General features: G+C 68.3%; 52 protein-coding genes, 2 tRNA genes and 1 other annotated feature (2 of these 55 running past the window's edge). Of the genes, 31 read left to right on the forward strand and 23 right to left on the reverse strand.

The window, feature by feature from the left end:
* The 4 genes from AC1DW4_RS08790 to hisC all read left to right on the forward strand — a co-directional run.
* Positions 1–322: the 3' portion of a DUF1501 domain-containing protein gene (locus tag AC1DW4_RS08790; RefSeq protein WP_477016861.1), read on the forward strand. Its footprint begins 842 nt before the window's first position; only the last 322 of its 1164 coding nucleotides appear in the window; the start codon falls outside the window, past its left edge; the stop codon is at positions 320–322.
* A 72-nt stretch (positions 323–394) separates the two neighbouring features.
* Complete coding sequence (locus AC1DW4_RS08795) at positions 395–1441, forward strand: DUF2125 domain-containing protein (RefSeq protein ID WP_477016862.1); 1047 nt, start codon at positions 395–397, stop codon at positions 1439–1441.
* 7 nt (positions 1442–1448) lie between these two features.
* Positions 1449–2156, forward strand: coding sequence for a hypothetical protein (locus AC1DW4_RS08800; protein WP_477016863.1), 708 nt, complete (start codon positions 1449–1451; stop codon positions 2154–2156).
* Between the two features lie 9 nt (positions 2157–2165).
* Entirely contained in the window at positions 2166–3278 is a 1113-nt protein-coding gene (gene hisC, locus AC1DW4_RS08805; protein WP_477016864.1) for a histidinol-phosphate transaminase, read from the forward strand.
* Between the two features lie 96 nt (positions 3279–3374).
* Here hisC and AC1DW4_RS08810 read toward each other — a convergent pair whose 3' ends face one another.
* Genes AC1DW4_RS08810 through AC1DW4_RS08825 form a run of 4 tightly spaced genes read right to left on the reverse strand, consistent with a single transcriptional unit; the run spans position 3375 to position 6342 of the window.
* Complete coding sequence (locus AC1DW4_RS08810; protein ID WP_477016865.1) at positions 3375–4079, reverse strand: lysophospholipid acyltransferase family protein; 705 nt, start codon at positions 4077–4079, stop codon at positions 3375–3377.
* A complete protein-coding gene (locus tag AC1DW4_RS08815) occupies positions 4076–4702 on the reverse strand; it encodes a YdcF family protein (RefSeq protein ID WP_477016866.1) in 627 nt (208 codons plus the stop codon). The genes AC1DW4_RS08810 and AC1DW4_RS08815 overlap by 4 nt, the downstream gene beginning before the upstream one ends.
* 9 nt (positions 4703–4711) lie before the next feature.
* The gene (locus tag AC1DW4_RS08820) at positions 4712–5635 is read right to left on the reverse strand and encodes a cell division protein FtsX (protein WP_477016867.1); all 924 of its coding nucleotides are present in this window, start codon (positions 5633–5635) and stop codon (positions 4712–4714) included.
* Positions 5632–6342 carry a cell division ATP-binding protein FtsE gene (locus AC1DW4_RS08825; protein ID WP_477016868.1) on the reverse strand — a complete coding sequence of 237 codons (711 nt, stop codon included), beginning with the start codon at positions 6340–6342 and terminating at the stop codon, positions 5632–5634. The genes AC1DW4_RS08820 and AC1DW4_RS08825 overlap by 4 nt, the downstream gene beginning before the upstream one ends.
* A gap of 77 nt (positions 6343–6419) precedes the next feature.
* Here AC1DW4_RS08825 and AC1DW4_RS08830 point away from each other — a divergent pair, with 77 nt between their 5' ends.
* Positions 6420–7334, forward strand: a complete 915-nt coding sequence (locus AC1DW4_RS08830; RefSeq protein ID WP_477016869.1) for an MJ0042-type zinc finger domain-containing protein — start codon at positions 6420–6422, stop codon at positions 7332–7334.
* A complete protein-coding gene (locus AC1DW4_RS08835; protein WP_477016870.1) occupies positions 7327–7860 on the forward strand; it encodes a phosphoribosyltransferase in 534 nt (177 codons plus the stop codon). The genes AC1DW4_RS08830 and AC1DW4_RS08835 overlap by 8 nt, the downstream gene beginning before the upstream one ends.
* A gap of 185 nt (positions 7861–8045) precedes the next feature.
* Here the strand turns inward: AC1DW4_RS08835 and recQ are convergent, their stop codons facing one another.
* Complete coding sequence (gene recQ, locus AC1DW4_RS08840; RefSeq protein ID WP_477016871.1) at positions 8046–9920, reverse strand: DNA helicase RecQ; 1875 nt, start codon at positions 9918–9920, stop codon at positions 8046–8048.
* A gap of 86 nt (positions 9921–10006) precedes the next feature.
* On the opposite strand from recQ, the gene AC1DW4_RS08845 reads away from it, so the two are divergent.
* The gene (locus AC1DW4_RS08845) at positions 10007–10537 is read left to right on the forward strand and encodes a disulfide bond formation protein B (protein WP_477016872.1); all 531 of its coding nucleotides are present in this window, start codon (positions 10007–10009) and stop codon (positions 10535–10537) included.
* On the forward strand, positions 10515–11096 hold the full coding sequence (locus AC1DW4_RS08850; RefSeq protein WP_477016873.1) for a demethoxyubiquinone hydroxylase family protein: 582 nt from the start codon (positions 10515–10517) through the stop codon (positions 11094–11096). The genes AC1DW4_RS08845 and AC1DW4_RS08850 overlap by 23 nt, the downstream gene beginning before the upstream one ends.
* A 189-nt stretch (positions 11097–11285) precedes the next feature.
* Here AC1DW4_RS08850 and AC1DW4_RS08855 read toward each other — a convergent pair whose 3' ends face one another.
* From AC1DW4_RS08855 to rpmH, 6 genes are all read right to left on the reverse strand, one after another.
* The gene (locus AC1DW4_RS08855) at positions 11286–12230 is read right to left on the reverse strand and encodes an esterase-like activity of phytase family protein (RefSeq protein ID WP_477016874.1); all 945 of its coding nucleotides are present in this window, start codon (positions 12228–12230) and stop codon (positions 11286–11288) included.
* On the reverse strand, positions 12227–14110 hold the full coding sequence (gene cobT, locus AC1DW4_RS08860) for a cobaltochelatase subunit CobT (RefSeq protein WP_477016875.1): 1884 nt from the start codon (positions 14108–14110) through the stop codon (positions 12227–12229). Before cobT ends, AC1DW4_RS08855 begins: the two co-directional genes overlap by 4 nt.
* Positions 14111–14328: 218 nt before the next feature.
* Positions 14329–14970, reverse strand: a complete 642-nt coding sequence (gene yihA, locus AC1DW4_RS08865; RefSeq protein WP_477016876.1) for a ribosome biogenesis GTP-binding protein YihA/YsxC — start codon at positions 14968–14970, stop codon at positions 14329–14331.
* Positions 14967–16811 carry a membrane protein insertase YidC gene (gene yidC / locus AC1DW4_RS08870; protein WP_477016877.1) on the reverse strand — a complete coding sequence of 615 codons (1845 nt, stop codon included), beginning with the start codon at positions 16809–16811 and terminating at the stop codon, positions 14967–14969. The genes yihA and yidC overlap by 4 nt, the downstream gene beginning before the upstream one ends.
* Positions 16812–16816: 5 nt before the next feature.
* Positions 16817–17248 (reverse strand): ribonuclease P protein component, encoded by a 432-nt coding sequence (gene rnpA / locus AC1DW4_RS08875; RefSeq protein ID WP_477016933.1) that lies wholly within the window; start codon positions 17246–17248, stop codon positions 16817–16819.
* Positions 17249–17447: 199 nt separating this feature from the next.
* Entirely contained in the window at positions 17448–17582 is a 135-nt protein-coding gene (rpmH, locus tag AC1DW4_RS08880; RefSeq protein WP_013268133.1) for a 50S ribosomal protein L34, read from the reverse strand.
* A 135-nt stretch (positions 17583–17717) separates the two neighbouring features.
* Here rpmH and AC1DW4_RS08885 point away from each other — a divergent pair, with 135 nt between their 5' ends.
* Both AC1DW4_RS08885 and AC1DW4_RS08890 read left to right on the forward strand, forming a co-directional pair.
* Complete coding sequence (locus AC1DW4_RS08885) at positions 17718–18440, forward strand: TVP38/TMEM64 family protein (protein ID WP_477016878.1); 723 nt, start codon at positions 17718–17720, stop codon at positions 18438–18440.
* Positions 18437–19912, forward strand: coding sequence for a sensor histidine kinase (locus AC1DW4_RS08890; RefSeq protein ID WP_477016879.1), 1476 nt, complete (start codon positions 18437–18439; stop codon positions 19910–19912). Before AC1DW4_RS08885 ends, AC1DW4_RS08890 begins: the two co-directional genes overlap by 4 nt.
* Before the next feature lies 1 nt (position 19913).
* Here the strand turns inward: AC1DW4_RS08890 and AC1DW4_RS08895 are convergent, their stop codons facing one another.
* Entirely contained in the window at positions 19914–21659 is a 1746-nt protein-coding gene (locus AC1DW4_RS08895) for a gamma-glutamyltransferase family protein (protein WP_477016880.1), read from the reverse strand.
* 169 nt (positions 21660–21828) lie between these two features.
* On the opposite strand from AC1DW4_RS08895, the gene AC1DW4_RS08900 reads away from it, so the two are divergent.
* The 3 genes from AC1DW4_RS08900 (at position 21829) to AC1DW4_RS08910 (ending at position 23771) form a co-directional block, all read left to right on the forward strand.
* A tRNA-Arg gene (locus AC1DW4_RS08900) sits at positions 21829–21905 on the forward strand.
* Between the two features lie 34 nt (positions 21906–21939).
* The gene (locus AC1DW4_RS08905) at positions 21940–22467 is read left to right on the forward strand and encodes a DUF2231 domain-containing protein (protein ID WP_477016881.1); all 528 of its coding nucleotides are present in this window, start codon (positions 21940–21942) and stop codon (positions 22465–22467) included.
* A complete protein-coding gene (locus AC1DW4_RS08910) occupies positions 22464–23771 on the forward strand; it encodes a PQQ-dependent sugar dehydrogenase (RefSeq protein WP_477016882.1) in 1308 nt (435 codons plus the stop codon). The genes AC1DW4_RS08905 and AC1DW4_RS08910 overlap by 4 nt, the downstream gene beginning before the upstream one ends.
* An 18-nt stretch (positions 23772–23789) precedes the next feature.
* Here the strand turns inward: AC1DW4_RS08910 and AC1DW4_RS08915 are convergent, their stop codons facing one another.
* A complete protein-coding gene (locus AC1DW4_RS08915; protein WP_477016883.1) occupies positions 23790–25088 on the reverse strand; it encodes an SLC13 family permease in 1299 nt (432 codons plus the stop codon).
* Between the two features lie 90 nt (positions 25089–25178).
* Between AC1DW4_RS08915 and AC1DW4_RS08920 the strand changes: the two genes are divergently transcribed.
* A complete protein-coding gene (locus AC1DW4_RS08920; protein WP_477016884.1) occupies positions 25179–26054 on the forward strand; it encodes a hypothetical protein in 876 nt (291 codons plus the stop codon).
* A gap of 19 nt (positions 26055–26073) precedes the next feature.
* On the opposite strand, the gene AC1DW4_RS08925 is transcribed toward AC1DW4_RS08920, so the two are convergent.
* Positions 26074–27552: a SulP family inorganic anion transporter gene (locus AC1DW4_RS08925; protein WP_477016885.1), complete on the reverse strand. Its 1479-nt coding sequence runs from the start codon at positions 27550–27552 to the stop codon at positions 26074–26076.
* Positions 27553–27592: 40 nt separating this feature from the next.
* Positions 27593–27647: a sequence feature (sul1 is cis-regulatory element that is thought to sense ions involved in sulfur or methionine metabolism; They are found in Alphaproteobacteria), on the reverse strand.
* A gap of 127 nt (positions 27648–27774) precedes the next feature.
* Between AC1DW4_RS08925 and AC1DW4_RS08930 the strand changes: the two genes are divergently transcribed.
* The 10 genes from AC1DW4_RS08930 (at position 27775) to AC1DW4_RS08975 (ending at position 40269) form a co-directional block, all read left to right on the forward strand.
* Positions 27775–29034: a cation:proton antiporter gene (locus tag AC1DW4_RS08930; RefSeq protein ID WP_477016886.1), complete on the forward strand. Its 1260-nt coding sequence runs from the start codon at positions 27775–27777 to the stop codon at positions 29032–29034.
* Positions 29035–29311: 277 nt separating this feature from the next.
* Positions 29312–29398, forward strand: coding sequence for a potassium-transporting ATPase subunit F (locus AC1DW4_RS08935; RefSeq protein ID WP_077357265.1), 87 nt, complete (start codon positions 29312–29314; stop codon positions 29396–29398).
* Between the two features lie 13 nt (positions 29399–29411).
* Positions 29412–31121, forward strand: a complete 1710-nt coding sequence (gene kdpA / locus AC1DW4_RS08940) for a potassium-transporting ATPase subunit KdpA (RefSeq protein WP_477016887.1) — start codon at positions 29412–29414, stop codon at positions 31119–31121.
* Positions 31122–31135: 14 nt separating this feature from the next.
* Positions 31136–33220: a potassium-transporting ATPase subunit KdpB gene (kdpB, locus tag AC1DW4_RS08945; RefSeq protein ID WP_477016888.1), complete on the forward strand. Its 2085-nt coding sequence runs from the start codon at positions 31136–31138 to the stop codon at positions 33218–33220.
* 23 nt (positions 33221–33243) lie between these two features.
* A complete protein-coding gene (kdpC, locus tag AC1DW4_RS08950; protein ID WP_477016889.1) occupies positions 33244–33822 on the forward strand; it encodes a potassium-transporting ATPase subunit KdpC in 579 nt (192 codons plus the stop codon).
* Positions 33823–33907: 85 nt separating this feature from the next.
* A complete protein-coding gene (locus AC1DW4_RS08955) occupies positions 33908–36502 on the forward strand; it encodes a DUF4118 domain-containing protein (protein ID WP_477016890.1) in 2595 nt (864 codons plus the stop codon).
* A gap of 6 nt (positions 36503–36508) precedes the next feature.
* On the forward strand, positions 36509–37198 hold the full coding sequence (locus AC1DW4_RS08960; RefSeq protein WP_477016891.1) for a response regulator: 690 nt from the start codon (positions 36509–36511) through the stop codon (positions 37196–37198).
* A 188-nt stretch (positions 37199–37386) separates the two neighbouring features.
* Positions 37387–37797: a TadE/TadG family type IV pilus assembly protein gene (locus AC1DW4_RS08965; RefSeq protein ID WP_477016892.1), complete on the forward strand. Its 411-nt coding sequence runs from the start codon at positions 37387–37389 to the stop codon at positions 37795–37797.
* A gap of 1 nt (position 37798) precedes the next feature.
* A complete protein-coding gene (locus AC1DW4_RS08970) occupies positions 37799–39433 on the forward strand; it encodes a TadG family pilus assembly protein (RefSeq protein WP_477016893.1) in 1635 nt (544 codons plus the stop codon).
* Positions 39434–39465: 32 nt separating this feature from the next.
* On the forward strand, positions 39466–40269 hold the full coding sequence (locus AC1DW4_RS08975; protein ID WP_477016894.1) for a tryptophan 2,3-dioxygenase: 804 nt from the start codon (positions 39466–39468) through the stop codon (positions 40267–40269).
* A gap of 28 nt (positions 40270–40297) precedes the next feature.
* On the opposite strand, the gene AC1DW4_RS08980 is transcribed toward AC1DW4_RS08975, so the two are convergent.
* From AC1DW4_RS08980 to cpdR, 3 genes are all read right to left on the reverse strand, one after another.
* Positions 40298–41932: an FAD-dependent oxidoreductase gene (locus AC1DW4_RS08980; RefSeq protein ID WP_477016895.1), complete on the reverse strand. Its 1635-nt coding sequence runs from the start codon at positions 41930–41932 to the stop codon at positions 40298–40300.
* A gap of 159 nt (positions 41933–42091) precedes the next feature.
* A tRNA-Val gene (locus tag AC1DW4_RS08985) sits at positions 42092–42166 on the reverse strand.
* Positions 42167–42387: 221 nt separating this feature from the next.
* Positions 42388–42747, reverse strand: a complete 360-nt coding sequence (cpdR, locus tag AC1DW4_RS08990) for a cell cycle two-component system response regulator CpdR (protein ID WP_477016896.1) — start codon at positions 42745–42747, stop codon at positions 42388–42390.
* 153 nt (positions 42748–42900) lie between these two features.
* On the opposite strand from cpdR, the gene AC1DW4_RS08995 reads away from it, so the two are divergent.
* A complete protein-coding gene (locus AC1DW4_RS08995; RefSeq protein WP_477016897.1) occupies positions 42901–43749 on the forward strand; it encodes an N-formylglutamate amidohydrolase in 849 nt (282 codons plus the stop codon).
* A gap of 263 nt (positions 43750–44012) precedes the next feature.
* Here the strand turns inward: AC1DW4_RS08995 and AC1DW4_RS09000 are convergent, their stop codons facing one another.
* Complete coding sequence (locus tag AC1DW4_RS09000) at positions 44013–44714, reverse strand: DUF599 domain-containing protein (RefSeq protein ID WP_477016898.1); 702 nt, start codon at positions 44712–44714, stop codon at positions 44013–44015.
* A gap of 107 nt (positions 44715–44821) precedes the next feature.
* Here AC1DW4_RS09000 and ppa point away from each other — a divergent pair, with 107 nt between their 5' ends.
* Both ppa and AC1DW4_RS09010 read left to right on the forward strand, forming a co-directional pair.
* A complete protein-coding gene (gene ppa, locus AC1DW4_RS09005; protein ID WP_477016899.1) occupies positions 44822–45391 on the forward strand; it encodes an inorganic diphosphatase in 570 nt (189 codons plus the stop codon).
* Positions 45392–45425: 34 nt separating this feature from the next.
* On the forward strand, positions 45426–46427 hold the full coding sequence (locus AC1DW4_RS09010) for an LLM class flavin-dependent oxidoreductase (protein ID WP_477016900.1): 1002 nt from the start codon (positions 45426–45428) through the stop codon (positions 46425–46427).
* On the opposite strand, the gene AC1DW4_RS09015 is transcribed toward AC1DW4_RS09010, so the two are convergent.
* Both AC1DW4_RS09015 and AC1DW4_RS09020 read right to left on the reverse strand, forming a co-directional pair.
* The gene (locus tag AC1DW4_RS09015) at positions 46428–47735 is read right to left on the reverse strand and encodes a glycosyltransferase family 4 protein (RefSeq protein WP_477016901.1); all 1308 of its coding nucleotides are present in this window, start codon (positions 47733–47735) and stop codon (positions 46428–46430) included.
* Between the two features lie 137 nt (positions 47736–47872).
* A complete protein-coding gene (locus tag AC1DW4_RS09020; RefSeq protein WP_477016902.1) occupies positions 47873–48850 on the reverse strand; it encodes a KpsF/GutQ family sugar-phosphate isomerase in 978 nt (325 codons plus the stop codon).
* Between the two features lie 133 nt (positions 48851–48983).
* Here AC1DW4_RS09020 and otsB point away from each other — a divergent pair, with 133 nt between their 5' ends.
* The 3 genes from otsB to AC1DW4_RS09035 all read left to right on the forward strand — a co-directional run bounded on the left by otsB (position 48984) and on the right by AC1DW4_RS09035 (position 53078).
* Complete coding sequence (gene otsB, locus AC1DW4_RS09025; protein ID WP_477016903.1) at positions 48984–49757, forward strand: trehalose-phosphatase; 774 nt, start codon at positions 48984–48986, stop codon at positions 49755–49757.
* The gene (locus AC1DW4_RS09030; RefSeq protein ID WP_477016904.1) at positions 49754–51556 is read left to right on the forward strand and encodes a glycoside hydrolase family 15 protein; all 1803 of its coding nucleotides are present in this window, start codon (positions 49754–49756) and stop codon (positions 51554–51556) included. The genes otsB and AC1DW4_RS09030 overlap by 4 nt, the downstream gene beginning before the upstream one ends.
* A 97-nt stretch (positions 51557–51653) precedes the next feature.
* Positions 51654–53078 (forward strand): alpha,alpha-trehalose-phosphate synthase (UDP-forming), encoded by a 1425-nt coding sequence (locus AC1DW4_RS09035; protein WP_477016934.1) that lies wholly within the window; start codon positions 51654–51656, stop codon positions 53076–53078.
* Between the two features lie 6 nt (positions 53079–53084).
* Here AC1DW4_RS09035 and AC1DW4_RS09040 read toward each other — a convergent pair whose 3' ends face one another.
* Positions 53085–53699 carry a glutathione S-transferase family protein gene (locus AC1DW4_RS09040; RefSeq protein WP_477016905.1) on the reverse strand — a complete coding sequence of 205 codons (615 nt, stop codon included), beginning with the start codon at positions 53697–53699 and terminating at the stop codon, positions 53085–53087.
* 176 nt (positions 53700–53875) lie between these two features.
* Here AC1DW4_RS09040 and AC1DW4_RS09045 point away from each other — a divergent pair, with 176 nt between their 5' ends.
* Positions 53876–54577 (forward strand): helix-turn-helix transcriptional regulator, encoded by a 702-nt coding sequence (locus AC1DW4_RS09045; RefSeq protein ID WP_477016906.1) that lies wholly within the window; start codon positions 53876–53878, stop codon positions 54575–54577.
* Here AC1DW4_RS09045 and AC1DW4_RS09050 read toward each other — a convergent pair.
* Positions 54571–55773, reverse strand: a complete 1203-nt coding sequence (locus tag AC1DW4_RS09050) for an acetyl-CoA C-acyltransferase (RefSeq protein WP_477016907.1) — start codon at positions 55771–55773, stop codon at positions 54571–54573. The two genes, AC1DW4_RS09045 and AC1DW4_RS09050, sit on opposite strands and share 7 nt — an antisense overlap.
* A 235-nt stretch (positions 55774–56008) precedes the next feature.
* Positions 56009–56093, reverse strand: the end of a protein-coding gene (locus AC1DW4_RS09055; protein WP_477016908.1) for an SDR family NAD(P)-dependent oxidoreductase. 821 nt of this gene lie beyond the right edge of the window; 85 of the gene's 906 nt are visible here — the last part of the coding sequence; its start codon lies off the right edge, out of view — the gene reads right to left on this strand; it ends in the stop codon at positions 56009–56011.

Genomic DNA, 56093 nt, shown 5'->3' on the forward strand with positions numbered 1-56093 from the left:
CTGGAGCCGGACTGTGGTCGTCATCGCCACCGAGTTCGGCCGCACCGCGCGCGCGAACGGGACGGGCGGCACCGACCACGGCACCGGCTCGGCCCTGCTGCTGGCGGGCGGGGCGCTGAAGTCGGGCGGAATGATCGGCGATTGGCCCACCCTGGCCGAGAACCGCCTGTTCGAGGGCCGCGACCTGACGCCGACGCTGGACATCCGCTCGGTGTTCAAGGGCGTGCTTCGGGACCATCTGGGTGTCGACCGGGCTGCGCTGGACGCGCGCGTCTTTCCCGCCAGCGCCGTCGAAGCCCCCACGCTGGACGGTCTGGCCTGATCGGTCCATGAGCCCGGTCTTCGAATGTCGCCTGGTCTCGCCACGCGAGATCAGATGCGCCAAAAGGCCCCCATGACTGACGCCGCTCCCCGCCACAAACGCTCCGGCCTGTTCGCGCCGATCGGGCTGTTCCTGATCGCCCTCGCCGCCTGGTCGGGCTGGTGGTTCTACCTTGCCCATCAAATCCAGGACCGACTGGAAACGCAGGTCCAGGCCATGCGGGGCTCCGGCTGGACCGTTGTCTATACCGGCCTCGGCACGACCGGCTGGCCGTTCCGGGTCCGGCTGGAGGCCGAGAACGTGTCGGTCACCGCTCCGTCCGGTCATGCTCTGGCGGCCCCCGACCTGGCGGCCGAGGCCAATGCCTGGAACCCCGACAAATGGGTGATCGCCGCCGACGACGGCCTCGTCCTGAACCGCGCGGGCAAGGGCAAGGTGGCGATCCGGGGCCGGTATATCCGCGCCAGCGTCCACGGCCTGACCCAGCGCTGGCCCAATCTGGCGGTTGAGCTGCAGCAGCCGGTCTTCACCGTCCACCGGGGGGCCGAGGCCTTTCCCATCTCTCGCGCCGAGAAGATCGAATTCTATCTGCGCCCCCATCTGGCTCCCTCGACCACGCCGGGGGTGGAGAACAGCGTCGACGTGCTGTTCCGCCTGATCGACGCGGAGGGTCGCCCTGGCGGTCCGGTCGAGGGCATGGCCCGCAACGGCAAGCTGACCGCCCAGATCGAGACGGTGGTCGAGGACGCCAACCGGCTGCAGGGAGCCGACGCGGCGGGCATCTTCTCGGCCTGGACCCGCGCGGGCGGGCGCTTCACCGCCGTGCGGGGTGAGCTGTCGGCGGGCGATAGCCGCGCCACCCTGTCCAGCGATGTCCTGTCGGCCACGCCAGATGGCAGACTTCAGGGTGTGGTCGCCCTCCAGGCCAAACAGCCGATGGCCGCCATCGCCGGTCTGGCGGGCTCCGGATCTGGGGCGGTCAACCGCGCGGGCGCGGCCGGGGCGACCGCCGCTGCGGCGGTCCAGGGCAATGAGGACGTGAACCTGTCGCTCGTCTTCCGCGACGGCCGGACCTTCCTGGGTCCCTTCGCCCTGGCCCCGGCCCCCAAGCTGTTCTGAGGCGGCGATGGCCCGAAAGCACGGTGCCCTGCTGGAGGAATCCCGGGTCGACACCGACCGGCTGAAGCTGGATCACGCGCTGATCGAAGCCCTGACCGCGCGGCTGGCCGCGGGCGAGGACGCCAGTCCCGACGCGTCGACCCTGGCCCTGCGCTCGCTGCTGGCCGAGGCCGACGACGTGCATCAGGCCGCCATGCTCCGCGCCCTGTGGGGGCGGATCGAGGCCCAGGCCGGGCCGTCTCTGATCGTCGCCGGACCGGCAGCGTCGCTTCTGGCCGCCGACCGGTTCGGCCTGTCCGCGCGCGCCGTCGCCGACCCCGACGCCGCCCTGGCCCAGGTGGCGGGTGGAGCTCATGCCCTGATCGATATCGCGTCTCCCCGACCCTGGTGGGGCAAATTGCTGGCCCGGCCGGAGCTACGCGTCATCTCCGCCCTGCCGGACGACCGCCACGGTGTCCCGGCCGCGCTTCGGGTCGCCGCCGCCCCGACCGGCCCGACGGGCGAGGACCGCACCTTCTGGGTCACCGATGCGCGCCTGCCCGACGCGCGGATCGTGGACGCCCTGGGCACCTGCGGCTTCGTCGCCCGTCCACTGGCCTCCGCAGGCGGGTTGAAGCTGTTCATGCTGGCGGGCTATGTGCAGGCCGAAGACGGGCGGCTCTCGGCAGCCCCCGGCGCCCTGAAGGGCGTGATCGGCGCCGCCCCCCTGTTCTGAGATGACCGCATGACCCCCTCGACCGGACCCGTCACGACCGCACCCGCTCCCAAGCCCGGCATCCTGGACATCGCCCCCTATGTCGGTGGCAAGTCGACCCTGGTCGGTGTCGCCGAGCCGATGAAGCTGTCGTCCAACGAGAATGCGCTGGGCGCGGGGCCGCTGGCGCGGGCCGCCTATGAGGCGGCGTTGAAGTCTATCCATCTGTATCCGGACGGTCGCGCCGGAAAGCTGCGCACCGCCGTCGCCGACCATCATGGACTGGAGCCGGACCGGCTGATTTTCGGCAATGGGTCCGACGAGGTCTTCGCCCTGCTGAACCAGACCTATCTGTCGCCCGGCGACAACATCGTCACCGGCCAGTACGGCTTCCTGGCCTATCGCATCAGCGCCCTGGGCTGCGAGGCCCAGGTCAAGCTGGCCCCCGAGCCCGGCTACAAGGCCGAGGTCGATGCCCTGCTGGAACAGGTCGATGACCGCACCAAGATCGTCTACGTCTCCAACCCCTCGAACCCGACCGGCAGCTGGAACTCGGGCGAAGAGATCCGTCGGCTTCACGAGGCCCTGCCGCCCCATATCCTGCTGGTCATCGACGAGGCCTATGCCGAGTTCGTGGTCGAGCCGGACTGGGAGACGGCCCTGCCGCTGGCCCGCGAGGCCGCCAATGTCGTCGTCACTCGCACCTTCTCCAAGATTCACGGCCTGGGCGGCCTGCGCATCGGCTTCGGCTATGCGCCCCTTGCGGTGGCCGAAGCGGTCGATCGCATCCGACTGCCGTTCAACGTCTCGGTCCCCGGCCTGGACGCCGCCACCGCCGCGATCGCCGATGAAGCCCACCAGAAGGCCTCGCGCGAGCTGGTCCAGACCTGGCGGCCCCGCCTGACCCAGGCCATCCGCGGCTTTGGCTTCGAGGTCCTGCCCTCGGCCGGCAACTTCATCCTGGTCCTGTTCCCGGACCCCAGGCGCACCGCAGCCGCCGCCAACGACCTGCTGAACGCCAAGGGCATCATCGTCCGCGCCGTCGGCGGTTACGGCATCCACAACGGCCTGCGGATCACGGTGGGCACCGAGGACCAGAACCGCGCGGTCATCGATGCACTGAGCGAGTTCGCGGCATCCTAGAAGAGCGCTAACGCGAGCGACGCGGTCGCTCGCTGCTTGAGCGGGTGTCAGGTCGAGCGCGAACGCGGTTTCCCGCTGCTGGAGCGAGGGCCTGCGCTATTTCAGCAGCGCGTTCGACGCCGTTTCTATCCGGCGTTCCAGCTCGGCCATGAACACGGCGCGTTTCAGGTCCGCCTCGATGGGCGGCAGGAACTCGTAGACCACCGTGCCCGGATAGCGGCGGAAGCCGTGGGCGGGCCAGTGGACGCCGGCGTTGGTCGCCACGGGCCAGCAGGGGCTGCCGATGTCGCGGTACAGGGCCGCGACGCCGGGCTTGTAGTCGGGCACCGAGCCGACCGGCGCGCGGGTGCCTTCGGGGAAGATCCAGATCTGGCGACCCTCGGCGACGCGATCGCGGGCCTGTTTGACCATGTCGCGCAGCGCCTTGGACGCGGCGGACCGGTCGACCGAGATCATCTTCGTCTTCCAGGCGAACCAGCCGAAGAAGGGCAGGATCATCAGCTCCTTCTTGGTGATGATGCAGGGGTCCTCCAGCACGACGAAGGGGATGATGATGTCCAGCATCCCCTGATGCTTGCAGGCGAGCAGGGCGCGGCCGGTGGGCCGGTGCTCCAGCCCCCGGAACTCCACCTTCACACCCGCGATCCACCGCAGGCCGAACAGGACGAACCGCGCCCAAGCCTTGACCACGCCCAGCGCGAACCGGTGCGGCAGGACCAGCGCCGGCGACATGCCGACGGCGAACAGGGCCAGCGACAGATAAAGCCATGCCACGAAGACCAGGGAACGCAGGGCGATCAAGACGCGGATGCCTCTTCGGGTGTCGCGGGCCGTTCGTCGTGCCCGACCACCTTGTGCAATGCTTCGCGCGCCAGGACGGCCAGATACTTCATGTATTCCAGCGTCATGCGCCGCGCCGTCACCGCCGCCCGCCACCAGCGCGAGTTGTCCAGCGACGGCGTGGAGACGGCATAGGGCGTCAGTTTCAGATCCGGCGCCGCGCTGCGGATCTCCAGCAGCGAACGCGGCATGTGGTAGTCGGAGGTGACCACGATCAGCGAGGTGTAATGCTTGGACGCGGCCCAGGCGGCGATCTCCTGGGCGTTGCCGCCCGTGTCCTCGGCCTCGAAGCCCAGGTCGACGCAGCAGTTGAACAGGCGGGTAGAGCCGGGCGTCAGGGCGTTCAGTTCCTGGCGGCGGACCTCGCGGTTGACGCCCGAGATCAGCACCCGCTCGCCCTTGTCCTGTTCCAGCAGGCGGACGGCGGCATTGACCCGCTCGGCCGAGGGACCCGTCAGGGCGACGATGCCATCGGCGCGCGCGGGCTCGTCGGCGGGCGTCAGGCCGCGCACCCGGTCTGCGAAGGCGAACAGCCCTACGAGCCAGATCAGACCGACGATCCCCACAAGCGCCAGAAACTTCATGCCTTATCTCTAATCAGGCCGGACCCGCCCGCCAAGGGCCGCGCCCGCCGCGAGCCACGCCGAACCAAGCGCCACCGTAGCGGCGACAAAAGGGCAACAGGTCAGCAGGACGATGTCGCTCCAGGCCAGGGGGAGGGCAGGGGTCAGGCCCGCGTCCCCGCCCAACGCCCGCAAGGCCCCGATCAGCAGCATGGCGACAGCGGCACCCACCGCGCCCGATGCCGCCGCCAGAAGGCCGAACCGGCGCTGGAACAGCCAGACGATGCTCGCGTCCGTGGCTCCCGACAGGCTCAGGGTCTCGATCACGCCGCGTCGCGTCTCCAGCCCGGCTCGCGTCGCATAGGCGATGGCCGCCCCCGCCGCGAAGGCGGTCGCCAGGAAGGCCGCCAGCGCCAGCAGCGAGATCACCCCCGCCGACCGCTCGACCTCGCCCCGCCACAGGCTGTGGTCGTCCACCGTCGCGTCGATCCCCGCCTCGGCCAGGGCGCGGCTCAGGCTGAGCGCGCTGGCGGGAGCCGAGGCCTCGAGCCTCACGGTGACCAGAAACGGGATGGGCAGGTCCGCCAGCACCGCCTCGCCCATCCAGGGCCGCAACAGGGCCTCGGCCGCGTCCCGGTCCATGGCCACCGCCTCCTCGACCCCATCGACACCGCCCAGCGTCTCGGCGGCGCGTGCAGCGGCGGCCGAGCCGGTCTCGCTGACGCGGGGCCGCACCTGCACGGTCGCCTCCGCCCGCAACGCGCGCGCCCAGCCATGCGACGCCCGATCCGCCGCCAGCGTCCCCACGGCCGCCAGGCAGGCGAGGAAACAGAGGACGGCGATCAACGCGCCCAACGCCTGCTCGCCGGCGGCGTCCCGGGGCAGCAGGCCGCGTTCGGGGCGCACCGGTTTTGGCACCGCCCCCGGCCCGAACAGGGTGGACCAGCGGATCACGGCTTCACCGCCGTCACCCGCCCGTCGGCCAGTCGCAGGAGCAGTGCGCCAGACGCCTTGGCCAGGGCCTCGTCGTGGCTGGCGATCAGGATGGTGGTGCCCATCCGGTTCATGGACTGGAACAGTTTCAGCAGCCGCTGCGCCATCGCGGCATCGACGCTGCCGGTCGGCTCGTCGGCCAGGATCAGCTCGGGTCCCGCCATGACCGCCCGGGCGATGGCCAGACGCTGCTTCTCGCCGCCCGACAGAGCCGTGGGCAGGCCCTCGGCCCGATCGGACAGCCCGACCCACGCCAGCATCTCGGCCACGTCCCCGGCATAGTCGGCAGGCTTTCGACCCCGCAGGCGAAGGGGCAGGGCGACGTTGTCGAACACGCTGAGGTGATCCAGCAGGCGGAAATCCTGAAACACCACCCCCATCCGGCGGCGATAGGCGGGGCGATCCCGACGCGCGATCTGGCCCACCTCGTCCCCGAACAGGGCGATGCGCCCGGACGTCGGCACCTCCGCCAGCGTCAGCAGCTTCAACAGTGACGACTTTCCCGCCCCGGACGCCCCGGTAAGGAAGTGGAAAGAGCCGCGCGGCAAGATGAGGTTAACGTCCCGCAGCACGTCGGGCCTTTCCGCATAGCCGAACCCGACGCCCGACAGGCGGACGGTCTCGGGCGAAGGCGCAGGGTCGGCGGCGCGACGGGGCGGACGAGGCATCGATTCGATTCAGGGACGGGGGCGCGGCGCGCTCCGACAGGGAGGGGGCTGCGCGAACAGCCTCGTAAGGCACGGCCATGATACTGACCTGCCCGTCCTGCGCCACCAGCTATTTCACGCCCGACGGCGCGATTCCGCCCGCCGGACGCAAGGTGCGCTGCCAGTCCTGCGCTCACGTCTGGCTGGCCACGAACGAGGAACCGCTGGATCTGACGGCGGAGACCGCAGCTCCGGTCGAGAGCCGATCGTTCGAAGAAGCCCCCGCCGTCGCGCCGGAGACGCCCGCGCCCGAACTGCCCAAGGCCTTCCGCGCCCGGGCCGAGCAGCAGCGCCGCCTGCGCCGGGCCGCGACCCACGGCGTGGTCTGGGCCGGTCTGGCCAGTCTGTTCGTCGGGTTGATCGGGGCCGGCTGGCTGTTCCGCGTCGACGTGGTCCAGATGTATCCGCGAGCGGCCGCCGCCTATGCCAAGATCGGATCGCCGGTGAATGCGGTCGGGCTCGAATTCGAAGCTCTGTCCGCCAAGACCCTGCCGAACCGCCCGGACACGGTCGTGGTGTCCGGAGCCCTGCGCAATGTGCGCGATCGGGAAATCGTCGCCCCCGCCGTCCGCGTCGCCCTGCTGGACGAGCATGGCGCCGAGGTCGGTCACGCCGTCATTCAGCTCGAAGAGGCTCCCGTCCTGCCCGGAGGCGTCCAGGGGTTCGCGGCCCTGATCCAGGATCCCGGTGCCCACGGCGTCGACGTTGGCGTCGCGTTCGTGGGCTCCGAACCGTCCAGCCACGGCGAGGACGCTCCGGCAGGGGGCACCCATGGCCCGGCACCCCATGCCCGGCCCCTTCCGACGCCCGACGAGCACGGCCTGCGCCCGGCCCTGATCGAGGCGGCCCCGGCGTCTCATGCCGAACCGGTCGATGCAGCGCCCGTGGTCGAACAGCATCACGACGCCGTGGACACGCATGGGGCCGAGGCGGTATCCGCCTCGCATGGCTGACCTCCCCCAGACGCCCCAAGTCCTTCTGTCCGAAGCCGAGATCGCGCAGGTCGTCGCCGATCTCGCGGCCCGCATCGCGCCCGCCGTCGACGACGACACGGTCGCGGCCGTCCTGCTGACCGGCGGCCTGTGGTTCGCGGCCGACTTGACACGGGCGCTGTCGCGGGTCGGCCGGAACGTCCGCTTCGACGCCCTGTGGCTGGCCTCATATGGTGACGACAAGACCAGCCGTGGTCGCATCGACGTCTACGCACCCTTCCAGCGCTCGCTCGAGGGTCGCAAGGTCCTGATCCTGGACGACGTGTTCGACACCGGCCTGTCGCTCGCCGAGGCCGTCCGCATCGCGAAGGAAGCCGGCGCAGCGTCGGTGCTCACCTGCGTTTTCGCCCGCAAACCCTGGCCCCTGCCGCGCGCGCCCGAGCCAGACTTCGTCGGTTGGGAGGCCCCCAACCGGTTCCTGGTCGGATACGGACTGGATCACGCCGGGACTTTGCGGGGCCTCCCAGACATCTGCGCGCTGGATTAGCCATCGCAGCCCCCTCTCCCATCGGGAGAGTGCTTGAGCGCCCGAGAGCCGTCAGGCGATCGGTGTTGCGCGAAAGGGTGAGGGGTTAAGGTGTGAGCCGGTGAGGTCTTGACCCCTCACCCTTTCGTTTTGCGGATCGCTGCGCTCTCCGAACCTCAAGCCCTCTCCCTATGGGAGAGGGAAGCCTAGATCGCGCCCAGCGCCTGCAGCACGCCCTTGCCATAGCGATCGATCTTGGACTGCCCCACGCCTGCAATCGCCGCGAGCGCGTCCAGCGACCCCGGCTCGCGCTGTGCGATCTCCAGCAGCGTCTTGTCCTGAAAGATCACATAGGGCGGCACATGCTGTTCGGCCGCGCGGTCGCGCCGCCACGCGCGCAGCGTCTCGAACCGTGCCCGGACATCGGCGTCCAGCGCCTCGACGGCGGCGTTCCTGTCATTGCGGGTCCGGGTCCGCGGATTGCCCGACCGCGCCCCGGCATCGAAGCCCGGGGGCGTGCGGCGGACCTCGATGGCCCGTTCCCCCCGATAGACCGCGCGCACGGCCTCGGCGTCGCCCAGTCCGACCAGCGGCTTCCCGTCGTTTGGGTCTTCCAGCAGCAACCCTTCGAACAGCAGGTGATCGACGATGTCGCGCCAGCCACTGGGCGCGATGTCCTTGCCGATGCCCCAGGTGGACAGGTCGCTCTCCCACGGCTGGACGTCCTTGGTCTTGCCCAGCAGGTGATCGACGATCCGGCCGCGCCCGAACCGCCCGCCCAGCCTCTGCACCGCCGCCAACGCCTTCTGGGCCGGAACGGTTGCATCATACAGGGCCGGGGGGTCGGCGCAGATGTCGCAGACGCCACAGACGCCCGCATCGCTCTCGCCGAAATAGCGGCGCACCGCCTGGGGCCGACAGGTCGCGCCGTCCAGCATGGCGAACAGCTGGCGGGCCTTTCGCGTCTGGACCGCCTTGACCTCCTCGGCCATCGGCCGGGTTTCAAGCCGGCGCAGCGTCCAGGCGATGTCGGAGGGGCCATACAGGGTGATCCCCTCGGCCGGTTCGCCGTCGCGCCCGGCCCGCCCGATCTCCTGCCAGTAGGCTTCCAGGCTGCCCGGGGGATCGGCATGGATGACGAAGCGCACGTCGGCCTTGTCCACCCCCATGCCGAAGGCGATGGTCGCCACCATCACCGCGCCGTCCTCGGCCAGGAACCGCTCCAGCCGCCGGTCGCGCTCCGTCCCCGGCATCCCGGCATGATAGGCGATGGCATTGGTGCCCGCCGATTTCAGCGCATCGGCGACCCGCTCGCAGCCGTCGCGCGACCCGCAATAGACCACGCCCGACTGACCCCGGCGCGCTCGCACCAGTTCGATCACATGGGCGTCGGTCCTGGCGCGTGACGCGCTTTCCTTGCGCACCGCCGACAGCTGCAGGTTCGGCCGGGCGAAGCTGTCGACGAAGACCGCCGCGCCTTCCAGGTGCAGCGAGGCCAGGATATCGTCGCGGGTCCGGGCATCGGCCGTTGCCGTCACGGCGATGCGCGGCACCCCGGGAAAGAACTCCGACAGTCGCCCCAGCGTCCGATAGTCGGGCCGGAAGTCATGGCCCCACTGACTGACGCAGTGCGCCTCGTCGATGGCGATCAGCGACAGCGGCAGGTCGCGCAGCTGCCCCAGCAGCGCGCCCGACGCCAAACCTTCAGGCGAGACATACAGCAGGTCCAGCTCGCCCGACTTCGCCGCCCGCAGGACAGCGGTCCGCTCATCCAGCGACAGGCCCGAATCCAGCCGCGCGGCGGCCACCCCCTGCTGCCTCAGCGCCTCGACCTGATCGGTCATCAGGGCGATCAGCGGCGACACGACCAGGCCCAGGCCAGGCCTCAGGATCGCGGGGATCTGATAGCAGACGCTCTTGCCGCCGCCGGTCGGCAGCACGGCCAGCACGTCGCGCCCGGCCATGATCTCGGTGACGACCCGGGCCTGCAGGCCGCGAAAGTCCGTATGGCCCCAGACCCGCTCCAGCGTCTGCCGCGCGGCGTCGAGGCCGGGCATCGAAAGCGGTGAGTCGGACAGCATGGGCGGGTTGTGCCCGATGCCCCCGGCGCTGTCATCCGTCGCCTCGTGCATCGACGGCGACGCTTGGCGCGTCTAGGGTCATCGACATGAGCGCCTATCGTCTTCTGACCCGCTGGTGGACCGCCTTCGCCCTGGCCATATCGCTGGCCATGCTGGGGGCTGCCCATGGCTTCGAGCGGTTCGCGGGCCTCAGCCCCTGCAACCTGTGCCTCAAGCAGCGCGAGGTCTACTGGGGCGCCGTCGCCGTCGCCCTGATCGCCACGGGCTGGGCGATCATCAGCCAGGCGCGTCGCGGCACGCCCCGGATCGCCGCATTCCTGCTGTTCGCCATCTTCACGACAGGCGCGATCACGGCCGGCTTTCACGCCGGGGGCGAGCTGAAGTGGTGGAGCCTGCCCGCTACCTGCGTCGGCGGCGGGGTGGCCGATCTAGAAAGCCTGACGTCGCTGGCCCTGGGCGTGGGCGAGCCGACCCGGATCGCCATGTGCGACGCGGTGGCGTGGAGCTTCCTGGGCGTGTCCATGGCAGGATGGAACGCGCTGATCTCCGCCGCATTGGCGGTGTTCAGCCTGCTTGCCGCGAAAAGGCCCAAGGATGCCAGAGCCCCTAAACACTGATCACGCGATCCCTCTGCCGCGTCCGGGCCGGGGCGAGACCCGCAGGCGCCTTGCCGAGATCCTGCGCGTCGATCACGCGGGCGAGTATGGCGCGGTCAAGATCTACGAGGCCCAGGCGGCGGTGTTCCGGAACGCCCCCGGCAAGGGTCCGCTGACCGCCGACATGGAGGCCATGCAGGCGGGCGAGGCGGTGCACAAGGCGCGCTTCGACGCCCTGCTGACCGAACACCGCGTGGCGCCGACCGCCCTGCTGCCCCTGTGGTCCTTGGCCGCCACGGGGCTGGGCACCGTCACCGCCCTGATGGGCGAAAAGGCCGCCCACGCCTGCACCGAGGCGGTCGAGAGCGTGATCGAGCAACACTATGCCGACCAGATCGCCGAACTGTCCGAGCGCGAGCCGGACCTGGCCGCCGAACTGACGCAGTTCCGCGAGGAGGAACTGGACCACCACGACCACGCCATCGAACACGGCAGCCGCGAGGCCCCGGGGTATCGCCTGCTCAGCGCCGTCATCAAGGCCGGCTGCAAGGTCGCGATCAAGGTGAGCGAGCGGGTCTAGCGACCAGTCCTTCCCCCATTCTTCATGGGGGAAAGCGGCCCGTCGATCGCGCAGCGATCCAGGGCCGATGGGGGAAGTCCTGCTTGCCTGTCTTGCCGAACCTTTGCGATGAAAGTTCCCCCATCGGTCCTGTTCTCGCTTCGCTCGAAGACGGACCGCTTTCCCCCGCAAAGGGCGGGGGAAAGGCTCTCACCCCGCCACATCAAACGCCAGCAGCAGCGTCTTCTGCAGCGGGTTCGCATTGTCGTCGCTCAGCAGATACAGCCGCGTCCCGGTCGCTTTGGCCACCGCCGCGATCCCCTCGAAATTGTCGGTCGAGGCAGGCGGGCGGAGTTGCAGGATCGGCTCGGACAGCACCCCGTCCGGCGACAGTCTGCGCACCCGCACCCGCATGTCGAAGGGGGGCATGTAGTAGCGCTCGACCACGAACCAGCCGCCCGCCGGATCGACGTCCGCCCCCGTGAACTTGAAACCGTCGGCGGGCAGGATCGGCACCGACCCCAGGGCCGCGCAGGTCGCGTGACACACCCAGGCCCCGCCGCCTTCGCCCAGCACCAGCCAGCCGCCGTCGGGTGCGGCCGCCAGCCCCTCCATGCCTTCGTTGTCGGGAAAGTCCGCTTCCGGCCGCGCCACCGGTGACGGCGCGGCGGTCGCCCCCGGGCCATAGGACCAGATGCGATGGTCGCCCTCGAAACTGATCAGGATCCGGCCGTCGGACAGGATCGCCAGCCCTTCGGAATCCGCCCTGGATTTCGGGGCCAGAGCGGACCCGTCCGGCCCCGTCAGCGGACGCACGGTCGCGCTGTCGGCGGACGTGAGGCGACCGCCGCCATCCAGACGAAGGGTGAACCGCACCAGCTCGCCGAAGTCGCTGACCACCCAGGCGCGCGCACCCTCGACCTTCAGGTCCGACAGGCCGTGCAGTCTCGACCCGCGCAGGATCAGACCGCCTGCATAGGTGACGCCGGGTGTCAGAGTCGCGCCGCCGATGCCCAGGGGCACATGTCGGGCTTCCATGCGGACAGGCGTGTCCTGCCCGTCATGCGGGCCGGGCATGGAGGTCGCGACGGCCGCGCAGGCCGCCGCCGCCATCAGGGACACGGCCAGCAGTAGCTGGAACGAGATCCGCATCATGCGGCCCGCTTCATCCGCTGCCCGCGCTTGGTGGCCTGTTTGGGCGCGGCCTCGAACAGTTCGGCCAGCTTCTCGATCATGACGCCCCCCAGCTGTTCGACGTCGACGATGGTGACCGCGCGGCGGTACCAGCGCGTCACATCGTGGCCGATGCCGATGGCGATCAGTTCGACCGGGCTCTGGGTTTCGATCCGCTCGATCACCTGGCGCAGATGCTTGTCCAGATAGAGCGCCGCATTGGCCGACTGGGTCGAATCGTCGACCGGCGAGCCGTCGGAGATGACCATCAGGATCTGGCGCGCCTCGGGTCGGGCCTTCAGCCGGTCGTGCGCCCAGGTCAGGGCCTCGCCGTCGATGTTCTCCTTCAGCAGCCCCTCGCGCATCATCAAACCGAGGTTCTTCTTGGCCCGGCGCCACGGCGCGTCGGCGGCCTTGTAGATGATGTGGCGCAGGTCGTTCAGCCGGCCGGGCATGGGCGGCTTGCCCGCCGTGATCCAGGCCTCGCGCGCCTGTCCGCCCTTCCAGGCGCGGGTGGTGAAGCCCAGGATCTCGACCTTGACGCCGCAGCGTTCGAGGGTGCGCGCCAGGATGTCGGCGCAGACGGCCGCCACCATGATCGGCCGCCCGCGCATGGAGCCTGAGTTGTCCAGCAACAGGGTCACGACGGTGTCGCGGAACGGGCTTTCGCTCTCGGCCTTGAACGTCAGCGGGCTGGTCGGATCGGTGATGATCCGGGTCAGCCGCGCGGTGTCCAGCACGCCCTCTTCCAGATCGAACGCCCAGGACCGGTTCTGTTGCGCCATCAGCCGCCGCTGCAGCTTGTTGGCCAGCCGGGCGACGACGCTGGACAGGATGGTCAGCTGTTGGTCGAGCAAGGACCGCAGCCGCTCCAGCTCCATCGGATCGCACAGATCGGCGGCGTCGATCACCTCGTCATAGGCGGTGGTGAAGACGCGGTAGGCGTCGATCGCCCGGCCGTCGTCGGCATTGTCCTGACGGTTGGGCAGGGCCCCTTCGGCCACGTCGGGGCCGTCGTCGGCGGCGTCGCCGTCGCGTTCGGCGGGGCTGCCGTCCGGGCGGGCATCGCGGTCCTGTTCGGAGGTGGGGTCCTCGGACGATCCGTCCATCGACTGACCGCCCTCGCCGCCGCTCTCGTCCTCCTCGTCGTCCTGATCCTGGGAGTCTTCAGGCTGCTGGGGCGGGGGTTCGTCCTCGCCCGGCTCGTCATTGGCCTCGTCGCCGCGCCCGTCGCCGGGATCCAGATCGAGGTCGCGCAACACGTCCTTCAGCGCCTGACCAAACGCCGCCTGATCGCCCGCTGTCAGGGCCAGCCGGTCCAGCGCCGCGCCCGCCTTGGCCTCGATATCGGTCCGGACCAGATCCAGCATCGCTCCGGCGCCATCCGGGCTGCGCTGGCCGGTCACCCGTTCGCGCAGCAACAGGGCGACGGCCTCGGCGACGGGCACGCGCGCGGGTTCGATCACCCGCAGCGCCCCCATCTTCTCCAGCCGCGTCAGCAGGGCGGCGTTCATGTTCGAGCGGACGCCCGCCAGAGACGCCGAGCCATGCGCCTCGATCCGCGCCTGTTCGACCGCCTCGAACACCTCGGCGGCCTTGCTGTCCAGCGGGCGCATCGTGGCGTGAACCGCCGGGTCGTGATTGGCCAGCCTCAGCGCCAGCCGGTCGGCCTGACCCCGCACATTGGCCGTGTCGCCGTCCGATGGATTGCGCGGCGGGTGGGGCAGGGTCAGCACCCCGCCGGTCAGGCGCGGCCCGTCCGATCCGAACACCACCTCCAGCTCGGATTGCTCCGCCAGGGCCCGTGCCGCATGGGCCAGGGCACGCTTGAAGGTCTCTGCGGGACTGTCGGCGGGGGGCATGGATCGTAACTAGTGGCTTGGCGGCGGGGAGGCTAGCGCGACATTCTCCCTCTCCCATCGGGAGAGGGCTTGAGCGCCCGAGAGCCGTCAGGCGATCGGACTTGCGCGAAAGGGTGAGGGGTTATGGTGCCAGCCGGTCAGGGCGAAACCCCTCACCCTTTCGGTTTGCGAATCGCTGCGCTCTCCGAACCTCAAGCCCTCTCCCTATGGGAGAGGGATCAGAGAACCACCCCCGTGGTCCGCATGATTTCGGCACGGAGCTCGGGCAGGCCCAGTCCCTTTTCGGCCGAGGTCACGGCCACCGCCGGAAATGCCGCCGGGCGTTTGGAGATGGCCTTCAGGGTCGCGGCCTGGACCGTATCGCGCTCATGCGCCTTGATCTTGTCGGCCTTGGTCAGGACGATCTGATAGCTGACGGCGGCCAGGTCCAGCGCATCCAGCGCCTCGGTGTCGACCGACTTCAGCCCGTGGCGCGCATCGATCAGCAGATAGACCCGCTTCAGCGTGACGCGTCCCCTCAGGTAGTCGCGGCCCAGGTTCTGGAACTGGCGCACGGTCGATTTCGACGCCTTGGCCCAGCCATAGCCCGGCAGATCGACCAGACGCAGCTTGCCGTCCAGGTCGAAGAAGTTGACCTCGCGCGTGCGGCCCGGCTCGTTCGAGGCGCGGGCCAGCTTGTGCATGCCGACCAGGCCGTTGATGAGGCTGGACTTGCCGACGTTGGACCGACCGGCGAAGGCGATCTCGGGCAGATCCGGCTCGGGCAACTGCTCGATCTTGGCGGCCCCCATGACGAAGGTCGCGGGCCGCGCGAACAGCACCCGCGCGGCCTCGATCTCCTCGTCGGAATAGTCGGTCAAGCCGGCGACTTCCTGAGCTTGGCGATGAAGCCGTCGATCGGGTTGTCGGCCTTGAAGCGGTGCATGATGAAATACTGCTGGCCGATCGACAGGATGTTGTTCCACGCCCAGTAGACCAGCAGCCCGGCCGGGAAGTTCGCCATGATGAAGGTGAACATCAGCGGCATGAACATGAAGATCTGGCGCTGGATCGGGTCGGGCGCGGGCGGGTTCATGGCCTGCTGCAGCCACATGGTGAAGCCGTACAGGATGGCCAGCACGCTCAGCGCCAGGGTGAAGCCGCCCCCTGCGTGATGCGACAGCAGGTTGCCGACCAGCGGGGCGGTCGCCGGGTCCCACGGGATCAGGCCGAACAGGGTCCAGATGTTGGTGGGGTCCGGCGCCGACAGATCGCGGATCCAGCCGAAGAAGGGCGCGTGCCGCATCTCGATGGTGACGTAGAGCACCTTGTACAGCGCATAGAAGACCGGGATCTGGACCACGATAGGCAGACAGCCCGCCAGCGGATTGATCTTCTCCTTCTGGTACAGCTCCATCGTGGCCTTCTGCTGGGCCTGCGGGTCGTCCTTGTGGTCCGCCTTGATCTTCTCCATCAGCGGCTGGAGCTTCCGCATCTTGGACAGGCTCTCGTAGGACTTGTTGGCCAGCGGGAACATGATCAGCTTGATCGTCAGCGTCAGCAGCAGGATCGCCACGCCGAAGTTGCCCACGACGCCATAGAAGAACTCGACCAGCAGGAAGATCGGCCGCGTCAGGAAGAACAGGAAGCCCCAGTCGATCGCATAGATGAAGCGCGGCAGGTCGTACTGCTTCTCGTATCCCGACAGGATCTCGTTGCGCTTGGCCCCGGCGAACAGGTGCTGGACCTCGGTCACCTGACGGCCCGGCTGGATGGTGCGCGCGGCACCCAGCATCCGGGCCTCGTGGATGTCGTAGGTGGCGGCGTCGGTGACGCGGAACTCGGCCTGGATGGCCTCGTCCTGCGGCGGGATCAGCGCCGCCATCCAGTATTTGTCGGTGATGCCCAGCCAGCCGCCGGTGGAGGCGAACGCCTCGCGCGGCTTCTTGGCCCAGTCCTTGTACTTCAGCTGAGTGGTGGCGAAACCGTCGCCCTTGGAGAAGGTGCCGATGCCGCCTTCGTGCAGGATCTGGGTCTTGCCGAGCGCCGGCGGCACGCCCTGACGCTCGACGCGACCATAGGGGGCGATGGTGATGGGGGCCGTGCCCAGGTTGGCGACCGTGTCGGTCACCGTGAACATGTATCGCGCGTCGATCGAAAGCACGCGGGTGAAGCGCAGGCCCTGGCCGTTGTCCCAGGTCAGGGTGACGGGCGTGGTCGGTGTCAGCGTTGATCCCGATGTCAGCCGCCAGACCGTGTTGGCCCCCGGAACGCCGCCGGGCACGTTGGGTCCGGTCCAGCCGAACTGGGCGAAATAGGCGTGCTCCATGCCCTGCGGCCGGAACAGTTCCTCGTAAGGCGAGGCCGGGTCGATGGTCTGGCGATAGTTCTTCAGGAACAGGTCGTCGATCCGCCCGCCCTGCAGCGACAGCGACCCCTGCAGCGTCGGGGTGTTGACGGGAATGCGCGCGACATTGCCCAGGGCCTTGGTGCGGTCGGTAACGAAGGTGACCGGTCCGGTCGCGCCGGTGGAGGCGGGGATGCCGGCCGTGGGCGTGCCCGCGGCGGCGGCCGTCTGCTCCAGCGTCTGGGCGGCTTCGGCTTCCTGCGCAGCCTTCCGCGCCTGCGCCTGCGGGCCCATGACGAAGATCTGGTACAGGATCAGGATGACCGCCGTGCACACGGCGAAGATCACCATGTTGCGCGTATTTTCGTTCTTCATGCGGGTCAGGGGTCCTGAGGGGGCGTGCCGGTTGCAGTCTGATCGGGGGTCGTGCGGCCGTCGTCGGCCTTGCCGGACCGGCCGGGGCCGGGGGTCGTGGCCAGCCTTGTAAGCGCCGTTTTCACATCGTCAAGCAAACGGTCCCATGGCCGGTCCGCCGTGCCCTGGCGCGCGATCAGCACATAGTCGCTGCCGGGCAGGCCATGCAGGAGAATGAGCGCCCGCGCGGCCTCTCTCAGGCGGCGCTTGCAGCGGTTACGATCCACCGCGCCTCCGACCTTTCGAGTGGCGGTGAAGCCCAGGCCGATGGCCGGATCGCCGTCGTTCCGCTCCAGCCGCTGGACCACCACCGCCCCTCGCGCCAGCGAAACGCCCTTGGCGGCCGCCAGGAACTGGGGCCGCTTGGTCAGGCGCTGGATTTTGTGGGTGTTTGTGATGATCCTCGATCCCTTATCCCTCTCCCATCGGGAGAGGGCTTGAGGCTCGCAGAGCGCAGCGATGCGCCAAGCCGAAAGGGTGAGGGGTTAGGGTGGGAGCCGGTTCGCACCGTAACTCCTCACCCTTTCGCGCCCGTCCGATCGCCTGCGGCTCTCGGGCGCTCAAGCCCTCTCCCGATGGGAGAGGGGCCATGCGTTGTTAAGCCGTCAGCTTCTTGCGGCCCTTGGCGCGGCGGCGGGCGACGATCTTCTGTCCGTTCTTGGTGGCCATCCGCGAACGGAAGCCGTGACGGCGCTTGCGCACGAGTCGCGACGGCTGATAGGTCCGCTTCACGGTCGGCTCCAGGGGCTATGAGTGATGCGCAAGGACAAAGGCGTCCTTCGCAGGAAGGGCGGGCGTATAAGGGGGCGGGCTTCGGCTGTCAACGCCGGGAAGGGGTCCCGGACGTCGCTGGAGCGTTGAGGCATCATGGATCGCATCAAGAAATACCTGCCCCTGGTGGTCCTGGCCTGCGTCATCGCCCTGATCTTCGCCATGGGCTGGAACCGATATCTGTCGCTGGACACCCTGCGGGACCACGGGGCCGAGCTGCGGGCCTATGCGGCGGCGCACTATGTGCTGGCCCTGCTGGCCCTGATGGCGGTGTTCGCTATCCTGACCGCCAGCGTGGTGCCTGGCGTCTTCTTCGTGACCATCACGGCGGGCTATCTGTTCGGTCCCTGGGTCGGCGGGGTGTCCACCGCCATCGCCGCCACGATCGGGGCCCTGATCGTCTATGCCGTCGCCCGCTCCGCGCTTGGAACCGATCTGCGCCGGAAGGCCGAGCGCGATCAGGGCATGCTGAAGAAGGTCTGCGAGGCGATCGATCGCGACACTTTCTGGTATGTGCTGGCGTCGCGTCTGGCCGTGGTGGTGCCGTTCCACATGATCAATGTCGCCGCCGGAATCATGTCTGTGCGTCTGGTTCCCTACACCATCGCTACGGTCATCGGCCTGCTGCCCGCCCACATCATCTACTGCTGGATCGGCTCGCGGCTGAACCAGCTGCTGGCCACCAACCCCAATCCCGACTTCCAGGCCCTGTTCGGTCAGTTCTGGATGCCGATGGCGGGGGTGTTCGTGCTCGCCGTCGTCCTGCCGCTGGCCCTGAAGGCGGTCCAGAGCCGCCTGCCCGGAGCCGCCACGCCGTGAGGTCGCCAGAGGTCCACACGCCCGGCCTGCTGGACCGCCTGCGCCTTCCCGCAGACTGGCGCGAGAGGTTGCGTCCCCAGGCCCCGGATGGCCTGTCCTCGCGCCTGTTCCTGCTGACCGTTCTGTTCACCCTGGTGGTGGAGGCGCTGATCCTGGGCCCCAACGCCGCCTCCTTCCACGAGCGCTGGCTGCTGGACAGGCTTCAGGCGGCGGAACTGGCCTCGGTCGGGGTGGAGGCCCTGCCCTACAGCGCCGTGGACGAGCAGACGGCGGATCAGCTGCTGCGCATCGGCGGGGTTTCGGCCGTGGCCATAAGCGACCAGGGCGTGATGCGCCAGTTGCTGCGCGCGCCCAACCTGCCCCGCGCGCCCGATTTCATCGACCTGAGGCGTCGCAACCTCGGGGCGCGTCTGTTCGACCCGATCCACACCCTGCTCGCCCCGGCCGACCGCTCGATCCGCGTGCGAGCCGCCCCCCGCTACCGGTCCGGCGATTTCATCGACGTGGTCGCGCCCGCCGAGCCGCTGAAGCAGGAACTGCAATCCTTCTTGCTCAACAGTCTTCTGGTGTCGCTGCTGATCTCGGCGGTGGCCGGCGGGCTGCTGTATGCCGGTCTGGCCTTCCTCGTGCTGCGTCCTCTGCGCCGCGTGACCCGCTCGATCGAGGGATTCGCCGCCGACCCGAATGCCACAGCCGATCCTCCCTCGAACCGCCACGACGAGATCGGTCGCGTCGAGCGCGAACTGGCACGGATGCAGGAAGAAGTCCGCCTGTCGCTGCGCTCCCGCTCGCGCCTCGTGGCGCTGGGGGAGGCGGTGGCCAAGATCAACCACGACCTGCGCAACATGCTGACCTCGGCCCAGATCGCCTCCGACCGCCTGGCCGACTCGGCCGACCCACAGGTGGCCAAGGCTTTGCCGCGCCTCGAACGCGCCCTCGGCCGGGCCGCCGCCCTGACGCGCAACGTGCTGGACTATGGCAAGTCCGAGGAACCTGCCCCTGTGCTCGACCGCATAACCCTCGCTCCGGCCGTCACGGCGGCCGCCGAGGATGCCGGGCTGGAACCCACCGGCGTCAAACTGGTCAAGGCCATTCCCCCTCGCTTCGTCGTCCATGCCGACGGCGATCAGCTGCACCGCATTCTGGTCAATCTGATGCGCAACGCCCGTCAGGCCATCGAGGGCGACGCCACCCGGGCCGCCCGCCGCAAGGGCGCGGCCCGCGGCTCGATCCTGATCGAGGCGGAAGCCTTCGATCAAGGTTGCGTCATCCGGGTCATCGACGACGGCCCGGGCATTGCCCTTCGCTTGTCCGAACGCCTGTTCGAACCCTTCGTCAGCGGGGCGGGCGCTGACGGCACCGGCCTGGGCCTGACCATCTCGCGCGAACTGGCCGCCGCCCACGGAGGCGAGCTCCGCCTGGTCGAGACCGGTCCCAACGGGACGACGTTCGAGCTGCGCCTGCCGGGGTAGGCTACTCAGTCCGCGCCACGCCTTCTCGCCGGTCGTCTGCTCCGCCGTCCCAGTGGTCGCCTCGCCAGATGCCGCCGTGCAGGCCTGAGTTCTCGGACGTATTGGGGGCCAGGATGATGCCGTTGGCTTCGAGGCCCGCCTCCAGCGTCGGTCCGAACCGCGACGTGTCGGCTCCGAACCCCGGACCCTTGGCCACCAGATTGGGCAGGTCGAACGCCGCCTGCACCGGCAGACCCCAGACCAGCGTCCCGATCAGCCCCTTGGCCACATAGGCCAGGATCGACGACCCGCCCGGCGATCCCATGGCCCCGACCAGGCGCCCCTGCCGATCCAGGATGATGACCGGCGACATCGACGAACGCGGCCGCTTGCCCGCAGCCACCGCATTGGCCACCGGCAACCCCTCCGGCGTCGTCGGGGTGAAAGAAAAGTCCGTCAGCTGGTTGTTCAGGAAATAGCCGTTGGCCATCCGACCCGAGCCGAACACGCTCTCCACCGTCGTCGTCATCGACACCGCATTGCCCGCTGCATCGACGACGACCAGGTGGGATGTGCCGGCCGGTTCGCGTGTGGCGTCCGGAGCGCGGAAAATCCCGCCCGGCGGTGTCCCCGCGCTCGCCGCGCCTGTCAGCCCGGGGGCCAGCGCCGCGCGTCGGGCCACATAGTCCGGGTCCAGCAAACCAGCCACCGGCACCCCGACGAAGGCCGGGTCCCCGACATAGCGGTCGCGGTCGGCGTACATCAGCCGCTGCAGCTGGGCGAACATGGTCCAGGCCTCGGAACTCGTCTCGCCCTGGGCCAGGGCGGCAGCGGCCACCGGCGTCTCGGCCATGGCCAGCAGTTGAAGCAGGGACACCCCACTGGACGGCGGCGGCGGGATGCACACGACATAGACCCGGAACGGCCGGCACAGGGCCTCGCGCGCGATGGGTCGATAGGCGGCCAGATCGCGGGTGGTCAGCGATCCCGGCCGGGTTCCCGCGTGCACCGTATCCGTGATCGCCTGGGCCAGCGGGCCGGAATACAGCGCCCCGGCACCCTCGCGCGCCAGGGTCGCGATCGTGTCGGCATAGGTTGGGTTCCGCAGCGTGTCGCCCGCGACGTAGCGCGTCCCGTCCGGCTTGGTGAAATAGGCGTTGGCCCATTCGGTGCGGGCCTGCCCCCCCGTAGCGGCGATATAGCCGGCCAGACGCGGGCTGACCGTGAACCCCTCGCGGGCCAGCCGCTCGGCGTCGCCGAACAGCGCGGACCAGGGCAGGGTGCCGTGATCCTTCTGCGCCTGGCCCAGCATGGCGACCGCGCCCGGCACCCCGGTCGACCGCCCGCTCAGCACCGCGTCCATGAAGGGCAGGGGCCGCCCGTTCTCGTAGAACAGCTCGGGCGTCGCGCCCGCCGGGGCCGTCTCGCGCCCGTCATAGGCGGTGACCTCGCCCGTCGCGGCGTCGAACACCATCATGAACGACCCGCCCCCCAGTCCCGACGACTGCGGCTCGACCAGCCCCAGCACCGCCTGGATCGCCACTGCCGCATCGACCGCCGATCCTCCGCGCCGCAGGATCGCCAGCCCCGCCGCGACCGCCAGTGGATTGGCGGCTGCCACGAACGGTCCGCGCGCGGGCGCGACCTGCGCCGCTGTACCAGTGCCTGTGCCGAAACCCGAACTGGACGTTGCAGACAGCGTCTGGCACGCCGCCAGGCTCACGATCAGCACGGCGGCGAACAGCGGGCGGAGCGGCGATATCGACATCTTGGACCTTGGCAAAACGGGCAGACACGCAGGCGTGCCCACCGACCTAGGCCCCACCGCCTCACCCGCCAAGACCTCGGCGACGCCTGGTCACTCACTTTGCCCGAAATCCGGGTTGCGCACCCGGGATCGACCCGCTAGATACCCGCCCTCGCCGAAAGGCCTGTGCGCGCCCGTAGCTCAGCTGGATAGAGCATCAGACTACGAATCTGAGGGTCGGACGTTCGAATCGTTCCGGGCGCGCCATTTTCTCCAACACAGTTCGGCATGCCTGTTCGCGGTGCTCGCCAATGCGGTCGGGATCCTCTCGGCCGCTTCGGAACCTTGCCGTGAGCGAGGGACTATAGGGCCGTGGGGGCTGGAGACACCGATGGCGCAGTTTGATTTCAGTGTGAGGCGGGGCTTGCGAGCGGTCGAAGGCTTGCTGCTCAGTTTTCCGATCGCCCTGTTCACGAGCGGTGTCGTCACCGACATCGCCTATCTGAAGACGGCCGAGGTTCAGTGGACGAACTTCTCGTCCTGGCTGATCACGGGCGCCCTGGTCTTCGGCGGCTTTTCTGCGGCTTGGGCGCTCGTCTCGCTCGTGCTGGGCCTGCGCGGTCCGGACAGGAACGTGCGGGCGATCTATTTCGGCGTTTTGGCGGCGATGTGGGTGCTCGGCCTGATCAACGCGTTCAAGCACAGTCAGGACGCGTGGAGTTCGGTCGGCGCCTTCGGCCTGACGCTCTCGATCCTTTCCAGCCTTCTCGCCCTCGTCGCGGGTGTCATCGCCTTCTCCGGCGTCAATGCACGGGAGATCGTTCGATGATCCGCTCCCTTATCGCCGCCACGGCGATCGCCCTGGTGTTGGCCTCGTGCGGACAGAGCGATCCGGGTCTCAGGCAGACAGGGGCCAATCCCGACCTGCCGGACACGCGCGAGACCCTGGTGCCCTCCATGAAGATCGCCGATCCGATCGGCTGGAACGGTCAGGTTCCGACCGTGCCCGCCGGGTTCACGATCACCGCCATGGCGACCGACCTGCGCATCCCGCGCCAGATGCTGGTGCTGCCGAACGGCGACATCCTGATCGCCGAGGGGCGGGGTGGTCATGATCCGGTTTTGAGGCCCAAGGACATCATCGCCGGCCCAATCAAGGCGCATGGCACGACCCAGGTCGAGAGCGGCAACCGCATCACCCTGCTGCGCGATGCGAACAACGACGGCCGCCCCGAAGTCCGCACCGTCTTCATCGACAATCTGGACGCGCCCTATGGCCTGGCCTTCGTGAACGGGGCCATCTATGTCGCCGAACAGGGGGCGCTGCTGCGGTTCGACTACCAGCCCGGCCAGACCCGGATCACGACCGCGCCGCAGGAGATCACGAAACTTCCGTCTCGGATCAACCACCACTGGACCAAGTCCCTGACCGCCAGCGCCGACGGGCTGACGCTGTATGTCGGGATCGGATCGAACAGCAATATCGGCGAGCGGGGGCTGGACGTCGAAGAGAACCGGGCGACGGTCTGGGCGATCGACCCCGTCACGGGCGCGCACCGGACGGTGGCGACGGGGATTCGCAATCCGACCGACCTCGCGATCGAACCCCAGACCAGCGCCCTGTGGGCGGTCGCCAACGAGCGTGACGAGCTTGGGTCGCAACTGGTCCCCGATTATCTGACGTCGGTGCGCGAGGGAGCCTTCTACGGCTGGCCCTACAGCTACTACGGCCAGAACGTCGATCCCCGCGTCCGGCCCCGGAACCCCGAGATGGTGGCGCGCGCCATCGCCCCGGACTATGCGCTCGGATCGCATGTGGCCGCCCTCGGCCTGTCGTTCGCCACCAGCGGCGGGTTCGGCGGGACCTGGTCTCAGGGGGCCTTTGTCGGGGAGCACGGCAGCTGGAACCGTGAGGATCCTGCCGGCTACAAGGTCGTGTGGGTCCCCTTCGCCAATGGCATGCCGGCGGGACCGCCCGTCGATTTCGTGACCGGCTTCATGACGGCGAACGGCACGCGCGGCCGACCTGTGGGCGTGGAGTTCGATTCCGTGAAGCGCGTCCTGCTGGTCGCGGACGATCTGTCGAACACCATATGGCGGATCGCGCCGCGCGCCACTGGGCCCGCGCGCTGAGGCGGCCTTGGCCGAAGTTCAGAACGGGAAGAAGATCGGGATGGCGACGACGCCCGCGACCCAGGTGACGAGGTTCAGCGGCACGCCGACACGAACGAAGTCCATGTATTTATATTTGCCGATCTGGAAGACCAGCACATTGGTCTGATAGCCGAACGGGGTCGCGAAGGCGGCGCTGGCCGCCATCATCACCGCGATCAAAAACGGCCGGGGATCGACGCCCAGACTGTCGGCGAGGGCGACCGCGACCGGCGTGATCAGCACGGCGACGGCGGCGTTGGACAAGAACTCTGTGGCGAACAGGGTCACGCCATACAGGATGGCCAGGGCCACCAAAGGCCCGAACGGTCGAATGAAATCGATCAGCAACGCCGTGCCGGACGCCGCAAGCCCGGTCACCTCGATCGAAAGCCCGACGACGACCATTCCGGCGATGAGCAGCAGGACTTCCGGCCGCAGGCCTGAATAGGCCTCCTCCGGGCTGATCACCCGCAGCAGGATCAGGATCACCGCTCCGGCGAAGGCGGAGGCTGCGATCGGCGCGATGCCGAGCGCGGCGGCGGCGATGACGCCGATGAAGACCACCAGGGAAATCGAGGCACGACGGAGATCGAACGGCCGATCGACCGCGAACAGTTCGGCGTCCCCCATCAGGCCGTCGCCGGTCTGCTCATGTGGGCCGTGGACGTCGGCCTCCTCGTCGGCCCGTCCCGCCAGCAGTCGCCCGCCGATCAGGAACAGATAGAGCCCCCCCACGGCCGCGATGATGAGGGCGACCGGGGTGATCTCGAACATGCCGAACACGGGCTGGCCGGCATTCCGGGCCATGTCGTTGACCAGCAGGTTGGTCGATGTCCCGATCAGGGTGCAGGCTCCGCCCATGATGGTGATGTAGCTGAGCGGGATCAGGAAGCGCTTGGGCGACAGGTTCAGCGAGTTGGCGACGTCCTTCACCACCGGCGCGGCCAGCACCACGATCGGGGTGTTGTTGAGGAAGGCCGACGCCCCGCCGCACAGGACGATCACCAGCCAGAGCCCGGCCGCGCCGAGCCGGGCGCACAGCGCCGTCGCTTGACGGATCAGCAGCCCGAGCAGGCCCGACAGCTCGATGGCGTAGGCGATGACGAACAGGCAGGCCAGGGCGATGACCGCCGGACTGGCGAAGGCGCCCTGGACCTCGACGGGCCGGATCACCCCCATCAGCAGCAGAGCGGCGGCGGCCGACAGCGCCGCTACATCCGAGCGGATCTTGCCGTGGATCAGGACGCCGACCACGACGACCAGAACGGTCAGCGCCGCGATCTGATTGAATTCCATACCCCTTGCAGACCCCCGGAGCGGGCTTGGGTCAAGCCTCGTCCGTGGCTAAGACGCCAAACCAGACAGGTTCGTGCTACTGTAAGCGGCATGTCACGCCTTGATCGCTTCCCATCCCGCCGGCCGGTTCTCACCGCGACGCTTCTCTCTCTCGTCAGTCCGATGCTGGTCCAGTGCGACCGGAACGTCAGTCCGCCGCCGCCCATGGCGACGGAAGCGCCGGCCGAGACGCCGACGCCCACGCCGGTGCTCGCCCCGGCCCCGTTGTCGGCCCTGACGCGCGGCGAACTGGTCAGCGCGGCGGGGCGGGCGGCCTCGGCCTATGCCGCAGGGCAGGTCCCGACCGAGACCGATCCCCTGGTCGGCCGTGGATTTGCCGTTCGCATTCCCTTCGGCTGCACGGGCCCCTCCGAGGCGATCGAGGGCACAGGCAGCGATGGTGTCGCCCGCTGGACGTGGGGGGCCGATCGCAAGACGATCCAGCTCAGCCTGACGCCAGGCGACTGGACCGGCTCGGCCCTGGCTTTCCAGCCCGCGCCTGCCCCGAACGCCGCGCCGGCATGGGAGGCGGTCGAGGGGTTCTGGGTTCCGCGCCCCTGGCTCGCGGCAGAGACCTGTCCTGATGTGCGCGCCGATCCTCTTTTGACCCGGCCGGCGCCGGCCTCGCCACAGACGGTCGGCATCGCCGCTGTCTTCGAGGCGGGTGGGTCGCGGATCGGTCGTCGCAACGGCCGGGCCTATGCCTTCACGGTACGGGCCCAGGGCGACCAGCCGTTGACCGCGCCCACCGGCGGCTATCGGCTGCTGCTGGAGGGCCGCGTCGTGGGCTTCCCGGGCGGACGGGCCATCCGCTGCCGGGCATCGGGACCTGATGAACGGCCCGTCTGCGTCGCGGCCGTCCAGCTGGACAAGGTCGCGTTCGAGGACGCCGCCGGGACCACGCTCAGCGAATGGCGGCCCGGCTGATCGACAGGCCAGCGCGCCGTCAGTGAGCCATGGCCGGCAGATGCGCCTTGTCGTGCTTGCCGACCTGACCGATCAGGGTCTGGCCGGCGGCGTTCATGCCCAGCAGCACGACCTCCGCCCCCTGGCGGCGATAGCGGAATACCACTTTATCGACGGCATCGACGCCGGTCAGGTCCCACAGATGGGCGGCGGACAGGTCGATCTCGACCCGCTTCGGATGCCCGTGATGCTCGAAGCCGGCGGCGAAGACCTCGGCCGAGGCGAAGAACAACTGGCCCTCGACGCGATAGCGCAGGACCTCGTCACCCTCGTCCGTCAGGGTCGTGACGACGATGGTCTTGCCGACCTTTCGCATGAAGAAGACGGCCGACAGGACGACGCCCAGCATCACGCCCTTTGACAGGTCATGCGTGGCGACGACCGTCACCGTCGTGGCGATCATGACGATCGAGGACTGCACCGGCGTGGAGCGCAGCTTCATCACCGATCCCCAGTCGAAGGTGCCGACCGAGACCATGATCATGACCGCGACCAGGGCAGCCATCGGGATCTGCGCCACCCACTTCTGCAGCACCAGGATCAGGAACAGCAGGAACAGCCCGGCCCAAAGCGTGGACAGTCGCCCGCGGGCTCCCGAGGTCACATTGATCAGCGACTGCCCGATCATGGCGCACCCGGCCATCCCCCCGAACAGGGGCGACACGATGTTGGCGATGCCCTGGCCGCGCGTCTCGCGATCCTTGTCCGACGGGGTGTCGGTGATGTCGTCCAGCAGGTTGGCGGTCAGCAGGCTTTCCAGCAGGCCGACGAAGGCGAGGGTCGCTGACACCGGCGCGATGATGGCGAACGTCTCCCAGGTCAGGGGCAGGACCGGCAGGTGGAAGAACGGGAGGGTCGTCGGCATCTGGCCCATATCGCCCACGGTGCGCACATCGACCTTCAGCACCATGACGAAGACGCTGATGATGATGATCGCGACCAGCGGCGAGGGCACGGCGCGCGTGAACCGGGGCAGGCCATAGATGATGACGAGGGCGGCGGCGACGAGGGCGAAGGTCTGCCAGTTGGCGCCGATCAGTTCAGGCATCTGGGCCATGAATATCAGGATGGCCAGGGAGTTGACGAAGCCGGTCATGACGCTGCGCGAGACGAAACGGATGTATCGGCCAAGTTTCAGCAGGCCGATGCCGATCTGGAACACGCCGCACAGGATCGAGGCCGCGAACAGATATTCCAGCCCGTGGTCGCGAACGAGGGTGACCATGACCAGGGCCATGGCGCCCGTGGCGGCCGAGATCATCGCGGGGCGACCTCCGACGAAGGCGATGGTCACCGCGATGACGAAGCTGGCGTACAGCCCGACCGCCGGATCGACGCCGGCGATGATCGAAAACGCAATGGCTTCAGGGATCAGGGCCAGGGCGACGACGGTTCCGGCGAGCAGATCGCGCCGGGGGTTGGCGAGCCATTCGCGGCGCGCCGAGGTGATGAAGGTCATGATCGGCAGTCGTGTCGGACGGCGCGTCGCCGTCACATCAGGTTTCCCGAGGGATCGGCGCCCGGGATAGCCACCCGGTCGAAGTCGGGTCCATCGCTCGGACCCTGATTGCAGCCTGTCCGCCTGCAACGCAATCCCCCAGCCCTCGGTTCGGCGAGGTGACGTCGCAACGCGAAACATCATACAGTCAGGGTTCGCGCGTCGCGGCCAGGGGGACCAGCCATGCCAAATCTGGAGCTGTCGCCCTTTGATGCTGCGGCCATCCTTATCGTGCTCAGCGCTGCCTTGGGCTGGGTAAACCATCGCTACCTCAAGCTGCCGGGGACGGTGGCCATGACGATCATGGGGGCGCTGGCCTCCCTCGTGGTGATAGGCGTGGACGCGGTGCTTCCGGGAAGCCGGGTGTCGGATGCCGTGACAGGCTTTCTCAACGACATCGATTTCCACGAAACCCTGATGAACGGCATGCTGTCGTTCCTGCTGTTCGCGGGCGCGCTGCACGTCGATCTCGAGCATCTCAGGAAAGGCCGCTGGCAGATCGGCATTTTGAGCACCATCGGCGTTGTGGTCTCGACCTTGATCGTCGGCGGCGGTCTTTACGGCCTGAGCCGCCTGGTCGGCATAGAGGTTCCTCTCATCTGGTGTTTCGTGTTCGGCGCGATCGTCAGCCCGACCGATCCGGTCGCCGTCATGGGGGTGCTCAAGACGGCGAAGGTGCCGCCGACGCTTCAGGCCACGATCGCCGGAGAAAGTCTGTTCAACGACGGCGTCGGCGTCGTGGTGTTCTCCATCCTGCTGGCGACGGCCGTCGGCGGGGAGGCCTTTTCCCTGGTCCATGCGGGGGAGCTGTTCCTGATCGAGGCGGTGGGCGGCGCGATTCTCGGCGGCGTGGTCGGCTGGATCGCCTACCGCGCCATGAAGGCCATCGACGACTATTCGGTCGAGGTGATGGTGACCCTGGCGACCGTGATGGGCGGCTATGCCCTGGCCCACGCCCTGCATATCAGCGGCCCGGTCGCGATGGCCGTCGCCGGCCTGATCGTCGGCAACCAGGGCGTCAGCTACGCCATGAGCGACAACACCAAGGACTATCTGCTGAAGTTCTGGGCCCTGATCGACGAAATCCTGAACGCGGTCCTGTTCCTGCTGATCGGGCTGGAGGCGGTGGTGCTGGCCGATCGGCTGGGTCTATTGGGTCTGGGCCTGCTCACGATACCGCTGGTTCTCGTCGCGCGGGCGCTTTCCGTCGGGGTGCCGTTGCTGTTCTGGCGCAACCTGCTGCCGTTCAAACTGGCGTTTCCGGTCATCACCTGGGGCGGGCTGCGGGGCGGCATCTCCATCGCCCTGGCCCTGTCCTTGCCAGGCGGACCGATGAAGGACGTCCTGGTCGCCGCGACCTACGTCGTCGTGCTGTTCTCGGTCGTCGCGCAGGGCGGCACGATCGGCGGACTGGTCAAGCGTTGGACGTCCTCCAGCGCCTGATGGACTCGGCGGCGCGGCCGTAGGCGTCGGCACTGGACCCGGCCTGGTCGTGGGAAATCGACCGGGCGTGCGGACGCCGGCCTGCTGCCCTCATCCTTATGCTCGCCTTATGCCGACCCTCCGTTTGCGCATGGAGCGCTTACGCCTCCCGGTGCTCAAACCCGGCAGTGAACGAGGCTGGAGGTGTCGGCATGGCCGATCTGATTTTCCTGGCGATCGGCGGGGGGGCGTTCATCGCCTTCGCCGCTCTCGCCGTTGCGCTGAAGCGGGTTTGACGATGCTGGTCGCCATCCTCTGGGGGGCCGGCGCGGTCGTCGTCGCCGTCTATATGGTCGCGGCATTGCTGCGCCCCGAGCGGTTCTGAAGGAGCCGCTGTCATGACCATTCAAGGATGGGCGGAGATCGCCCTTACGATCGGTCTGGGTGCCCTGATCGGCTGGCCCCTGGGCGTCTACATGTCGCGCGTCTGGAATGGCGAGCGGACCTGGCTCGACCCGGTGATGAAGCCGGTCGAAGGCCTGTTCTATCGCGCCGCCGGGGTGAACCCGGCGCACAGCCAGGGCTGGCTCGGCTATGCGGGCGCCCTGCTGGCGTTCAACGCGGCGGGATTCCTCCTGCTTTATGCGCTGCTGCGCTTCCAGAACGTGCTGCCGATCAACCCGCAGGGCTTCGAAGGCCTGTCGCCAGACCTGGCGTTCAACGTCGCCGTCAGCTTCGTCACCAACACCAACTGGCAGTCCTATGGCGGGGAGACGACGATGTCGCACTTCAGCCAGATGGCTGGTCTGACGGTGCAGAACTTCCTGTCCGCGGCGACGGGGGCGACCATCGCGGCGGCGCTGGCGCGGGCCTTCGTCGCCAGTCGCGGCGAGGGCATCGGCAACTTCTGGGCCGACATGACCCGCACGACCCTGTGGGTCCTGCTTCCCCTGTCGCTGGTCCTGGCCGTCGTTCTGGTCGGCCTCGGCATCCCCCAGACGCTGGCGGCATCCGCCCACGCTGCGGGCCTGGAGGGCGGGTCTCAGACGCTGTCGCTGGCACCCGTCGCCAGCCAGCTGGCCATCAAGCAACTGGGCATCAACGGCGGCGGCATCTTCAACGTCAACTCGGCCCACCCGTTCGAGAACCCCACGCCGCTGACCAATCTGATCACGGCCGTCTCGATCAATGTGCTCGGCTGGGCGGCCTTCTTCGCCTTCGGCCGCAGCGTGCTGGCCAGGAAGGACGTGCGCGCGCTCGCCGTCGCGGCCCTTGTGCTGCTCAGCCTCTCGGGCGCGGCGATGTATGCGATCGAGACCCAGCCCGCCCCGGCGCTCGTGGCGGCCGGCGTCGAAGCCTCGGCCAATATGGAGGGCAAGGAGGTCCGCTTCGGGGTTCCGGCCTCGGTCGCCTGGGCGACCATGACCACCGGGGCCTCGAACGGCTCGGTCAACGCCATGCACGCCAGCTTCATGCCGCTGGGTGGGGGCCTGCAGATGTTCCTGATGCAAGTGGGCGAAATCCTACCTGGCGGGATCGGATCCGGGATCGCCGTCATGGTGGTCATGGCCCTGCTGGCGGTGTTCGTCGCCGGTCTGATGGTCGGTCGCACGCCGGAATATCTGGGCAAGAAGGTCGAGGCCCGGGAAATCCAGTACGCCATGGTGGCCGTGCTCGTCCTGCCCCTGGCCATCCTGGGCTTCTCGGCCGTGGCCGCGGTTCTTCCGACGGCGCTGGAAGGTCTGTTGAGCGACGGACCGCACGGTCTGTCCGAGATTGTCTACGCCTACACCTCGGCGGCCGCCAACAACGGCTCGGCCTTCGCCGGCCTGACCGCCAACTCGCCCTGGTGGAACACGACCCAGGGCCTGGGGATGCTGTTCGGCCGCTTCGTGCCCGCCATCGCCGTCCTGGCCATCGCCGGCAGCCTGGTCGTCAAGCCCAAGCTGGCGCCGAGCCCCGGGACCCTGCCGACCCACGGGCCGCTGTTCATCGGCCTGCTGATCGGCGTCATCCTCATCTTGGGCGGGTTGCAGTTCTTCCCCGCCCTCGCTCTCGGTCCGATCGTCGAGCACTTCCAGGTGCTGGGCGTGGTGGCCGGGCTCTGATCGGACATCCGGACATGACCTTCGCACACCCCGAAACCACCGCCGAGCCCGGCCGTGTATCCGCCCTCGCCGGTGGCCTGTCCGGTTCAAGGTCGAGCCGCGCGCTCGTCGATGCCTTCGTCAAGCTGGACCCCCGTCGTCTGGTTCGGAACCCGGTGATCTTCACCACCTGGATCGTGGCCCTGCTGGCGACGATCTCGGCCATCGCGGCCGTCGTCGCGGGCGAGGCGGCCGGCTTCGCCATCCAGCTCGCCCTGTGGCTGTGGGCGACCGTGCTGTTCGCGAACATCGCCGAGAGCGTGGCTGAAGGGCGCGGCAAGGCGGCGGCGGACAGCCTGCGCGCCACCCGCGTCACGACCAAGGCCAAGCTGATCGTCGATCCGAAGACCGGCCTGACCGTCCCGACGCCGGCCGGAGAGCTGCAGATGGGTCAGATCGTCCTGGTCGAGGCGGGCGATGTCATCCCCTCCGACGGCGAGATCGTCGAGGGCATCGCCTCGGTCAACGAGGCCGCGATCACCGGCGAGAGCGCGCCCGTGATCCGCGAAAGCGGAGGCGACCGCTCGGCCGTCACCGGTGGCACCACGGTGGTGTCCGACTGGATCAAGGTCCGCATCACCTCGGCCCCGGGCTCGACCTTCCTCGACCGCATGATCGCGATGGTCGAGGGGGCCAACCGCCGGAAGACCCCGAACGAGTTGGCGCTGTCCGTGCTGCTGGCCGGTCTGACCCTGGTGTTCCTGATCGCGGTCGTGACTCTTGTCGGACTCGGCGCCTATTCGGGTGTCGATCTCGATCCCATCGTGCTGGGAGCTCTGTTCATCACCCTCATTCCGACGACCATCGGGGGGCTGCTGTCCGCCGTCGGCATCGCCGGCATGGACCGGCTGCTGAAGGTCAATGTGCTGGCCACCTCGGGCCGTGCGGTCGAGGCCGCCGGCGATATCGACACCCTGCTGCTGGACAAGACCGGCACCATCACCTTCGGCAACCGCATGGCCACGGACGTCATCCCGGTCCCCGGCGTCCGACCCGAGGCCGCCATGCGCGCCGCCGTCATGGCCTCTCTGGCCGACGAGACGCCCGAGGGCCGCTCGATCATCGAACTGGGCCGCAACGCCGGTCTGTCCGTCGATCTGCCCGAAGGCGCCAAAGCCATCCCCTTCTCGGCCACCACGCGACAGTCGGGCGTGGATGCGCCAAACACGAAAGGGGGCGTCAAGTCCTGGCGCAAGGGCGCGGTCGATGCCGTCCTGAAGTCGCTGGACCTGACCGACGCCCAGACCCCGGCCGAGTTCCGTCAGGCGGTCGATCGGATCGCGCGCTCGGGCGGCACGCCCCTGGCCGTGGTCGAGAACGGCGTGCTGTTCGGGATCATACACCTCAAGGACGTGATCAAGCCTGGCATGAAGGAGCGGTTCGCCGACCTGCGCCGCATGGGCCTGCGCACGGTGATGATCACGGGCGACAACCCGGTCACGGCGGCCGCCATCGCCAGCGAGGCGGGCGTCGACGACTACCTCGCGGAAGCCACGCCCGAGGACAAGATGCGCCTCATCAAGGCGGAACAGGCCAAGGGGCGTCTTGTCGCCATGTGCGGCGACGGGGCCAACGACGCCCCGGCCCTGGCCCAGGCCGACGTCGGGGTCGCCATGCAGACCGGGGCCCAGGCCGCGCGTGAGGCCGGCAACATGGTCGATCTCGATTCCGATCCCACGAAGGTCATCGAGATCGTCGAGGTCGGCAAGCAACTTCTGATCACCCGCGGCGCCCTGACCACCTTCTCCATCGCCAACGACGTGGCCAAGTATTTCGCCATCATCCCCGCGATGTTCGTGGTCGCCCTGCCGGCGCTCGGCGCGCTGAACGTCATGGGGCTGCACAGCCCCGAGAGCGCCATCCTGTCGGCGGTGATCTTCAACGCCCTGGTCATCGTCGCCCTGATCCCGCTGGCGCTTCGCGGCGTCAAATACCGCGCCATCGGGGCCGGGGCGCTGCTGTCCCGCAACCTGCTGATCTACGGCCTGGGCGGTCTGATCGCGCCGTTCGTCGGTATCAAGCTGATCGATGTCGTCATCTCCGGGCTGGGCCTGGCCTGAGCCGTCGAAGCAAGGAATTCCCCATGCTCAACCAACTCCGTCCCGCGATCGTCATGGTCGCTCTTTGCACCCTGCTGCTCGGGATCGCCTATCCGTTCGCCGTCACCGGCGTCGCCCAGGTCGCCTTCCCGGCCCAGGCGAACGGCAGCCTGATCCGCGACGCCGACGGCACGGTGCGGGGTTCGGCCCTGATCGGCCAGCCGTTCGCCGCGGCGCGCTATCTGCACCCGCGTCCCTCGGCGGCCGGCGAAGGCTATGACGCCTCGGCCTCCTCGGGATCGAACCTGGGTCCGCTCGACCACAGGCTGGCCGAACGCATCCACACCGACGCCGACGCTATCCGGGCCGACACCGGCGCGACGATCATCCCCGCCGACGCCGTCACCACCTCGGCTTCGGGCCTCGACCCCCACATCTCTCCGGCCTACGCTCGTCTTCAGGCGGCGCGGGTGGCGCAGGCGAGAGGGGTCGACGTGGCGGCGGTGCAGCAGGTGATCGACGCGAACACCGAGGGGGCCCTGCTCGGCTTCATCGGCCAGCCGCGCGTCAATGTGCTGCTGACCAATCGGGCGCTCGACGCCCGCTTCCCTGCCGCGACCTGACTTGCCGGAGACGCCGCCCCCTTCCGATCCGTCGAAGGTCGCCGCGAAGCGACCCAAGCGGGGTCGGCTGAAGGTTTTCCTCGGCATGTCGCCGGGGGTCGGCAAGACCTATGAGATGCTGCGCGCCGCCCGACGCCGAAAGGCCGAGGGCGGCGACGTCGTTGTCGGTGTCGTCGAAACCCACGGCCGACGCGAGACCGAAAGCCTTCTGCGGGGGCTGGAAGTGATGCCGCGCAGCCCGATCGACTACAAGGGCCGCGCCCTGATGGAGTTCGACATCGACGCGGCCCTGGCGCGCAGGCCCGGCCTGCTGCTGGTGGACGAATACGCCCATTCCAACGTCCCTGGGTCGCGCCACCCCAAACGCTGGCAGGACGTCGAGGAGATCCTGTCCGCCGGCATCGACGTCTGGACCACCCTGAATGTCCAGCATCTGGAAAGCCTTTCCGATGTGGTGCTGCGCATCACCGGCGTGCGCCAGCGCGAGGCCGTGCCCGACAGCGCCCTGAGCGGCGCCGACGACATCGAGGTCGTCGACATCACCCCCGACGAACTGCGCAAGCGCCTCGCCGAGGGCAAGGTCTATGTGCCCGAGACCGCGCGCCTGGCTTCGGAGAACTTCTTCAAGGTCGAGAACCTCACGGCCCTGCGCGAGATGGCCCTGCGGCGCGCCGCCCAGACGATCGACGATCAGCTTCTGGCGACCCTGCGCGAGCGCGGCGTCGAGGGGCCGTGGGCAGCAGGCGAACGCATCCTTGTCCTCGTCGGCGGCGACGCGATCGCGACATCGCTGGTGCGGGCCGGCCGACGCCTGTCCGACATGACGATGGATGCCCCCTGGACCGTCGCTCATGTCGAACGTCCCAATCAGCCGGTATCGACGCCCGAAGGCCGCGCGAGGGTCAGCGAAGCCTTCGCTCTGGCCGATCAACTGGGCGGGCGCACCGTGGTCCTGACCGGCGATGACGTCGTTGGCACGGTGATGGACTACGCCGACCGCAACAACGTCACCCAGATCGTCATCGCCAAGGGCCGGGACAGCCGCATCAACGAGGTTCTGGGACGATCATTGGCGGCCGAACTGTTGCGCTCGGCCCGAGGCGTCGCCCTGCACATCGTCACGGAACCCGGCGGCCTTTCCGGGAACCGCCCGCTCAGGACCCTCGGCGCCCAAGAGCCCGGACGCGGGTGGGGCTATGTGGTCGGCACGGCTTTCATCGGCACCGCGACGGGGCTCGCCTACACGCTCGACCGGGTGTTCGAGCGGGTTGATCTCGGCGTCCTGTATCTGTCCGCCGTTCTGGCCGCCGGGGTCCTCTACGGCCTGAGACCGGCGCTCGCGGCGGCGACGCTCGCCTTCCTGACCTACAACTTCCTGTTTCTGGAGCCACGCTACACCTTCCTGATCGGGTCCCCGACGGACCTCCTGACCCTGATCGTGTTCTGGGCGGCCGCCTCGGTCGCCGGTGGCTTGGCGGGGCGGGTCCGCGACCAGGCCAGACGGGCCCAACGGCGCGCATCCGCCGTCTCGGCCCTGCTTGCCGCAAGCCAGGCCCTGGCGAATGCGGAGGATCGGCTTGAGACCGCCCAGGTGCTCGCCGAACAGACCGCCGCTGCGGCCGGAACCAGGGCGATCGTCTTCTTGCCGGTTGATGACGACCTGACGCCGATCGCGGGTGCGCCGGACCTGGAGCCGCTGGACGCCGCGACCCTGACCGCCGCTCGCTGGGCCTGGGAGCGCGGGGAGCCGGCGGGCTTCGGCACGGGAACCCTGCCGCAGACGGGCTGGACGTTTCGTCCTCTGCAGGGGGTGCGGTCACGCGCCGGCGTGGCAGGCATCGAAGCCCGGGCCCTGGCGCCGGGATCGGACGAGGAGCGGCTGGCGCTGGCCTTGCTCGACCAGGGAGCCGTCGCCCTGGAACGGGCGCAGCTGGCCGGCGACGCTGTCGAATCCGAGACCCTGCGGCGGACCGACCGTTTTCGGGGAGCCCTGATGAACTCGGTCAGCCATGACCTGCGCACGCCGCTCTCGACCGTGCTCGGGGCCGCCACCACCTTGATCGACTACGGGCCGAGCCTGAGGCCCGAGGTGCGCCAGGACCTGCTGTTCAGCATCCGCGAGGAGGCCGAACGCCTCAGCCGCTATGTCGGCGACCTTCTGGACATGACCCGGCTCGAGGGTGGTGCGCTCAATATCAAGGCCGACTGGACCGATGTCCGCGACGTCCTGAACGCGGCGGCCGAGCGGGTTTCGCGTCGGCTCGGATCGCGCCGGCTGACGCGCGATTTTCCCGCGCAGCTCAGCATGGTCAGCCTGGACCAGGGACTGCTGGAACAGGCCCTGGTGAATATTCTGGAGAACGCCATCGCCTACAGCCCCGACGGCTCGACAATCGAATTGGCGGCCTATGAAGATCGGGGTTCGGTGGTCATCAGCATCGAGGACGAAGGCAAGGGCATTCCCACGGCCGAACTGGAACGGGTGTTCGACAAGTTCCGCCGCATGGACGAACAACCCGACCGCTCCAAGGGTGCCGGTCTCGGCCTCGCCATCGGCAAGGGCTTCGTCGAGGCCATGAACGGCCGGATCGCCGCCGCCAGCCCGATCCTGGACGACCACGGCACCCGCATCCTGATCAGCCTGCCCAAGTCCATCGCCACCCATTCGAACCTGCTATAGAAGCCCATGTCGGCCGCCAGACCCCGCATCCTCGTCATCGACGACGAACCGCAGATCCATCGCTTCCTGTCGCCCGCGCTGGAGGCCGCCGGCTATGAGCCCAAGCGTGCCGACAGCGGTCAGGAGGGTCTGCGCGGCATCGCCCTGTGGAGCCCCGACGCCGTGGTTCTCGACCTCGGCCTGCCCGACATGGACGGCAAGGATGTCCTGACCCGTGCCCGCGAGTTCTACACCGGCCCGATCGTCATCCTGTCCGCCCGCGACCGTGAAGCCGAGAAGATCGAGGCGCTCGACCTGGGCGCCAACGACTATGTCGAAAAGCCCTTCGGTGTCGGTGAGTTGCTGGCCCGCATCCGGGCCGGTCTTCGCCAGACCGCCGATCCCGCCGCGCACAGGGGTCCCGTCATCGCTGGCGACGTGATCATCGATCTGGACCGTCGACTGGTGACACGCCATGGCCAAGCCGTGCGGTTGACCCCCAAGGAATACGACCTGCTCGGGCAGCTCGCGCGGCGGCCCGGGAAGCTGATCGGCCACGCCGCCCTGCTCACCGCCGTATGGGGAGCCGCCCACGTGTCTGACACCCAGTATCTGCGCGTGGTGATCGGCCAGCTTCGGCAAAAACTGGAGGCCGACCCCGCGCAGCCCGTGATGATTCTGACCGAACCCGGCGTGGGCTACAGGCTTCAGGCGTAAACGCCCGCCGAACCCCGTCCCCGCTGCCGACCGGACCTGCCCCAGACCGGTTCGTGCAGCGGGCTGTTTCCCCCTGTGAACGCCCCATCCCGAATCCCTGACATCGCCTGTCGGCGAACCTGTCAGAATGACGATAGCCCCTGCGGCGTATTCATCTTTTAGAGATTAGATCAGAATAAAATCATCTGATGCTGATGATCCGGTTCATGCGCAGGAAAGGGTCGGCCGCGATAGAGTTCGCTATCGTGGGCCCGGTCATGATCCTGCTGCTGATGGGCATGGTCGTCTATGGCGGCTGGTTCTGGCTGGCCCAGAGCGTCCAGACGCTGGCCACCGAAAGCGCCAGGGCGGCCGTCGGAGGCCTGGACGCAGCGGAACAGGAGCGGCTGGCGCGCGACTTCATCACGCGCGAGGCACAGGCCGGCGCCGGCCTTGATCCGGCGGCGCTGGGTGTCTCGGTGAGCAGCGACACGACGGCGATCCGCGTCCAGGTGTCATTCGACGTCAGCCATCATCCGCTGATGGCCATGGCCGCCGTCCTGCCTCCCCCACCGTCGGTGATCCGCAGGACGGCGGTCGTCCGGACCGGAGGCTACTGAGGTGGCCGCGCAGGGCCGCTTCGTCGCCGACGACGCCGGCGGCGTCGCCCTGATGGCGGCGGCGGCCGGCGCATTGATCTGCGCCCTGGCGGCGATCACGATCGACCTGGGATCACTGGCCCTCAGAGGGCATGCCCTGCAAGGCGCGGCCGACCTGGCGGCGATGTCGGCGGCGCGCAGCCTGCCGCAGGCCGATCTGGCGGCGCGGGCGACGGCGCAGGCCAATCTGACGGACGTCACAAGCCATGTCCTGATCGGTCGTTACATCCCCGATGCGGTACGCGCGCCCGCCGATCGCTTCGTGGCGGCCAGTGATCAGGCGAATGCGGTCCGGGTCACGCTGGATCAGGCCTCGCCCCTGTATTTCGGGCGCTGGATCCTGGGCCGGGACGTGATCGTCCTCAGCCGCACGGCCACGGCGGCCGTCACGGCCGACCCGCCCCGCGCCATGTTCTCGATCGGCTCGCGCCTCGCGTCGCTGAACGGCGGGGTCGCAAACCAGCTGCTGACCGGCCTGACCGGCAGTTCGGTGTCGCTGAGCGCCATGGACTATTCCGCCCTCGCGGCCGGCCGGGTCAATCTTCTGGGCTATTCCGACGCCCTGGCGACCGAACTGGGCCTGAGGGCCGGAGACTACGACGCGCTTCTGACCCGGCAGATCGACGCCGGCCGGGCCCTGCGGGTGCTCAAGGATCTGGCGGGCGACCAGGCGGATTCAGCGCTGTCCAAACTCACGACGCCCGCTTCGGGCACCACGGTCCGGCTGGGCGATCTGATCGGGGCCGAGGCCGGGGCGGGGCAGGGACTGGCGGGCGGGCTGGACGCCTCGGTATCCGTGCTCGATCTGGTGATGGCGATGCTGGAGACGGGCGGCCGTCGTCAGGTGCAGCTGGGACTGGGCGCTCAGGCCGGCGTGGCCGCCTTGACCGCGTCGCTGGCGATCGGCGAACGGCCGAACCGCTCGCCCTGGCTGACCGTCACCGGCACGGGCGCGCCGATCATCCGCACGGCCCAGGCCCGGCTTTATGTAAAGGCGCGGACCGCCCAGAAGCTGTCGGGCCTGGCCCAGGTGGACCTGCCCGTCCTGATCGAGCTGGCGGCATCGGAAGCGCGCCTGGACGCCATCGACTGTGCGCCCCGAACGGCCACCCTGGGCGTCAGACCGGGACTGGCCAAGGCCACCGTCGGCACCATCGACGAGACCAGGCTGGACGACTTCACCCGGCCTTTGTCGCCGACGTCCGCGACCCTCATGTCCGTGCTTGGTGTTGTGTCTCTCACGGGATCGGCCCGGGTCGATATCGCCGACGTCGGCTTCCGCCCGGTGACGTTCAGCGATGCGGACATCGCCGCTCAGCGCATGCGGACGGTGACGGCCTCGAGCCTGACCACAGGGCTGATCACAAGTCTCATCCAGAACCTGGACGTCGATGTCCACGTGCTGGGCCTGGGTCTGGGGCTGGGCGGCATCGTTCAGGCCCTGGGGACCTTGCTGGCCCCTTTGGGGCCGGTGCTGGACGGCGCGCTGGCCCCGGTGCTCGACTTCGCCGGTCTGCATCTGGGTCAGGCCGATGTGAGGGTGCACGGCGCCACCTGCCCGACCGCGCTGGACGCCCGTCCCGTTCTGGTGGGTTGAGATCGAGGCCTCCGGGGCCGATACAGCAGGCCATGAGCGACACGCCCCCCGCCGACATGACCTATGCCCGGTATCTGGATCTCGACCGACTTCTGGCCGCCCAGAACCCCATCAGCGACCAGCACGACGAGATGCTGTTCGTCGTCATCCATCAGGCCAAGGAACTGTGGCTGAAGCAGATCCTGCACGAGGTCGCCCTGGCCAAGACACTCGTCCGCGCGGGCGACCTGGTTCCGGCCTACAAGAGCCTGGCCCGCGTCAGTCGCATCCAGGCGGTGATGACGCAGAGCTGGGACATCCTGGCCACCATGACGCCCGCCGACTACCTTATGTTTCGGCGTGTTCTTGGATCCAGCTCGGGTTTCCAGAGCGATCAGTTTCGACGCTTGGAGACCATGCTGGGGTTGAAGGACCCCAAATTCCTCGTGTTTCAGGAAGACCGGCCAGACGCCCACGCGGCTCTGTCGGCCGCTCTGGCCGCTCCCAGCCTGTACGACGACGCCCTGTCGCAACTGGCGGCCGCCGGCCTGCCCGTGCCCGACGCCGTCCTGAGCCGGGATGTCAGTCAGCGATACGAGCCCAGCGACGCCGTCGAGGCCGCCTGGCTGGAGGTCTATCGCGACACGGGACGCTGGTGGGAGCTGTATCAGCTGGCCGAGAAACTGGTCGATCTGGACGACGCCCTGGTCACCTGGCGGCACAAGCATGTGGTGACGGTCGAACGCATCATCGGTCGGCGGCGCGGCACGGGCGGCACCGACGGCGTCGGCTACCTGTCCTCGACGCTGGAGCGCCGATGCTTCCCGGAGCTGTGGTCGCTTCGCACCAAGCTGTGAGCCCGCGCCCACCGCCGAAATCCATTGGTCAGGACCGCTGGAGCCGTCGCCGCTCCTCCAGATAGGACCAGACCTTCGACATCACCACGGAACCCTCGCCGACGGCCGAAGCCACGCGCTTGACCGATCCGGCGCGCACGTCCCCCACGGCGAACACGCCGGGCCGGGAGGTGGCGAAGGGCGAATCCGCGCCCGCCTCGGAGCCGGTCCGGACGAAGCCGTTGGCGTCCAGATCGACCAGACCGGCCAGCCAGTCGGTGTTGGGCGCGGCCCCGACCATGACGAAAACCGCGCGGGTGTCGATCTCGCGGGTCTGGCCGCCGGCGATGTCGCGCAGGGTGACGGCCTCCAGCCGGTCATCCCCGTGCAGGGCCGTGACCTCGGTCCCGTATTCGATCTCGATCGCGGGGTCGGCCTCCAGCCGGCTGGACAGATAGCTGGACATCGAGGCCGCCAGCGACCGGCCCCGGACCAGCAGGCGCACGCACCGGGCCGAGCGGCTCAGATACATCGCCGCCTGACCGGCCGAGTTGCCGCCGCCGATGATGACCGCCTGTGTGCCCTTGCAGTAGCGGGCCTCGATCTCGGTCGCGGCATAATAGACGCCGGCCCCTTCGAACTGGGCCAGACGATCGATCGGCAGGCGGCGATACTGGACGCCGGTGGCCACGATCACGGCCCCGCCGCGCACCCGCTCGCCGCCCTCGAAGGTGGCGCAGAAGTCGCCGTCCTCCAGCCGCTCCAACGCCGACACCCGGCGCGGCAGGGCGAAGCGCGTGCCGAACTTCATCGCCTGGACCTCTCCGCGCCAGACCAGATCGCCCCCCGAGATGCCGGTGGGAAAGCCCATGTAGTTCTCGATCCGGCTGGAGGTCCCCGCCTGACCGCCGATGGCCGCGTCCTCGATCACCAGGGCGCGCAGGCCCTCCGCGCCGGCATAGACCCCGGCCGCCACGCCCGCCGGCCCGCCGCCCACGATCAGCACGTCGAAGCTCTCGTCGTTGCGCAGGTCGCGGTTGAGACCGAGCAGGGTGGCGACCTTTTCCGGGGTTGGATCCTCGACGACTGCGCCCTTGCCGAAGATCACGGCGGGCCGCTCGGGAATGGCGCAGGTCTTGGCCGCCTCGGCCGCCTCAGGCGTCCCAAGCATGACCGAGGTATAGGGGATGCGGTTCCGGCTGGCGAACTCGGCGATGCGGCGCACGGCCCGGTCCTGATCCTCGCCGATCAGCTTCAGGGTGCTGTCCCGATCGTCCAGTTGACGCCGTCGCCGGGCGGCGAAGACGGTGATGACGATGTCCGACATCTCGGGCACCTGGGACATCAGGGTCAGCATCGCCTCGCGCGGCACCTCGATCACGCGCGTTTCTATTACCGCCCGCATCGCCATCGACCAGACGCCGCCGTTCAGGAAGGCGATCTCGCCCATGAACTGGGTCGGTCCCAGGGTGGAGGCCAGATGGCGCGCGTCCGTATAGGCGTTGACGACCTCGACCTCGCCGTCTTCCAGATAGGTGAAGCGATCCGCCGGATCGCCGGGTCGGGCCAGGAAGGTCCCGGCGGGATAGGTCACGACCCGCCCTGCAGCCCTGAGCGCTTCGACGTGGGACGCCGCCAGTGGCGTCCGCTGCATCTGGCGCAGATCGGCCCCTATGGTTTCCATGGCGTTGTCTCCCCGTGACCGGCCCCGGCCGATGGCTCCAATGCGAAGCTTACGTCACTGACGGACCGGGTTCGAGCCCGATGACGCGGTCCGCGCCGGGCCAGGATCGCGCCGCAACCACGCCTGTGCCACGCGACGATCTTCGAAAAGGGAGGAGAATGGTGGACGCGACAGGGATTGAACCTGTGACCCCCTCGATGTCAACGAGGTGCTCTCCCGCTGAGCTACGCATCCGCCAAGACGGTTCCAGACGGGTCCGGAACGGGAAGGAGGGGTCTATACCCCAGCCCCGGCGACCCCTGCAAGGGCCAATCCGGGGCGTTTTCTGGGCGGCCACGGAAGCCGTCCGGCGCTCAGGCAGCGAGCGACCGCGTCGCGAGCGTTAGCGCCCTTCGGCGAAGCTGTGCTCAGGCAGCGAGCGACCGCGTCGCGAGCGTCAGCGCTCATTTTGTGGATCAGGCAGCCGCGCACATCTTGTCGACCTCGGCGACGAGGTCGCGCAGGTGGACGGGCTTTGACAGGACCTTGGCCTGGGGGCTGGCCTGGGCCGCGCTGAGCGCGACGGCGGCGAAGCCGGTGATGAACATGATGCGCAGACCCGGCTGACGCGCCGCGGCCACGCGGGCGACCTCGATCCCGTCGGCCCCGGGCATCACGATGTCGGTCAGCAACAGGTCGTAGGGACCGTGTTCCAGGGCGTCGATGGCGTCGTCGCCGTTCTCGCAGTCCACCACCTGGTGTCCCGCCCGTTCCAGTGCCCGGGTCAGGAAACCGCGCAGCGATGCGTCGTCTTCGGCCAGCAGAATGCGCGCCATGCTCTTCGTCGTCCCCCGGTTCAGACGCTGACGCTAGGCCGGGAAGGGTAAACCGGCCATGAAATTCGTCGATCCGGCGACTCGGCGGGCTGTGGATGACGGGCGAAAACAGTCTATGCGGATCACGTGAGCGATGATCCGAACCTTCGTCCGATGCCAGCGCCCCCGTCCCGCGAGGTGTTCGACATCGCCTGGCCGACCGGGACGGTCGGGCGCCTGGTGTTCGCCTCGCCGCACTCTGGGGATCACAGGCCCGACGACATGGGGTCGATCGCCGGGCTGTCGCCGCTGACGCTGCGAAGCGCCGAGGACGTGGCCGTGGATCGCCTGGTCGCCGTCGGCGCGGACCACGGTGTTCCCGTTCTGAGCGCCAGGGTATCGCGGGCGTATCTGGACCTGAACCGGGCACCCGGCGAACTGGATCCGGTCCTGATCGAAGACACGCCCGTGGCCGAGCCGACCGGCAAGGTCGCCGCCGGGTTTGGCGTCGTGCCGCGCCGCGCCGGCGACGGGGCCGCCCTCTATGACCGGCGTCTGTCGCTCGCCGAGGCCCAGGGACGCATCGAACGCGTGCATGGGCCCTATCACGCGGCGCTGGCCGATCTGATGCAGGCCTCGCGACATCGGCACGGCAGCGCCGTGCTGATCGACTGGCATTCCATGCCGTCGCGGGCGGCCGGTGTGCCGACCCGGGGTCAGAGAAGCGTGGACATCATTCTGGGGGACCGTCACGGCGCGGCGTGCCGGTCGATCACCTCCCGACGGGCCCGCGCCCTTTTCGAGGCCCAGGGCTGGCGGGTCGGGCTGAACGCGCCGTATGCGGGCGGCTATGCCACCCAGCACTGGGGGCGACCCGGCGCCGGGTTCGAGGCGCTTCAGGTCGAGATCAACCGGGCGCTCTACCTGGACGAACGCACGCTGGAACCGTCGGGCGACTATGAGATGTTCAAGGCGGCTCTGGCGGCCGTGATCGCCGGACTTGCGGCCGACCTGGGTCGCTGATCGCCGGTCGTCGGAGCGAAAAAAAGCCGCGCCCGAGGGCGCGGCATAAAGTCTATAGGGAGGAAACGCCCAGGAAGGGCAAGACGCCCGGAGGCGTCGGAGATCAAGTTAGGTTGCGATGCACAATGCGTCAAGCAAGGTTTAACGTCCTTGCAATCACGCCTTGTTACGGACCAAAATGCCTATCCGGCGGCGTGTAAGCGGTTTCATCGGAAGATTAGTGCGTTTCTATGATCAGCGATCATATTGCGCTGCGAAAACCGTCAGGATCCGGGGGATCGCTCGACCTCCAGAAGTCGCCGGGCGCTCCGGATCGCCCGGGCGGCCGGGGACGCCGATTGACGCCAGACAAGCAGCGCGAACGCCGACAGCACCCCGGCCGCCAGCCAGATGGGCCCGAACAACCAGGCCGCGGCGGCCAGGGCGAAATAATAGCCTCTGACGCCCTGGCTGAACGCCGCCAGCGCCGGGTTCAGCACCTGGGCGGTCGCCTCGCCGAATGCGATCTTGTCGCCTTCGGCATGGATTTCGGGCGCGGCTCCGATCAGGGCGAGGGCGTAATTCATCTGGCGGATGGACCAGATGAAATCCAGCAGGCCGCGCGCCAGGCACAGCAGCACCAGCCCCAGCTTGGCCTCGAGCAGCTTGACCGGCACGTCTTCGGCGCCGACGGCGGTAAAGCCTTGCAGCGCCTGGTCTCCACCAAACAGAATTCCGCCCACGCCCGCGATCAACAGCAGGTTCGACGAGGCGAAGAAGGATCCCGAGTTGATCGAATGACCCAGCAGCTGGCTGTCCAGCAGCCGGATCTCCCGATGCGTCATCGCCGTCATCCAGGCATGACGGATCGTCAGCATGTCGGTGTTCAGCGATCCGCTGCGATGAGCCAGAACGCGCAGCAGCGGGTCGTAGCCCAGCCAGCACAGGAAGAAGAGCGCCAGTCCCAGCCAATCGATCGCCGTCATCACTCAACCGCCTCCGTGGGCAAGGCCCGCCATCCCGGCTTGCCGTGCGACGCTACAGGCCTTATCACGCCTGCCACTCTTTCGCAGTTGCACAAATCGAGCCCGGCATGAACCTCGACGCCATTCCCGTCGGTCCCAATCCACCCTGGGACATCAACGTCGTGATCGAAATCCCGCAGGGGGGCCTGCCGGTCAAGTACGAGATGGACAAGGCCTCGGGGGCCCTGTTCGTCGATCGTTTTCTGCACACCTCGATGTACTATCCGGGGAACTACGGGTTCATCCCGCACACCCTGTCGGACGACGGCGACCCGTGCGACGTCATCGTGCTGAACCCGACGCCGGTCGTTCCTGGCTGCATCATCCGCTCGCGTCCGATCGGCGTGCTGAAGATGGTCGATGAGGCGGGTGGCGACGAGAAGATTCTGGCCGTCCCGGTCGACAAGCTGAACCCCTACTACACCGACATCGCCAGCTACCGTCAGCTGCCGACCATCCTGGTCGAGCAGATCGAGCACTTCTTCAGCCGCTACAAGGATCTGGAAAAGGGCAAGTCGGTGACGGTCAAGGGCTGGGGCGACGCCGGAGAGGCCGCCGAGCTGATCGCCCTCGGCATGCGGGCCCATCAGGACGCACAGGCCGCCAAGGCAAAGGGCAAGGCCGCCAACGCCGCCTGATTGCTCGTCGCCCGGTCGTCCCCATATGGCGGGGATGACGACACTCTCCATCCTCGATCTCGCGCCGGTGCCCGACGGCTCCGACGTGTCCCAGGCTCTGGCCAACACGGTCGATCTGGCCCGCCATGCGGAACGGCTGGGCTACAATCGCTATTGGCTGGCCGAGCATCACAATATGGCCGGCATCGCCTCGGCCGCGACTTCGGTCGTGATCGGCGCGGTGGCGGCGGCGACAAAGACCATTCGTGTCGGCGCGGGCGGCGTCATGCTGCCGAACCATGCGCCCCTGGTCATCGCGGAGCAGTTTGGAACATTGAACGCCCTGTACCCCGGTCGGATCGACCTGGGCCTGGGCCGCGCGCCCGGATCGGACATGGCGACCGCGCGTGCGCTGCGCCGGACCCTGAACAGCGACGGCGACAGCTTCCCCCAGGACGTGATGGAACTGCTGCAGTGGTTCGAACCGGCCAACGACGACCAGCGCATTCGGGCCAATCCGGGCGAGGGCCAGGCCGTCCCGGTCTGGATCCTGGGGTCATCGACCTATGGGGCGCAACTGGCCGCCCATCTGGGTCTGCCCTATGCCTTCGCCAGCCACTTCGCGCCCGGCGAAATGATGTCGGCCATCCGGATCTATCGCGAGACCTTCCGCCCGTCGGCTCGGTTGTCCCAGCCCCATGTCATGCTGGGCTTCAATGTCTTCGCCGCGGACACGGACGCGCAGGCGCAGGCTTTGTTTTCCTCGGTCCAGCAGGCCTTCGTGAACCTCAGGTCGGGTCGCCCCGGAAAGCTGCCGCCACCCCGCCCTGGTTATGCCGACAGCCTGGGCGAGGGCGAGCGGGCCATGATCGGACAGGCCCTGGCCTGCTCCGCCGTCGGGTCTCCATCGACGGTTCGCGCGGCGGTGGAGGCCTTCGTCGCCCGCACGGGGGCCGACGAACTGATGGTCACCAGCCAGATCTGGGACCCCGCCGCGCGGGTGCGCTCATACGATCTGCTGGCCGAAGCGATGCAGCCGATGGCCATGGCCGGCTGATCAGCCCGCCGGGCGAGAGGGCAGCGGGTCAGGGTCCATCCCCAGCGCCGCCGAAACCTGGGCGAAATGCTCTGGCCATGACGGCGTGTCATAGCGCGGGGTGCTGGGCCGGTTCCGCATGGTCGCTTCGATCGCGCTCAGCCAACCGGGCCCATCGAGCGGATCGATCAGGAGCGCCTCCGGCACCAGCTCGCGGTGCGCCGGGATGTCGGATGCGATCAGCGGGATACCCAGAGCACAGGCCTCCACCGCCGGCAGATCGAACCCCTCGACCGAGGACGGCGCGAGCACGGCGCGGGCACCGGCCATCAGATCGGCCAGAACCGTATCCGGCAGGTCCGACGCCTGGTGCACCAGGCCGCGCAGGGGGGGTGATCGTTCGAGGTGATCCAGCACCGCCTCGTTTTCCCAGCCGTATCGCCCCACCAGGACCAGTTGCGGGGCCCGGGACCCCAGCTGCTCCGCCAGCCGACGCCACAGCGTCAGCAGAAAGGCCAGGTTCTTGCGCGCCTCTATCGTGCCGACGTGGATGAAATAGTTGCCTTGCGGCACGCCGTTTCTGACGCTCACGAACGATGGTTCCAGACCCAGATGCACCGCATCGATCGGCGGCGCATCCAGACCCTCGCGGGCCGCGAAGGCGCGAAGCTCATGGGCGGTGTAGTGCGAGTTCACCAGGATGCGCGAGGCGTGGCGCAGGGTGCTCAGCACGCGCTCGCGGTGTTTGTCGCCGTCTCCGGGACGGCAGAACTCCGGGTGGGTGATGGGGATGAGGTCGTGCAGCATCACGATCCGCTCGACCCCGCGCGCGGCCAGGCTGGACAGGATGGTGGCGTCGACCAGGCCTGTGTGGCCGACATTGAAATACAACCGGGCGTGGGGAAGGTCGCTGACCTGCCGCGGCCGCCGCAGGAGCCGCCACAGCCTTGTCGAGGCGCTTGGTCTGGCGACGACCGGCGGTGGAGGAGTGCCGATGACGGACTGTTCCGCGCGGCCGGGCGTCGCCAGCGCCGCGATCAACCGTTTTTCGTCGATCGTCAGCGGGCGTTCGGAAACGCCCCCGGTCCAGCGTGCGCGAAGATTTCGGACGCAGTCACGGAACCAGGCCGGATCCAGCGCGACCAACTCGTCCTTGCGGGTGCGGACAGCGGTTACCGACAGGTCGGACCGCGACAACAGCCACTCGGCATAGGCCAGACACACCCGATCCACGCCGGTCGGCGCAGTGCGCTCGGCGCGGCTGACCAGGCGACTGGCGTCGAAGAGAACCGAAAACGTCACGACGACACCGTTCCGGGCCCGCCGCATTCGCGCGGTATCGACACGATCGAGCGCCGGCTGTCGTCCCTTGAAACGTCAGGAAAGTTAGTCAATTCCATGCCTTCGGCGTGGTTTTACGGCTCGGCGTAGACCTTCGATCCGCGCCGGTCAATCGAGCGACCGGTTCAGGAGAGATAGCCGGCCTGCATCAACTCGGCCACGTGGACGATCGCCCGTGGCCGGTCGTCTTCCACGACGAAAAGATTGGAGATGCGGTTCGCCGTCAGCAGATCGACGACGTCGCTCATGCGCTGGTCGGGCGTGACGGTGACCGGCTGCCGGTTCATGACGTCTTCGGCCCGGACGCCGGTGACGTCGTCGGCAAAGGCCCGACGGACGTCGCCGTCCGTGATCATGCCGGCCAGCCGCCCCTCCTGGTCCAGCACCGCCACCGCGCCTTTTCGACCGGCCGTGATCGAGGCCACCACATCCGCGAAGCTGGCATTCATCGGCACGGTCGGCGGCGGAGCGTGGTTGTCCCCCATCCATTCGCGCACGCTCTGAAGGCTCATCCCCAAAGCCCCGCCCGGATGGTGCATTCCAAAGGCTTCGGCGGTGAATCCCCGCCTGTCCATCAGCACCATGGCCAGGGCGTCGCCCAGCGCCAGCGTCATCAGCGTCGATGTGGTGGGGGCCAGACCATTCGGACAGGCTTCGGCCACGGTGGGCATGACCAGGGCGACCGCCGACATGCGCGCCAGGAAGGACGAGCCACGCTGGGTCATGCCGATGACCGGAATACCGTTTCGCTGACAGAACAGCAGCGGGTCGCGCAGTTCACGGCTCTCGCCAGAGTTGGAAATGGCCAGCAGGGTCACGTCGTGCCGCAGCATCCCCAGATCGCCGTGGCTCATCTCGGCCGGATGCACGAAAAAGGCGTTGGTCCCCGTGGACGCCAGGGTCGCGGCAATCTTGCCGCCGATGTGGCCGGACTTGCCCATGCCCGTGACGACGACATAGCCCGGCCGCGACAGGATGATGTCGCAAGCGCGCGCCACGCTGGTGTCTATGGTGCGTTCCAGCGCCTGAAGGGCTTCTATGTTCAGTTGAATGACGGAACGGGCGTGCTCGGTCATCTCGCCGACGGCTTCGGGCGAAGACATGTTTTTGGCATCCAGAGGCATGGCGACCGTTTAGCCAGCACGGCGGTTGTAACGCAAGTTCACCGCCGCGAGGTCAACCTTTGCCGCAGTGGGGCGTTTGCAGACCGGGCCCAACGAATACAGTCTGGACAGAATGCCGTCGAACGCCGGAACGCTCATCCCTTGTCTGCCGCCTCCACCCGTCTGCGCGGTGGACAAACTGGCTCTCTTTCTGGACCTTGATGGGGTCCTGGCACCGTTGGCCGACACGCCCGATGCGGTCCTGGCTGATCCGCGGCGCACACGGGTGTTGCTCGCGCTGGACCGCGCGCTTGAAGGTCGCCTCGCCGTCATCAGCGGGCGAACTCTCAATGAAATCGATCGGATCGCCGACGGTGCCGCGCGTTCCGCAGCGGGCGTGCACGGGCTACAGCGCCGGCGCCGGGACGGCTCGATCGTGGCGATCCAGCCCTCGGCCGGAGTGGCCGGGGCCGTCGCGGCCTTTCGCGCCTTCGCCGAAGATCATCCCGGCATGATCGTCGAAGACAAGGGCGTCTCCGCCGGCCTGCACTACCGCAGCGCGCCGCAGGCGGAGGCCGAGGTGACGGCCCTGGCCCAGGCATGGGCCGAGCGGGCAGCCCTGGTCATCCAGCCGGGAAAGCTGGTGGTGGAGCTCAAGACACCCGGCGCCGACAAGGGCACGGCGTTGACGGCCTTCATGGGCGAACCCGGGTTCGCCACCTCGACGCCTGTCATGGCCGGCGACGACCTGACGGACGAGGCGGGCTTCGAGGCCGCTGAAGCCCTCGGCGGTTTCGGCATTCTGGTGGGCCCTGCGCGCCAGACGGCGGCCCGCTACGGCCTGGCCGACGTCGATGCGGTTCTGACCTGGCTCGAAGCCATGGCGTTGGAGCCCCGGGCCGCATGAACGATCCCATTCCCCCGCGTCCTTCGCTGGACCTCGCGCCGATCGGTAACTGCGCCATCTCGGCCCTGATCGACCGCCAGGGACGTTTCGTATGGGCCTGCGCGCCCCGGGTCGATGGTGATCCGGTCTTTTCGGCCCTGATGGACGGCGAGACGCCGGAGCATGGCTTCTGGGCCATCCAACTGGAAGACCTGAAGCACGTCGATCAGGCCTATGTGCGCAATACGCCCGTCCTTCGTACCGTGCTGACGGCGGGCGACGGCTCCTCGGTCGAGATTATCGACTTCGCCCCGCGTCATGCCAAACATGCGCGCACCTATCGCCCCCTGGCCTTCGCGCGCATCGTGCGCCCGCTCTCGGGAACGCCTCGGATCCGCGTGCGCCTGCGCCCGTCCACCGACTGGGGCGCGCGCCGGGCCGAGGTGACCTCCGGGTCCAATCACATCCGCTATCTGTGTACGGACATCACCCTTCGCCTGACGACCGACTGCCCGGTATCTCATGTCCTCGATGAGCGGGTCTTCCGGCTCGAGTCCCCGCTGCACTTCTTCCTGGGCCCGGACGAGGGCTACGATCAGGAGGTCGGGCCCGGCATCGGAGCGACGCTGGAGCGGACGGCCGCCTACTGGCGCGACTGGGTCCGGACCCTCTACATTCCGCTGGATTATCAGGACGCGGTCATTCGCGCCGCCATCACGCTGAAGCTCTGCGTCTACGAGGAGACGGGGGCCATCGTCGCGGCGATGACGACCTCGGTGCCCGAGTTCCCAGAGAGCGGCCGCAACTGGGATTATCGCTACTGCTGGGTGCGCGACGCCTATTACACCGTGCGGGCGCTGAACCGTCTTGGGGCGGTCGATATCCTGGAAAACTATCTGGTCTATCTGCGCAACCTCGTCGATCAGTCTGCGGGTGGCCACGTCCAGCCCGTTTACGGCGTCGGGCTGGAAGAGGACATCGACGAGCGGATCGTGACGTCCGTCGCCGGCTATCGCGGCATGGAGCCTGTGCGGGTCGGCAATCAGGCCCGCGAGCATCTGCAGCACGACGTGTACGGACAGATTGTCCTTCCCTTGGTGCAGAGCTTCTACGACAGCCGCCTGCTGCGCCCCGGCACGATCGACGACTTCTATGCTCTGGAGAAGGTCGGCGAACGCGCCTTCGCGATGCACGATCAGGTCGATGCAGGGCTGTGGGAGTTCCGGACCATCGCGCGGGTCCACACCTATTCCTCGGTCATGTGCTGGGCCGCATGCGACCGACTGGCCAAGGCGGCCGATCGACTGGGTCTCGACAGCCGCGTCGCGGTCTGGACCGAGCGCGCCGCCACCATCCGTGCCCGGATCGAGGCGGAGGCCTTCGTCCCGGAAGAGGGCCGGTTCGGGGCCAGCTTCGGCGGCAAGGAGCTGGACGCATCGCTGCTGCAACTGGTCGATCTGGGCTTTCTAAGCCCCACCGATCCGCGCCAGATCGCGACCTTCGACGCCATCGAGCGCGACCTGAAGAAGGGGCCCTATCTGTTCCGGTACGTCGAGCCGGATGATTTCGGGGAGCCCGAGACCGCATTCAACTTCTGCACCTTCTGGTTCATCGAGGCCCTGCATCAGAACGGCCGCGACGAAGAGGCCCGCGAGATTTTCGATCAGATGCTGTCCCGCCGTACCCACGCGGGACTGCTCAGCGAGGACATTTCCCTGGGCGACGACGAGCTGTGGGGCAATTATCCGCAGACCTATTCCCTGGTCGGCATCATCAACTGCGCGGTCCTGCTCAGCCGGTCGTGGACCGATGTGCGTTGAGCCAGACCCGGCCTGATTGCGTCGAAAGGTTGTCAACCCGGCCCGCGATCACGAAGTTGCGTTGCAGCCGAGTTCCAGCTTGAGCGTTGTCGCTGCCATGTCTCGTCTGATCGTCGTCTCCAACCGCGTCTCGGCCCCCACCGATCCGGCTGCGGGGTCGGCGGGGGGCCTGGCCATGGCCCTGTCCGCCGCGCTTCGCAAATACGAAGGCCTGTGGTTCGGCTGGTCGGGAGAGACCGTCCCGCAGTTCACCGGCGAGCTGAAGATCGAGGACCGTGCCGGCGTCGCCGTCGCCCTGGTCGATCTGGAAGCCCAGGACGTCGAGGAATACTATAACGGCTACGCCAACAAGACGCTGTGGCCGCTGTTTCATCACCGGGTCGACCTGACCGCTTACGAGCGGTCCTACGGCGAGGGCTACGAGCGGGTGAACGCCCGCTTCGCCGAGGTTCTGGCTCCGCTGATCCAGCCGGGCGACATCATCTGGATCCACGACTATCACCTGATACCGATCGCCCGGGATCTTCGGCGTCTGGGGATCACCAACCGGATTGGATTCTTTCTGCATACGCCCTGGCCGGCGCGTCAGTTGCTGGTGACCCTGCCGCACCATCGGCGGCTGGTGGAATCTCTGTTCGCCTATGATCTGATCGGGTTCCAGACCCAGGAATGGCTGGACCTGTTCCGGGACTATGTGATCTCCGAAGCCGGGGGCGAGCTGGCGGGCTATGGCGGGCTCGAATGCTTCGGACGGCGGGTCCAGATCGGCACCTTCCCCATCGGCATCGACGTGGAAGGCTTCATGGCCGCGCGCGATTCCCCTGCGGGTCTGAAGACCTACGACCGTATGGCCGCATCGTCGGTCTTCCGTTCGATGATGGTGGGGGTCGATCGGCTTGATTATTCCAAGGGTCTCGAAGAACGGATGCTCGGCTACGAGCAGTTCCTGCATGACAACGCCGACATGCGTGGCGGGGTCTTCCTGGTCCAGGTCACCCCGATCAGCCGCGACGGCGTCGACAGCTATCAGGATATCCGCGCCCGGCTCGACGCCCTGGCGGGCCGCATCAACGGCGAATATGCCGACATGGACTGGCAGCCCATCCGCTATCTGAACCGCAGCTATCGCCGCGATCAGCTGGCGGGCATCTATCGCGCCGCCCGCGTCTGTCTGGTCACGCCCTTGCGCGATGGGATGAACCTTGTGGCCAAGGAATATGTGGCCGCACAGAACCCGGACGATCCCGGCGTGCTTATCCTGTCGCGCTTCGCCGGGGCCGCCGAACAGATGGGCGAGGCCCTGCTGGTCAACCCGTTCAGTCGCGAGGAGGTGGCCGACGCCATCAAGAAGGCCCTGATCATGCCCCTGTCCGAGCGGGTGCGGAAATGGCAGGCCCTGATGCAGGTGGTGCGCGACACCGACGTCGGTATCTGGCGCGACACCTATGTCGATGCCCTGAATGGGGTCGAGATCGTCGGAGACGGCGACGCGCCCTTCCACGGACGCGCCGACGCCGCCTGACCTGGCTCAGGCGGCCGACAGCGTCCTGACCTCACCGTCGCGCGAGTCTGCCCTGTGCTTGGCCGGTCGCTCGGCCAGGCGGGCCTCATAGGCGTCGAACACCGCATTGTCCGGCAGATGCTGGCGGCCCCAGCCAAGGGTCGCGCCGATCATCACATCCACGGCGGTGAAGCGTTCCCCCATCAGCCACGGCCCGGCCCATAACGCCTCGGTCAGCCGCTCCATCGCCGCATCGTATCGTGCCCGCGCGAAGGCATCCGTTTCGGTTTGGCCCATCATCCTGGCCCACATCGCCGGCTCCAGTTCCCCCACTGCCCAGGTCAGCCAGGTCAGATAGGCCCCTCGTTCCCGAGATCCGACGGGTGCCCCCAGGCCCGCCTCGGGAAAGAGGTCCGTCAGATAGAGAGCCACTGCGGCCGACTCGGTGATGACGACACCGTCATGCGTCAGGGCCGGGACTTTTCCGTCCGGATGGGGATTGCGGGGATCGGGCTCACCGACTTTCTGGCCTTGCCGGTAGGCGATCGCGCAATATTCGATCCGCACGTCGGCGCCGAGTTCCTCGACCAGCCAAACGATTCTCGACGAGCGCGACTGCGGCGCATGAAACAGAGTCAGCATGAATTCTCTCCCATCCAACGACCCGGCGAAGCGCCCCGGCCACAAGGCGTTGACTACCGCCACCCTGCTGCCAGCATGCTGTCAGCAGCGGTGGATCAGGATGTCTGCCAGCAACAACGGAGTTTGGGCTCAAGCAGCGAGACGCCGTGCGTCAAGCATTAGCCCACCTTGGAACGATGAGACGCGCGGACAGGCTTTTTCAGATCGTCCAACTGCTACGGCGCAGCGGAAAGCCGCTGACCGCTGAGTCGATCGCGACCGAACTGGAGACCTCCAAACGCAGCGTCTATCGCGATATCGCCGCCCTGGTCGGCCAGCGTGTGCCGATCCGGGGAGAGGCGGGGATCGGCTACGTCCTCGACAGCGGCTTCGACATGCCGCCCCTCATGCTGACGTCCGACGAGATCGAGGCGGCCGTGCTGGGGGCCCAGTGGGTGGCGGGCAGGGGAGATCCCGCCCTGGCCCGCGCCGCGCGCGATCTGATCGCCAAGATCGCGGCGACCGTGCCCGAACGCCTGCGCCCCGTGGTGCTGGAACCGGCCCTGGCCAGCTTCGGGGGCTGGAACGTCTTGCCAGAGGCCATCGATATGGCGGCCATGCGGGGCGCGATCCACGGCGCGCGCAAGGTCGCGCTGCATTATCGCGACGAACGCGAGGTCGAGACCCACCGCACCGTATGGCCGTTCCAGGTCGCCTATCGCGAGACCACGCGGATCGTCGCCGCCTGGTGCGAGACCCGCGACGACTTCCGCATGTTCCGGACCGACCGGATGCTGTCCGCCGAGGTGCTCGACGACCGCTATCCCGCCCGGCCCGCCGCCTTGCGCGCCCGCTGGCGGGCCTATCTGAAAGCCCAGTACGGCGTGCCGGATCAGTAGATTTCGAACAGGCCCGCCGCCCCCATGCCGCCGCCGATGCACATGGTGACGACGCCGTATTTCGCGCCGCGCCGCTTGCCCTCGATCAGCACATGGCCGGTCATCCGCGCGCCCGACATCCCGTAAGGGTGGCCGATCGAGATGGCCCCGCCGGACACATTCAGCCGGTCCATCGGAAGACCCAGCGTGTCGGCGCAATACAGGACCTGCGACGCGAACGCCTCGTTCAGCTCCCAGATGCCGATATCGTCGACCGTCAGCCCATGGCGCTTCAGCAGCCTGGGCACCGCATAGACCGGGCCGATGCCCATCTCGTCGGGCTCGCAACCCGCCACCACCATGCCGCGATAGGCACCGAGCGGCGACAGGTTGTGCCGCACCGCCTCGCCCGCCTCCATGATCACCGAGGCCGAGGCCCCGTCCGAAAGCTGGGACGCGTTGCCGGCCGTGATGAACTCGCCCTGCTGAATCTCCTCGCCGCCGCCGAAGACCGGCTTGAGGGATTTGAGGCCGTCGAGGGTGGTCTCGGGCCGGTTGCCTTCGTCTTTCGAAAGCGTGATTTCCTTTGCAGAGGCCTGACCCGTGGCCTTGTCCACGACCTGCATGGTCGTGGTCATCGGCACGATCTCGGCGTCGAACCGGCCCGCCTCCTGGGCGGCGGCCGTGCGCTGCTGGGATTGCAGGGCGTATTCATCCTGGCGGTCGCGGCTGATGCCGTAACGGGCTGAGACGATCTCGGCCGTCTCCAGCATCGACATATAGATGTGGGGCGAAGCTTTAAGCAGCGCCTCGTCCTTCATCCGGTACAGGTTCATGTGCTGGTTCTGGACCAGGGAGATCGATTCCAGACCGCCGCCGACCGCCATCTTCTGCTGGTCGAACAGCACCTGTTTTGCCGCCGTGGCGATCCCCATCAGGCCCGACGCGCACTGGCGGTCCAGCGTCATGCCGGGCACCGACGAAGGAAAACCGGCCGCCAGGGCGATCTGGCGCGCGACATTGGTGCCGGTTCCGCCCTGCTGCAGGGCCGCGCCCATCACGACGTCCTCGATCTCGGCCGGATCGACACCGGCGCGCGCGACCGCATGCTTCACGGCGTGAGCCCCCAGTTGCTGGGGCGCCGTGTCGTTGAACGCCCCGCGATAGGCGCGCCCGATCGGGGTCCGGGCGGTGGAGACGATGACGGCTTCACGCATGGCATTCTTCCTTAGGGGGCTATCGCTCGCGACGCGGTCGCTCGCGGCTTGAGCCGGGTTTCCATTCTGTCCCCGCCTTCTGGGTGCGGGTGAGGGTGACGCAGACTACGCACCTGCCCCCACGGCAAGGCAAGCACCGATGCGTTACCTTATCGGCCGATTTGCCCCCACACCGCGCCTCGAGCCGTGAGGCTCCGCGAGCCGACCGCGGGCGCTGAGGCGTCAGCCGCCCTCTTCAGGAATGCGCCTTCTGCGCCTTGGTCAGTTCGATCATGCCCTGCGCCGCGCCCATCTCCGGCACGATCTCCCCGGCCCGATCC

This window comes from Brevundimonas sp. P2_A6 (assembly GCF_056404975.1).

Bases quoted from the DNA above. Each gene is read 5' to 3' on its own strand.
- AC1DW4_RS08795 (WP_477016862.1), top strand. From the start codon at position 395: ATGACTGACGCCGCTCCCCGCCACAAACGCTCCGGCCTGTTCGCGCCG.
- AC1DW4_RS08800 (WP_477016863.1), top strand. From the start codon at position 1,449: ATGGCCCGAAAGCACGGTGCCCTGCTGGAGGAATCCCGGGTCGACACC.
- hisC (WP_477016864.1), top strand. From the start codon at position 2,166: ATGACCCCCTCGACCGGACCCGTCACGACCGCACCCGCTCCCAAGCCC.
- AC1DW4_RS08815 (WP_477016866.1), bottom strand. From the start codon at position 4,702: ATGAAGTTTCTGGCGCTTGTGGGGATCGTCGGTCTGATCTGGCTCGTA.
- AC1DW4_RS08825 (WP_477016868.1), bottom strand. From the start codon at position 6,342: ATGCCTCGTCCGCCCCGTCGCGCCGCCGACCCTGCGCCTTCGCCCGAG.
- AC1DW4_RS08830 (WP_477016869.1), top strand. From the start codon at position 6,420: ATGATACTGACCTGCCCGTCCTGCGCCACCAGCTATTTCACGCCCGAC.
- AC1DW4_RS08835 (WP_477016870.1), top strand. From the start codon at position 7,327: ATGGCTGACCTCCCCCAGACGCCCCAAGTCCTTCTGTCCGAAGCCGAG.
- recQ (WP_477016871.1), bottom strand. From the start codon at position 9,920: ATGCTGTCCGACTCACCGCTTTCGATGCCCGGCCTCGACGCCGCGCGG.
- AC1DW4_RS08845 (WP_477016872.1), top strand. From the start codon at position 10,007: ATGAGCGCCTATCGTCTTCTGACCCGCTGGTGGACCGCCTTCGCCCTG.
- AC1DW4_RS08850 (WP_477016873.1), top strand. From the start codon at position 10,515: ATGCCAGAGCCCCTAAACACTGATCACGCGATCCCTCTGCCGCGTCCG.
- AC1DW4_RS08855 (WP_477016874.1), bottom strand. From the start codon at position 12,230: ATGATGCGGATCTCGTTCCAGCTACTGCTGGCCGTGTCCCTGATGGCG.
- cobT (WP_477016875.1), bottom strand. From the start codon at position 14,110: ATGCCCCCCGCCGACAGTCCCGCAGAGACCTTCAAGCGTGCCCTGGCC.
- yidC (WP_477016877.1), bottom strand. From the start codon at position 16,811: ATGAAGAACGAAAATACGCGCAACATGGTGATCTTCGCCGTGTGCACG.
- AC1DW4_RS08885 (WP_477016878.1), top strand. From the start codon at position 17,718: ATGGATCGCATCAAGAAATACCTGCCCCTGGTGGTCCTGGCCTGCGTC.
- AC1DW4_RS08895 (WP_477016880.1), bottom strand. From the start codon at position 21,659: ATGTCGATATCGCCGCTCCGCCCGCTGTTCGCCGCCGTGCTGATCGTG.
- AC1DW4_RS08910 (WP_477016882.1), top strand. From the start codon at position 22,464: ATGATCCGCTCCCTTATCGCCGCCACGGCGATCGCCCTGGTGTTGGCC.
- AC1DW4_RS08915 (WP_477016883.1), bottom strand. From the start codon at position 25,088: ATGGAATTCAATCAGATCGCGGCGCTGACCGTTCTGGTCGTCGTGGTC.
- AC1DW4_RS08920 (WP_477016884.1), top strand. From the start codon at position 25,179: ATGTCACGCCTTGATCGCTTCCCATCCCGCCGGCCGGTTCTCACCGCG.
- AC1DW4_RS08925 (WP_477016885.1), bottom strand. From the start codon at position 27,552: ATGACCTTCATCACCTCGGCGCGCCGCGAATGGCTCGCCAACCCCCGG.
- AC1DW4_RS08930 (WP_477016886.1), top strand. From the start codon at position 27,775: ATGCCAAATCTGGAGCTGTCGCCCTTTGATGCTGCGGCCATCCTTATC.
- AC1DW4_RS08935 (WP_077357265.1), top strand. From the start codon at position 29,312: ATGCTGGTCGCCATCCTCTGGGGGGCCGGCGCGGTCGTCGTCGCCGTC.
- kdpA (WP_477016887.1), top strand. From the start codon at position 29,412: ATGACCATTCAAGGATGGGCGGAGATCGCCCTTACGATCGGTCTGGGT.
- kdpB (WP_477016888.1), top strand. From the start codon at position 31,136: ATGACCTTCGCACACCCCGAAACCACCGCCGAGCCCGGCCGTGTATCC.
- kdpC (WP_477016889.1), top strand. From the start codon at position 33,244: ATGCTCAACCAACTCCGTCCCGCGATCGTCATGGTCGCTCTTTGCACC.
- AC1DW4_RS08955 (WP_477016890.1), top strand. From the start codon at position 33,908: ATGTCGCCGGGGGTCGGCAAGACCTATGAGATGCTGCGCGCCGCCCGA.
- AC1DW4_RS08960 (WP_477016891.1), top strand. From the start codon at position 36,509: ATGTCGGCCGCCAGACCCCGCATCCTCGTCATCGACGACGAACCGCAG.
- AC1DW4_RS08965 (WP_477016892.1), top strand. From the start codon at position 37,387: ATGCTGATGATCCGGTTCATGCGCAGGAAAGGGTCGGCCGCGATAGAG.
- AC1DW4_RS08975 (WP_477016894.1), top strand. From the start codon at position 39,466: ATGAGCGACACGCCCCCCGCCGACATGACCTATGCCCGGTATCTGGAT.
- AC1DW4_RS08980 (WP_477016895.1), bottom strand. From the start codon at position 41,932: ATGGAAACCATAGGGGCCGATCTGCGCCAGATGCAGCGGACGCCACTG.
- cpdR (WP_477016896.1), bottom strand. From the start codon at position 42,747: ATGGCGCGCATTCTGCTGGCCGAAGACGACGCATCGCTGCGCGGTTTC.
- AC1DW4_RS08995 (WP_477016897.1), top strand. From the start codon at position 42,901: ATGCCAGCGCCCCCGTCCCGCGAGGTGTTCGACATCGCCTGGCCGACC.
- AC1DW4_RS09000 (WP_477016898.1), bottom strand. From the start codon at position 44,714: ATGACGGCGATCGATTGGCTGGGACTGGCGCTCTTCTTCCTGTGCTGG.
- ppa (WP_477016899.1), top strand. From the start codon at position 44,822: ATGAACCTCGACGCCATTCCCGTCGGTCCCAATCCACCCTGGGACATC.
- AC1DW4_RS09010 (WP_477016900.1), top strand. From the start codon at position 45,426: ATGACGACACTCTCCATCCTCGATCTCGCGCCGGTGCCCGACGGCTCC.
- AC1DW4_RS09015 (WP_477016901.1), bottom strand. From the start codon at position 47,735: ATGCGGCGGGCCCGGAACGGTGTCGTCGTGACGTTTTCGGTTCTCTTC.
- AC1DW4_RS09020 (WP_477016902.1), bottom strand. From the start codon at position 48,850: ATGTCTTCGCCCGAAGCCGTCGGCGAGATGACCGAGCACGCCCGTTCC.
- otsB (WP_477016903.1), top strand. From the start codon at position 48,984: ATGCCGTCGAACGCCGGAACGCTCATCCCTTGTCTGCCGCCTCCACCC.
- AC1DW4_RS09030 (WP_477016904.1), top strand. From the start codon at position 49,754: ATGAACGATCCCATTCCCCCGCGTCCTTCGCTGGACCTCGCGCCGATC.
- AC1DW4_RS09035 (WP_477016934.1), top strand. From the start codon at position 51,654: ATGTCTCGTCTGATCGTCGTCTCCAACCGCGTCTCGGCCCCCACCGAT.
- AC1DW4_RS09040 (WP_477016905.1), bottom strand. From the start codon at position 53,699: ATGCTGACTCTGTTTCATGCGCCGCAGTCGCGCTCGTCGAGAATCGTT.
- AC1DW4_RS09045 (WP_477016906.1), top strand. From the start codon at position 53,876: ATGAGACGCGCGGACAGGCTTTTTCAGATCGTCCAACTGCTACGGCGC.
- AC1DW4_RS09050 (WP_477016907.1), bottom strand. From the start codon at position 55,773: ATGCGTGAAGCCGTCATCGTCTCCACCGCCCGGACCCCGATCGGGCGC.